This is a genomic window from Micromonospora sp. CNZ296, assembly GCF_007827635.1.
On sequence record NZ_VISW01000020.1, the window covers coordinates 29,651 to 86,070 of the forward strand.

Sequence of the window (56,420 nt, forward strand, 5' to 3'; positions counted from 1 at the left end):
CCGGCCGCCGCCTCCGGGCCGGCCGCCGCCTCCGGGCCGGCCGCCGCCTCCGGGCCGGCCGCCGCCTCCGGGCCGGCCGCCGCCTCCGGGCCGGCCGCCGCCTCCGGGCCGGCCGCCGCCTCCGGGCCGGCCACCGCCGCCTCGCCGCCGGCCGTGGCGAGGTTGGTCAGCACCACGTCGAGGACCTTCACCGCCTCCGCCTTGGCCAGCGGGTTGTTGCCGTTGCCGCACTTCGGGGACTGGACGCACGACGGGCACCCGGTCTCGCACCCGCACTCGGCGATCGCGTCCCGGGTGGCGCGCAGCCAGGCGGCGGCGGTGCCGTACGCCCGCTCGGCGAAACCCGCGCCGCCGGGGTGACCGTCGTAGACGAAGACGGTCGGTGCCTCGGTGTCCGGGTGCAGGGCGGTGGACAGCCCGCCGATGTCCCACCTGTCGCACGTCGCCATCAGCGGCAGCAGGCCGATGGCGGCGTGCTCGGCGGCGTGCAGCGCGCCCGGCACGTCAGCCGCCTCGACACCGGCGGCGGTCAGCGACTCGGGGGAGAGCGTGAACCACACCGCGACGGTGCGCAGCTCCCGCGCGGGCAGGTCCAGCGGGCGGGTGTCGATCACCTCGCCGGTGGCGATGCGCCGCCGCTGGTACGACACCACCTGGCTGGTTACGTCCACCTCGCCGAGGAACAGCCCGACCGGCCCGGCGTCCACGTACGAGCGGACCGACACCACCGACAGCGAGGTGACATCGCGGGCGTGGGTGGACCAGTCCGGCTCCTCGGCGTGCACGAGCGCGCACCCGTCGGCCAGGTCGAGCGAGTCGACCACGTACGAGACGCCCTGGTGCAGGTAGACCGCGCCGGTGTGCAGCAGGAAGTGCGCCGACCCGCCGTCGACGGTGCCGAGCAGCCGGCCGGTGGACTCCTCCACCACGCACACCGGGGCGCCGCCCTCGCCGCGCAGGTCGACCTCGGGGCGTTCCCGGTGCCGCCAGTACCAGCCGGTGGGCCGCTGCCGCAGCGCCCCCGCCTCGACCAGCGAGTCCACCGCCTCCTTGGCACCCTCACCGAACAGGTCGAGGTCGGCCGGGGTGAGCGGGGACTCGTGGGCGGCGCAGGCGAGCTGTGGCGCGAGCACGTACGGGTTGGCCGGGTCGAGCACCGTCGCCTCGACCGGCCGCCCGAACAGCGCCTCCGGGTGGTGCACCAGGTAGGTGTCGAGCGGGTCGTCCCGGGCCACCAGCACGGCGAGCGCCTCGTCGCCGGAGCGCCCGGCCCGCCCGGCCTGCTGCCACAGCGACGCGCGGGTGCCGGGCCAGCCGCAGATCAGCACCGCGTCCAGCCCGACCAGGTCGACGCCGAGTTCGAGCGCGTTCGTGGAGGCGAGCCCGAGCAGGTCGCCGTGCAGCAGCGCCCGTTCCAGCTCGCGGCGTTCCTCGCGCAGGTAGCCGGCCCGGTAGGCGGCAACCCGGTCGCCCAGCCCGGGTACGGCCTCGTCGAGCGACCGCCGGGCGTTCGCCGCGACCACCTCGGCGCCCCGGCGGGACCGCACGAACGCGAGCGTGCGTACCCCCTCGACCACGCTGTCGGCGAGCAGGTCCGCGGTCTCCCGCAGCGCGGAGCGCCGGACCTGGACGAGGTCGGCGTCGACGGACGAGTCGGTGGGCGGCAGCAGCGGCGGCTCCCAGAGCGCGAACGTCACCCCGCCGCGCGGCGACGTGTCCTCGGTGACGGCGGTGACGGGCAGGCCGGTGAGCCGCTCGGCCGCCGCCGCCGGGTCACCCGACGTGGCGGAGGCCAGCAGAAAGACGGGGGTACGCCCGAAGCGCGCGCACTGCCGCCGCAACCGCCGCAGCACGTGCGCGACGTGTGAGCCGAAGACGCCCCGGTAGGTGTGGCACTCGTCGACCACCACGTACGCGAGCCGGCGCAGGAACCCGGACCAGTGTGCGTGCCCGGGCAGGATGCCGTGGTGCAGCATGTCCGGGTTGGTCAGCACGAACCGGGAGTGCCGGCGGATCCACTCCCGTTCGGCGCGCGGCGTGTCCCCGTCGTAGGTGGCGGGGCGTACCCCGTCGAGTTCGAGACCGGCGACGGCGCGGAGCTGGTCGGCGGCGAGCGCCTTGGTCGGCGCCAGGTAGAGCACCGTGGCGCGCGGGTCGGCGAGCAGCGTGCTCAGTGCGGGAAGCTGGTACGCCAGGGACTTGCCGGACGCCGTGCCGGTGGCGACCACCACGTGCCGGCCCGCGTACGCCAGCTCGGCGGCCTCGGCCTGGTGCCGCCACGGGGCGGTGACGCCGCGCCGCGCGAACGCCGCCCTCAGTTCCTCCGGCGCCCAGCCGGGCCACCCGGCGGGCTCGCCGGCGCGGGCCGGGACGCGTTCGACGTGGGTGACCGGGTCGGTGGGGTGACGCAGCCGCAGCCGGCGCAGCAGCTCGCCCGGCGCACGCCGCGGGCCGGGGCTGTGGTCGGTCACGTCCTGCACTCTCGCACTGGTGTTCGGAATTGGGAACCGCAGGGTGGGGGTATGGGGAGGGCGTGGCCGGTGACCGAGGGGGCCGCACGGGGAGATGGTTAGATGCCCAGGAGAGTTTACCGAGGAGGGACCGATGGAGCTGTCGCTGGCGACCCGCGCCGTGGGGGAGCACACGGTGCTCGAGGTCGGTGGTGAGGTGGATGTCTACACCGCCCCCCGCCTGCGGGAACGGCTCCTGGAGTTGATCGACGGCGGGGCCCGCCACGTGGTGGTCGACCTCGGCCGGGTGGACTTCCTCGACTCGACCGGTCTGGGTGTGCTCGTGGGCGCGCTCAAGCGGCTGCGCTCGGCCGGTGGCTCCTTCGCGCTGGTCTGCGACAAGGAGCCGCTGCTCAAGATCTTCCGGATCACCGCCCTGGACCAGGTCTTCCCGCTGCATCCGACGGTCGACGCGGCCATCGCCGCCGACTCCACCGGCGCGTGATGGCGACCGTCAAGCTGTCCTTCTCTCCGGCCCCGGTGCACGTGCGCACCGCCCGCCTGGTCGGCGTCGCGGTGGCCCGGCGGGCCGGCGTACGCGAGGACCTGCTGGACGAGGTGCGCCTGGCCATCGGTGAGGCGTGCACCCGGGCGGTCGCGCTGCACCGGCAGTACGGCCTGGCCGACCCGGTGTACGTGGAGATGTCCGACGGCGGCGGCTACACGGTCCGGGTGGTGGACCGGGCCCCGATCGAGGCGGGCCTCGGCCTGGCCGCGCTCGGCCCGGACGAGCTGGCCAAGGAGTCGCTCAGCGAGGACGCGCTCACCACCGGGGTGGGCTTCGCGCTGCTCGCCGGTTTCGTGGAGGATCTCCAGGTCCGTCCGGTCGACGACGGCGTCGGCACCGAGGTACGGATGTCCTGGCCGGCCGGCCGCGCCTGACCCGAAACGCACACGCAGGCCGCGCTCCCCGAAGGGGGAGCGCGGCCTCGTCGTATTGGCCGCGCCATATATCAGATTTCTTCGCATAACACAGTTACGAAGATCATCGAGACACGGTGCCCCCTCGGTGTGACCTCCGCCACGCCAGAGGGCTACAGTACGCGGGTTGTCAGCAAGTGATCCCGTCCCGTAGCCAGCGGGAACGGGAGTTCATCGCTGGTCCGCCGGAGTGGGTCGGCGCGCGCTTGCGAGTCCGCATCCAGGCGTCGGCCCGTGCGTCTCCACAGGTCGGCGCGAGTTGTTCGGTACAGGAGGACATAGATGTCCGGGACCTTGGCCGCCGACGGCGGCGCACTGTCCCTTACCGGAGCCAACGTGACGTACGTCGTCATCGCCGCGGTCATCGCGCTGGTGGCGCTCGTCTTCGCGGCCGCCCTCACCAGGGCGGTCCTGGCAGCCGGTAAGGGAACCACCAACATGCAGGAGATCTCCGGCGCGGTGCAGGAGGGCGCGTCGGCGTACCTGCTGCGGCAGTTCCGCACGCTGGCGATCTTCGTGGTGATCGCCGTCGTGCTGCTCTTCCTGCTGCCGGTGCACGACACCGACGGCAACGAAACGCTCGTGAAGGCCGGCCGCTCGGCGTTCTTCGTGGTGGGTGCGCTGTTCAGCGCGTTCATCGGCGGCGCCGGCATGTGGCTGGCCACCCGCGCCAACCTGCGGGTGGCAGCGGCCGCGCGGGAGCGGGAAGGCGGCCGCGAGGCCGCCATGAAGATCGCCTTCCGCACCGGCGGCGTGGTCGGCTTCCTCACCGTCGGCCTCGGCCTGTTCGGTGCGGCGCTGGTCGTGCTGATCTTCCGGGGTGACGCCCCGACCGTGCTGGAGGGCTTCGGCTTCGGCGCCGCGCTGCTCGCCATGTTCATGCGGGTCGGCGGCGGCATCTTCACCAAGGCCGCCGACGTCGGCGCCGACCTGGTCGGCAAGGTCGAGCAGGGCATCCCGGAGGACGACCCGCGCAACGCCGCCACCATCGCCGACAACGTGGGCGACAACGTGGGCGACTGCGCCGGCATGGCCGCCGACCTGTTCGAGTCGTACGCGGTCACGCTCGTCGCGGCGCTGATCCTCGGCCGGGCCGCGTTCGGCGAGACCGGCCTGGTCTTCCCGCTGATCATCTCCACCATCGGCGTGCTGGTCGCGATCGTCGGCGTCTTCATCACCCGGCTGCGCGCCAGCGACCGCAACGGCCTGACCGCGATCAACCGGGCCTTCTACCTGTCCGCGCTGATCGCCGCGGTGCTCGTCGCGATCGCCGCGTTCGCGTACCTGCCGGCCACGTTCGCCGAGCTGGAGGGCGGGCTGACCGACGTCGACCGCAACCCGCGGCTGGTCGCCATCGGCGCGGTCGTGATCGGTATCGTGCTGGCCGCCGCGATCCAGGCGCTGACCGGCTACTTCACCGAGACCAACCGGCGTCCGGTGCAGGACATCGGCAAGAGCTCGCAGACCGGCCCGGCCACCGTCATCCTCGCCGGCATCAGCGTCGGCCTGGAGTCGGCCGTCTACTCGGCGCTGCTGATCGGCGCCGGCGTCTTCGGCGCGTTCCTGCTCGGCGGCAGCTCGATCACGCTGTCGCTGTTCGCCGTCGCGCTGGCCGGCACCGGCCTGCTCACCACCGTCGGCGTCATCGTCGCGATGGACACGTTCGGCCCGATCTCCGACAACGCGCAGGGCGTGGCCGAGATGTCCGGCGACATCGACGAGCACGGCGCGCGGACGCTCACCGAGCTGGACGCCGTCGGCAACACCACCAAGGCGATCACCAAGGGCATCGCGATCGCCACCGCGGTGCTGGCCGCCACCGCGCTGTTCGGCTCGTACACCGACACGCTGCGCTCGGCGTACGAGGACGCGGGCGTGGGCGACGTCGGCACCGAGATCCTCAACTCGCTCAACGTGTCCAACCCGCGCAACCTGGTCGGCCTGATCATCGGCGCGGCGGTGGTCTTCCTCTTCTCCGGCCTGGCCATCAACGCGGTCTCCCGCTCGGCCGGCGCCGTGGTGATGGAGGTACGCCGCCAGTTCCGCGAGCTGCCCGGCATCATGGACCGCACCCAGCGGCCCGAGTACGGCAAGGTCGTGGACATCTGCACCCGGGACGCGCAGCGCGAGCTGATGACCCCCGGCCTGCTGGCCATCCTGGCCCCGATCGCTGTCGGCTTCGGCCTCGGCCCGGGCGCGCTGGCCGCGTACCTGGCCGGCGCGATCGGCGCGGGCACGCTGATGGCGGTGTTCCTGGCCAACTCCGGTGGCGCCTGGGACAACGCCAAGAAGCTGGTGGAGGACGGCGCGTACGGCGGCAAGGGCTCCGACGCGCACTCCGCCACCGTCATCGGCGACACCGTCGGTGACCCGTTCAAGGACACCGCCGGCCCGGCGATCAACCCGCTGATCAAGGTGATGAACCTGGTCTCGCTGCTGATCGCCCCGGCCGTGGTGGCCTGGAGCGTGGGCGACGACAAGAACCCGGCGCTGCGCATCACGATCGCCGTGGTGGCCGCGCTGATCATCGCGGCCGCAGTGGTGTTCAGCAAGCGCAAGGGTGTGGCGATGACCGACGAGGACAGCGGGGCCGGCACCCCGGACCAGCGTCCGGAGACGGTGAACGCCTGATCGCACGCGACGGTTCCCGGCCGGCCCCGGCCGGCCGGGAACCCCGTGCCCGGCAAACCTGACCGGTGGCGGTTCCGTCCGGAGGTCGTACGCTGCATCGCATGCGTACGCGCCGGGCGGCAACCGCCGGAAAGCTCACGGTGGTCCTGGCCACGCTGGTCCTCGTGGTCGCCGGGTGCGGCGGCGGTCCCAACCCCCGGGTCTGGGCCGCGTCGGTGTGCCAGGCGCTCACCCCGTGGCGCGCGGAGATCTCCAAACTGACCAGCAGCACGCAGCAGCAGATGACCGCGCAGACCACCCCGGCGCAGGCCAAGGAGAACCTGGTCCGGCTCTTCGCCGGTGCCGAGCAGGCCAGCGAGACGGCCCGGCGCAAGGTCGAGGAGGCGGGCGTGCCCGAGGCCGAACGCGGCGCCGAGGTGTCCGCCGGGTTCCTGGGGTCGCTGAGCAAGATGCGTGACGCGTACGGCCGGGCCCGGTCCGCCATCGACCGGCTCGACACCGCCCAGGCCGGTCCGTTCTACGACGGCGTGCGCGCCGCCGTGGACACGCTCAACAAGGAGTACGACGCGAGCGCGCTGGACACCAGCAAACTCAACTCGACCGAGCTGAAAGAGGCCTTCGACGAGGTCCCGGAGTGTCGCTGACCCCTCCCACCCCGAAACCGGCCCGCCAGCCCTCGCTGTTCTCCACCGAGGCGGCCGATCCCGCGCTGGCGGACCTCGCCGGCCTGCTCGCCGGGCCGGGTGAGGTGGGGCGGATGGGCGGCACGGCCCGGATCTCCGTGGTGGTCGACGCCGCCTGGCGGGTGCACGTGCTGGTGGCCGAGCTGGGCGCCCGGGGTGTGCCGGCGAGCTGGGAGCCGACCGAGGACGGGCGGCACCGGGTGCGCACCGCGTACACGAGCATGCTGGCGCCGCTCGCGCGGGCCTGGCTGCGCGGCGCGGTGAAGCGGCCACCGGCCCGCTTCCACCTGGACGGGCGGCGGCTGCGGCTCTGGGCGGCCGCCGCCGGCACGGCCGAGCCGGCCGGATTCCGGCTGCGGCTCGGACCGGCCGACGAGCAGTCCTGGCCGGTGGTCCGCGCCGCGCTGGCGGCGGTGGGTCTGCCGGCCGCGTTCGTGGAGCCGGACGAGGGCGGGCCCGCGTTCCGGATCGGCGGACGGCGGATGTCGCGGCTCGCCGAGCTGGTGGGGGAACGGCCGGCGACGGCGCCGGTGGCGGACTGGCCGGGCTCCCGGGGCTGACCGCCGCTGTCCGAAGCCGGACACCCGGGGAGGGCTCCGCCGGGGGTACGCGATCGTCACAGTGACCCGCCTGTCGCCCTACCCACGGTGTACCGTGACGCCGTCCGGCAGGGTGCGGCCGGCGGTCGCCGGGAGGGCGGCCCGTTTGCCGCCCACGAAACCCGGAACGCGGACGGCGCGTTACGTTGGACATCCGGACCGCCTGTGGTCCGGGTGGCGCAACACGGCCCGAAGCGGGCATGGCGTAGGAGTGAGGTCGGGGAGAGACGTGCCGAGCAACGCTGGAACCACCCGTCTGGTCATCGTCGAGTCACCGGCGAAGGCCAAGACGATCTCGGGCTACCTCGGCCCGGGGTACGTCGTGGAGGCCAGCTTCGGCCACGTCCGGGACCTGCCCCGCAACGCCGCCGACGTCCCGGCGAAGTACAAGGGTGAGCCCTGGGCACGCCTCGGCGTCGACGTCGACAACGGCTTCCACGCCCTCTACGTGGTCTCGCCCGACCGTAAGCAGCAGATCAGCAAGCTGGTGAAGCTGGCCAAGGAGGTCGACGAGATCTTCCTGGCGACGGATGAGGACCGCGAGGGCGAGGCCATCGCCTGGCACCTGGTGGAGACGCTCAAGCCCAAGGTGCCGGTCAAGCGGATGGTCTTCCACGAGATCACCAAGCCGGCCATCCAGGCCGCCGTGGCGAACCCCCGGGAGATCGACCGCGACCTGGTCGACGCCCAGGAGGCGCGGCGCATCCTCGACCGCCTCTACGGCTACGAGGTCTCGCCGGTGCTGTGGAAGAAGGTCATGCCGAAGCTGTCGGCGGGCCGGGTGCAGTCGGTGGCGACGCGCATCGTGGTCGAGCGGGAGCGCCAGCGGATGGCGTTCCGCACCGCCGAGTACTGGGACATCCTGGCCACGCTCGCCGTGGCGAAGCCGGGCGAGGGCCCGCGGACGTTCAACGCCACGCTCGTCGCGCTCAACGGTGACCGGATCGCCACCGGCAAGGACTTCGAGCCGACCACGGGTCGCGTTCGCGCCGGTGCTGGTGTCGTCCACCTCGACGAGGGCGGGGCCCGGGGCTTGGCGGCCCGCCTGGCCGACCAGCCGTTCACCGTCACCCGGGTCGAGGAGAAGCCCTACCGCCGCCGCCCGTACGCGCCGTTCATCACCTCCACGCTCCAGCAGGAGGCGGCCCGCAAGATGCGGTTCTCGTCGCAGCAGACGATGCGCACCGCGCAGCGCCTGTACGAGAACGGCTACATCACCTACATGCGTACCGACTCGGTGAACCTGTCCGAGACGGCCATCACGGCGGCCCGCCGGCAGATCGTCGAGCTGTACGGCGAGCGCAGCGTGCCGCCGGAGCCGCGCCGCTACACCGGCAAGGTGAAGAACGCCCAGGAGGCGCACGAGGCGATCCGTCCCGCCGGCGACAACTTCCGCACCCCGGGCGAGGTGGCCAAGGAGCTGTCCGCCGAGGAGTTCAAGCTCTACGAGCTGATCTGGCGGCGCACCATCGCCTCGCAGATGACCGACGCGGTCGGCTCCAGCGTGTCGGTGCGCATCCGCGCCGTCTCCTCCGCCCAGGAGGAGGCCGACTTCGGCGCGACCGGCAAGACCATCACCGACCCGGGCTTCCTGCGCGCGTACGTCGAGTCGAGCGACGACGAGAACGCCGAGGCCGAGGACGCCGAGCGGCGGCTGCCCACGCTGGTCAAGGACCAGCCGCTGACCGCCGACGAGCTGGCCGCGCAGGGCCACCACACCCAGCCGCCCGCCCGCTACACCGAGGCGTCGCTGGTCAAGGCCCTCGAAGAGCTGGGCATCGGCCGGCCCTCCACGTACGCGTCGATCATGCAGACGATCCAGGACCGCGGGTACGTGGTGAAGCGCGGCCAGGCCATGATCCCGTCGTTCCTGGCGTTCGCGGTGATCGGGCTGATGGAGCGGCACTACCCGCGCCTGATCGACTACGACTTCACCGCCAGCATGGAGAACGAGCTGGACGAGATCGCCGGTGGTGACCACGCCGCCGTCGACTTCCTCACCTCCTTCTACTTCGGCAGCACCAACGGCACCGGCGACCAGGCCATCGCGCACGCCGGTGGCCTGAAGAAGCTGGTCACCGAGAACCTCAGCGAGATCGACGCGCGCAGCGTCAACTCCATCCCGCTGTTCACCGACGACGAGGGCCGCGAGGTCGTCGTCCGGGTCGGCCGGTACGGGCCGTACCTCCAGCGGGCGCTGCCCGGCGAGCAGCAGGCGCCGACGCCGGCGGCCTCGGGTGAGGGCGAGGAGAGCGGCTCGCAGGGCGACCGGGCACCGATCCCGGAGGGCCTGGCGCCGGACGAGCTGACCCCGGAGAAGGTGCACGAGCTGTTCCTCGGCGGCGGCGGTGAGCGCAAGCTCGGCGACGACCCGTCGACCGGCGAGCCGATCGTGCTCAAGTCCGGCCGGTTCGGCCCGTACGTGGCCAGCGGCGAGCGCAAGTCGTCGCTGCTGCGCTCGCAGACGCCGGACAGCCTGACCCTGGAGCAGGCGTTGCAGCTGCTGCGCCTGCCCCGGCTGATCGGCGTGGCCCCGGACGGCGTCGAGGTGTTCGCCAACAACGGCCGCTACGGCCCGTACGTCAAGCGCGGTGACGAGTTCCGCTCGCTGGACTCGGAAGACAAGATGTTCACAGTCACGCTGGACGAGGCGCTGGCGTTGCTCGCCGCCCCGAAGACGCGTCAGCGCCGGGCCGCCGCGCCGCCGCTGCGGGAGATGGGCAACGACCCGCTCACCGAGAAGCCGCTGGTGATCAAGGACGGGCGCTTCGGGCCGTACGTGACCGACGGCGAGTTCAACGCGTCGCTGCGGCGCGGGCAGACGCCGGAGGAGCTGACGCTGGAGCAGGCGTCGGAGATGCTGGCCGAGAAGCGCGCGAAGGGCCCGGCGCCGAAGAAGAAGGCCGCGAAGAAGGCCGCCCCGGCCAAGAAGACGACGGCGGCGAAGAAGACCACGGTGGCCAAGAAGACCACGGCCGCCAAGAAGACCACGGCCGCCAAGAAGGCCCCCGCGAAGAAGGCCGCCCCCAAGAAGGCGACCTCAACCCCGAACGAGTGATCTTGGAAGGAAAAGGCCCTCATGGAGGCCGTTTCCTTCCAAGATCTGGTGGTTGTCCACAGGGGCGGCGGAAGGGCCGCGTCGGGGGCACCGTGGGTGGGTGGGGAACTCCTGGGCGGGGATGCGGCGGGCGCTGCCGTCGGATGACGCGGACGAACTGACCTGGCTGCTCTTCCGGCAGGATGACGTGCTCAGCCTTCAGCAGGCACGAGCGCATCTCACGCGTAGGGCGATCCGCCACCGGGTGACGACCGGCCGGTGGCGACAGGCGCATCGCGCGGTTCTCGTCGCGCACAACGGCCCGGTCGGTCCCGCGCAACTCCGGTGGATCGCGGTGCTGGCGGCCGGGCCCACCGCGCTGCTGGGCGGCATGACTGCGGCTCAGGTGGGCGGGCTGCGTGGCTTCCCGGAACGGGTGCTCCACCTGCTTCTGCCAGCCACGACCCGTCGATCACCGCTACCGGCCGGTGTGCTGGCGCACCGGACGACCCACCTGCCCGATTCCGACGTGGTGCCGGTCGCGGCGCCGCCCCGGACGGCGGCGGCCCGGTCGATCGTCGACGCCGCGCAGTGGGCACCGACCGACACCCGGGCCCGTGCGATCGTCGCGGCTGCCTTCCAGCAGCGTCTGGTGGGTGGCGACGACGTGCACGAGGTGGTGGAGCGGATGCCCCGGGTCCGCCGACGACGGCTGATCCTGTCCACCGCCACGGATGCGGCCGGGGGTGCGCACTCCCTGGGCGAACTCGACCTGCTCGGTCTCGTCCGCCGTGCCGGCCTGCCCGAACCGAGCCGTCAGGTGGTCCGCCGGGACTCCGCCGGCCGGCGGCGCTACCTCGACGCGTACTTCGAGCAGTGGCGCGTGCACGTCGAGGTGGACGGCGGGCAGCATCTCGATCCGGCGCACGCCTGGGCGGACATGCGGCGGCAGAACGACCTGTGGGTCGAGGGCGACCGTGTTCTCCGGTTCCCCGCCTGGGTCCTGCGCGCCCATCCCGAAGAGGTGATCGCCCAACTCCGCGCCGCCTTGCGGGCGGCCGGCTGGCCGGGGTGACCGCCAGCCGAGATCTTGGAAGAAAACGGCCCCGATAAGGGCCCTTTCCTTCCAAGATCCTCAAGCGCCCAGGACCTGGGTCAAGTAGGGGTTCTGGAAAAGGTTGTGGGGGTCGAGGCGGGCGCGGACGGACTGGAAGTCCGCGAATCTCGGGTAGGCGCTCGCGAGGGACTCGGCGGTGCGCCAGTGCAGCTTGCCCCAGTGCGGCCGACCGCCCAACTCGGTCGCCACCTGCTCGAACGCGCGGAAGTACGGCTCGTACGGCATGCCCACGTACTGGTGCACGGCGATGTACGCCGAGTCCCGCCCGTACGAGTGGGACAGCCAGATGTCGTCGGCGGCGGTGAACCGCACCTCGACCGGGAACAGCACCTTGAACGGCAGCCGGTCCACGATCCGGCGCAGCTCGGCCAGCGCGGTGGGCAGCGCCTCGCGTGGCAGGCCGTACTCCATCTCCACGAAGCGGACCCGGCGCGGTGTGCAGAACACCCGGTCGGAGCGGCCGGTGTAGGTGCGTTCGGTGAGCGCGCGGGCGGAGACGGCGCTGATCCGGGGTGCGAGGGCGGGTACGGCGCGGCCGAGGCGGCAGGCGCCGGCGAAGACGGTGTTGGAGAGGAACTCGTCGTCCAGCCAGCCGCGCCAGCGTGGCAGCGGCCGGTCGTCGGCGGGTACCCGGTCGTTTGTCTTGACCTGCACCCGGTCGGTGTACGGGAACCAGTAGAACTCGGCGTGGTCGTGCGCGTCGTACAGGCCGGGCAGGTCGTCGAGTACCTCGGCGAGCGGGGCCGGGCGTTCGTGCGCGCGCAGCACGAAGGCGTCCACGCAGCGCAGCGTGACCTCGACCAGCACGCCGACCGCGCCGAGCCCGACCCGGGCGGCGTCGAATACGTCGCGGTTCTCCTCGGCCGAGCAGCGCAGCACCTCGCCGGTGCCGGTGACGAGCGTCAGCCCGACCACGAAGGTGGACAGGCAGCCCAGTTTCGCCCCGGTGCCGTGGGTGCCTGTCGACAGCGCACCGGCGATGGTCTGGGCGTCGATGTCGCCCAGGTTCGGCATGGCGAGGCCGTGCCCGGCGAGCAGTTCGTTGAGCGTGTGCAACGTCATCCCGGCCGGTACGGTGACCAGGCGGCGCGCCACATCGACTGTGACGTCCGTCTCCAGCGCGGCGAGGTCGATCCGGTGCCCGTCGGCGACGGCGGTGGCGGTGAAGGAGTGGCCGCTGCCGGTGGCCCGGACGGTCCGGCCCGCCGCGGCGGCCTGGCGCACCGCCTCGGCCACGTCGGAGACGCTATGCGGGCGCACGGTGAGGAGCGCGGTGCTGTGCTGGTTGCCGGCCCAGTTGGACCAGGTGGCGGTGGTACCGGTCATCGCGGCCACTCCTCGACATGAATATGAACTGAATTCATATCAGGAACGTTGTGCCTGGTAAATACCGCAATCGAGCCCGGCTCGTTGTACCGGTAGTCACAGACTCGTGACGTGCAGATATGTTCATCCGTCGAAGGGGGGTGGCGCCGAGTGTCCACACCAGCCGCCACGACCGGGCCGCTGCGTCGGGTACCGGTGCAGGGTCGAAGTGTCGCGCGGGTCCAGCGGATGCTGGACGCCTGCGCCGAGCTCGTCGACGAGGTGGGGTACGAAGGGCTGACCACGACCCTGCTCGCCGAGCGTGCCGAGGTGGCGATCGGGTCGGTCTACCAGTTCTTTCCGGACAAACGGGCGATCGTGCAGGCGCTGACCCTGCGCACCATGGAGTCCTACCTCCAGCGGCTCGACGAGCGGTTCTCCTCGGACGACCTGACCCACTGGTGGGACGGCGTCGACGCGGCGATCGACGAGTACATCTCGATGCACCGCACCGTTCCCGGCTTCCGTACCCTGCACTTCGGCGACGTGGTCGACCTGCACCTGCTGGACGACCAGCGGGACAACAACGGAGTCATCGCGGAGCAGCTCGCCCGCGTACTCACCGAGCGTTTCGGCCTGGCCGGGGTGCCCGACCTGCGGTTCCACCTGGAGGTCGCGGTGGAGGCCGCTGATGCCCTGATCAAGCTGGCCTTCCGTCGCCGCACCGACGGCGACGAGCGGGTGCTGGTCGAGGCGAAGGCGCTCATCCGGGAGTACCTGCACCGGCAGGTGAACGCCCCCACGGAGGCCGTCCACCAGGGTTGAGCGGCACGTTGAACGGCGGGTTCTGAGAGTGCGCCGGGGCCCGCCGTCGTCACGCGGTGGGGCAGAGCCGCGGGGCGGCTCAGAGGAAGGCGTGCCCCTCGCCCCGGTAGGTCGGCACGGTGGCGACCACCGCGTCGCCCTCGACCAGGTGCACCTCGTTGACGTGCTCGCACAGCTCGCCCGCCTTGGCGTGGCGGAACCACACCCGGTCGCCGACGCGCAGGCCGTCGGCGGCCTTTCCGGCCAGCGGGGTCTGCACCTCGCCGGCGCCCTCCGCGCCGAGCAGCTTCAACCCGTCCGGCAGCCACGGCCGCGGCAGCCGACTGTCCGCCGCCGGGCCGGAGGCGATCCAGCCGCCGCCGAGCACCGTCGCCAGCCCGGGCGCCGGGCGGCGGACCACCGCGCAGGCGAAGAACGCCGCCGGGGTCGGCTGCCAGGCACGGTACGCGTCGAACAGCGTCGGCCCGTACAGGCCGGAGCCCGCGGTGACCTCGGTGACGGCGGGGTCCGCGCTGGTGGCGGCCACGCTGCCGGTGCCGCCGCCGTTGACGAACTCCAGGTCGGCGTGCTCGCGTACCGCACCGACCGCGGCCGAGCGGCGTGCCAGCAGTTCCCGGTACGAGCCGCGCTGCGCGACCCGGATCGCCGAGCCGAGCATCGCCTGTCCGGGCGGCGCGTCGCCGAGGCCGGCGATCTGTGCCTCGTACGACATCAGGCCGACCAGACGGAAGCCCGGCCGCCCGGCGACGGCGGCGGCGAGCGCGCCGGCCGCCGTGGCGCTGTGCACCGGGGAGCGGCGCACGCCGACGTGCACCCGGCCGCCCAGCGGGCGCCAGGAGGCGTCCAGGTCGAGGCAGATCCGCAGCGCGGGGCGGCGTGCGGGCGGGAACACCCGGTCGATCAGGTCGAGCTGTGCGGTGTCGTCGATCATCAAGGTCACCGCGTCGGCGAGCGCCGGGTCGGCGGCCAGTTCGGCGAGGCCGCCCCGGTGGGCCGTCGGGTACGCCACGAGCACGTCGTCGCTGACCCCGGAGCGGACCAGCCACAGCGCCTCGGGCAGCGTGAAGGCCATCACGCCGTGCCATCCGGGCCGCTTGAGCGCCCGGGTCAGCAGCTCGCGGACGCGTACCGACTTGCTCGCCACGCGCAGGGGCTTGCCGCCGGACCGGCCGGCGAGCGCCTCGGCGTTGGCGTCGAACGCGGTGAGGTCGACCACCGCGTACGGCGGGTCGAGGTGAGCGGTCGCCCGGTCGAGACGATCGCGAGTTTTGTCACGGTCGATGGCCACGTCTGCACGCTAACTGTCTGGACGGCAATGCGAAATACCCTCGCGTCTGTCCGGGCTGCGGGCGGTGGTCCCGGCGGCCTAGGCTCGGCGAGCAGGTGAATGTCGCGGGGGACGACCCTTCCTGCGCGACTAGAGTGTTCCACCGGGGATGCCCAGACCTGGGCCGGCACGTGGAGGTACGGCCATCGAAAGCCAGAACAACGGCGAGTCGCCCGGCGTGTCGTCGCCCGGGACAGCCGCCGACCACTCCGGCGTCGCCGCCATCCGCTCGGTGCTGCGCATCCGGCCGTTCCGCAGGCTGTGGATCGTGCTCAGCGCCGCCTCGTTCGGCGACTGGCTCGGCCTGCTCGCCACCGCGCTGTTCGCCGCGTCCCAGGTCTCCGGCAGCACCGCCCAGGGTGCCGCGTTCGGTGGTGTGACCGCGATCCGGCTGCTCCCGGCGCTGGTGCTCGGCCCGGTGGCCGGTGTGTTCGCCGACCGGTTCGACCGCCGGTGGACCATGGTCATCTGCGACCTGCTGCGCTTCGTGCTGTTCGCCTCGATCCCGCTGTACGCGCTCACCGGCGCCGCGGGCGGGCTGGTGGTCGGCTGGGCGCTGATCGCCACCTTCCTGATCGAGTCGATCACGTTGATGTGGATCCCGGCCAAGGAGGCGGCGGTCCCCAACCTCATCCCGCGTACCCGGCTGGAGGCGGCGAACCAGCTCACGCTGATCACCACGTACGGCCTCACGCCGGTGGCCGCGGCCGTCGCGCTCGCCGTGCTGGACCGCGGCGTCCGCGGCGCGGTCGGCGGCGACCTGCCCGGCTGGGCCGAACCGGCCCAGCTCGCGCTCTGGTTCAACGCCTTCTCCCGGCTGGCCACCGCGCTCGTGGTGGCGTTCGGGATCAAGGAGATCAGTCACGCCCAGCGCGGCGAGGCGGAGCGCTCCGAGCAGAGCATGTTCCGGCAGTTCTCCGAGGGCTGGAAATACATCGGCCAGACCCCGCTCGTCCGCGGCCTCGTGCTGGGCATCTTCGGCGCGTTCGCCGGCGGCGGCATCGTGGTCGGCACGGCCAAGTTCTTCGCCAACTCGCTCGGCGCCGGTGACGCCGCGTTCTCGCTGCTGTTCGGCGCGATCTTCGTCGGCCTGGCGCTCGGTATCGGCCTCGGGCCGATGATCGTGCGGGACATGTCCCGCCGCCGCTGGTTCGGCATGAGCATCGTGCTCGCCAGCGCCTCCGTGCTGGTGCTCGCGTTCGCCATCCACCTGTCCATGGCCATCCTCGGCGCGATCCTGGTCGGCGCGGGCGCGGGCATGGCGTTCCTGGCCGGCACCACGCTGCTCGGCGGCGAGGTGGCCGACGAGGTGCGCGGCCGGGTCTTCGCGGTGGTGCAGATCGGCACCCGGCTGGTGCTGATCCTGGCCATCGCGCTCAGCAGCCTCCTGGTCGGCGTCGGCGGCTCCCGCCAGCTCACCATCGCCGACCTGGGCATCTCCATCTCCTCCACCCGCCTGCTGCTGCTCGCCGCCGGCGCGGCCGGCATCATCGCGGGCATCAGCGCGTTCGGCCAGATGGACGACAAGAAGGGTGTACCGGTCCTCGCCGACCTGTGGGGCTCGATCCGGGGCCGCCCGCTGATGCCGGCCGAGCCGTTCGTCTCCAGCGGCCTGTTCGTGGTCTTCGAGGGCGGCGAGGGGGCCGGCAAGTCCACCCAGCTCGCCGAGCTGGCCGAGCGGCTGCGCGCGCAGGGCCGCGACGTGGTGGTCACCCGCGAGCCGGGCGCCACACCGGTCGGCGAACGGATCCGCTCCCTGGTGCTCGGCACCACGCCCGGCGAGGCGCCGTCGCCGCGCGCCGAGGCGCTGCTCTACGCCGCCGACCGGGCGCACCACGTGGCCACCGTCGTCCGCCCGGCGCTCGTGCGCGGCGCTGTGGTGATCAGCGACCGGTACGTCGACTCGTCGCTCGCCTACCAGGGCGCCGGCCGGACGCTGCCGGTGGACGAGGTGTCCTGGCTCTCCTCCTGGGCCACCGGCGGCCTCAAGCCCGACCTGGTGGTGCTGCTCGACGTCGAGCCGCGTACCGGCCTGAGCCGGGTCGAGGACCGCGCCGAGGGCACCGACCGGCTGGAGGCCGAGTCGCTGACGTTCCACGAGCGGGTCCGGTACGCCTTCCTCGACCTCGCCGCCGGTGACCCGAAGCGCTACCTGGTGCTCGACGCGTCCCGCCCGATCGACGAGACCGCCGACGCGGTCGCCCGCCGGGTGGGCGAGCTGCTGGCCGACCCGGCCGGCATCGTGCACCCCCGTCCGGCGCAGGGCCCGGACACCTCGGTCCAGCCCGAGTTATCCGACGCGGAGCTGGTGACGATGGAGCAACCCCGACGATGACCGACGTCTTCGGCGATCTGGTCGGGCAGGACGAGGCGGTGGCCATGCTGCGGCGGGCCGCCGCCTCGGCCGCCGCCCTGCTGCGCGCGCCGGTGACGTCCCCCGCGGGCGGGCACGACGACCTCGACGCGCTCGCCGAGGAGCACGACGGCGACCCGGGCCCGGCTGCGCCGGCCGACCCGGGCGGCGGCATGACCCACGCCTGGATCTTCACCGGGCCGCCCGGATCGGGCCGCTCGGTGGCCGCCCGCGCGTTCGCCGCCGCGCTGGAGTGCGTGCACGGCACCGGGTGCGGCACCTGCCCCGGCTGCCACACCACGCTCGCCGGCACCCACGCGGACGTCCGCCTCGTGGTGCCCGAGGGCCTGTCCATCGGCGTCGGCGAGATGCGCGCGCTGGTGCTGCGGGCGGCCAGTGCGCCGTCCGGCGGCCGGTGGCAGATCGTGATCATCGAGGACGCCGACCGGCTCACCGAGGCCGCCGGCAACGCGCTGCTCAAGGCGATCGAGGAGCCGCCGCCGCGTACCGTCTTCCTGCTCTGCGCCCCGTCCACCCACCCGGACGACATCTCCGTGACCATCCGGTCGCGCTGCCGCGTCGTACCCCTGCGGCAGCCGCCGCCGGCAGCGGTGGCCGAGGTGCTGGTCCGCCGCGACGGCGTCGCGCCGGACGTGGCCGAGTGGGCCGCCGCGGCGGCGCAGGGGCACGTGGGCCGGGCCCGGCGGCTGGCCCGCGACCCGGAGGCCCGGCAGCGGCGTGACGCGGTGCTCGCCGTACCGCGTCGGCTGACCGGTGTGGGCGCGGCGTTCGACGCGGCCTCGGCGCTGATCGAGGCCGCCGAGGCGGAGGCCGCCGCGTCCGTCGCGGAGATCGACGAGGCGGAGCGTACGGCGTTGCAGACCGCGCTCGGCGCGGGCGGCACCGGCCGGGGCGCGGCTGGTGCCATGCGCGGGGCGGCCGGCCAGCTCAAGGATCTGGAGAAGCGGCAGAAGTCGCGGGCCACCCGTGCCCAGCGGGACGCGCTCGACCGGGCCCTGGTCGACCTGGCCGGGTTCTACCGGGACGCGCTCACCATGGCGTGGCGGGCGCCGGTCGCCCCGGTGCACACCGACACGGCGTCGCTCGCCGGTGCGGGTGCGCAGAAGTGGCACGCCGAGGGCTCGCTGCGCCGCCTGGAGGCGGTGCTGGAGTGCCGCGCGGCGATCGAGGCCAACGTCAAGCCGCGGATCGCGGTGGAGGCGATGATGCTGGCCCTCTGGCGCGGCTGAGCCGGGCACTTTCCGCACTGTCCACAGGGCATCGACACGCGCGATTGGCGTGCGGTACGGTCCGGTGATGCCGCGGTGACCGAGGCGGCACGCTCAGTGAGGGTCGGGCCGACCGGCCGGGAGGAGTCCGCCGATGCCGCGGGGCGAGATCGACGAGGCCTGGATCGAGGAGGCGGTGCGGCGCTACCGCCGGATCGAGAACCTGCAGGCCGAGTTCGACCAGGCGGTCGCGACGGTCGAGGTCACCGTCCGCTCACCCGACGGGCTCGTCGAGGTGGTGGTGACCGCCGGCGGGCGCATCACCGACGTGCGTTTCCTCGGCCCGCTGCACCACCGCAGCCCGCGCGACGTGGCCGGTTCGGTGCAGGCCGCTGTGACGGCCGCCGCCGACGCGGCCCAGTGGGCGCGGGAGAAGCTGCACAACGAGACGTTCGCGGCGTACCGGCCGCTGGCGGGGGCCTGACATGGAGACGCTGCGTGCCCTGGCCGCCCGTCTCGACGAGGCCGGCGCGACCCTCGCCACCCTGTCCCGCACGGTGACCGCCACCGACCCGCCGCATCCCGCGTTCGGCGCGCACGCCGCCGGCCGCCCCGGCGAGGTGGGCCGCGCGCTGCACCGCCAGTGGACAGTGGCCACCGCCGACCGGGCACGCGAGGCGCAGGCCGCCGCCGTCCGGCTGGCCGCCGCCGCGGCGGCGCTGCGCAGTGCCGCCGACCGTTACGCCGCCGCCGACGACGCGGTCGCCCGGCGGCTGGCCCGGGAGGCCTGATGGACGCGCTCGACCGCCTCGCCGAGCCGGGGCTCGACCTGCTCGGCCGGGTCGACACGCTGCTGGCCGCCGGCGCGCCCGAGGGGCACCGGCTCTGGCCGCTGCTGCGCCGCATGCAGGTGCTTCCCGGCGCGGCCGTGCGCGAGTTCCTCGACCTGCATCCCGCGCCGCTGACCGGCGCCGGCCACGCGGTGCGCCGGCTCGTCCGGGGGTACGACGACACCTGCGCCCTGCTGGCCGACCAGGTCGCCTGGTCCGGCGCTGCCGCGTCGGCGTACGACGAGGCACGTGCCGCCCTGATGCGGCACCTGGACGAGGGGCCGGACAGCCTGGTGGGGCGGCTGGAGTCGACAGCGGGCTACGCCGACGCGCTGGCCGGCTGGGTGGAGGGCAGCCGGGCGGCGCTGGCCCGGGCGCTGGCCGAGGTGCTGGGCTCGGCCGAGGCGGTCGCGGTGCACGCGGCGACGCGGCCCGGCGCCGAGGCCGGACGGGCCGGGGCGTCGGCGGCGGCCGAGATCGCCACGAGGGTCCTGGGTGTGCTCGGGGTGGCCTACGACGGCGCGGAGACGCTGCTGCGCCAGTGGGGGCCGAGCCTGGCCGAGACGCCGTGGCGGGACCGCGCCACCACCGCTCCGCGCTACGGCGGCACCACCCGGATCGGCTACTGACGGTCCACGGCGCCGCGCACCGGACCGGCCGTGGCCGGGTGACGGCGGCGGCGCCGTGGCCTTCCCCTGCACCCCCCGCAGGTATGCCTTCACTCAACGCGCCCGGGCGGTGTTTGTCAGGGGCCCGCCGGAGATTCAGCCGTCCGGGCGAGGCGATGGGGCCGGTTCGGCCGGGTCGAGGTCGATGATCGCTGCGGTGGGTGACCGGGCGGCGACAGGTGCGCCGTGCGGCGGGCGTCGGTCCGCGTAGGGTGTGGCGTATGGGCATGCTCTGCGCGGTCAGCTTCAACCGGTACGGGCGCCTCTACTACCTCGACCCGGGCGAGCTGCGCCCGCAGGTGGGCGACCGGGTGCTGGTGCCCACCGACGAGGGGCCCGAGGTGGCCGAGTGCGTGTGGGCCGCGCAGTGGGTCAGCGAGGACACCGACAGCTTCCCGAAACTCGCAGGGATCGCCGGCGACGACGACCTGCGCCGCGACGAGATGCTGCGCCGGCGCAAGGCCGAGGCGAAGGTCGCCGCCAAGCGGCTGATCCGCGAACACGGCCTGCCGATGAAGGTGGTCGCCGTGGACCACGTCCTGGCCACGCCGGAGAACGGCAGTGACCGCACCACCATCTACTTCACCGCGCCGCACCGCGTCGACTTCCGCTCGCTTGTCCGCGACCTGGGCGCCACGCTGCACTGCCGGGTCGAGCTCCGGCAGCTGTCCGCCCGGGACTCCGCCCGGGTGCAGGGCGGCATCGGCTCATGCGGGCGCGACCTGTGCTGCGCCACGTTCCTCACCGACTTCGAGCCGGTGACCATCCGGATGGCGAAGGACCAGGACCTGCCGCTCAACCCGCTGCGCATCTCCGGGGCGTGCGGGCGGCTGATGTGCTGCCTGAAGTACGAGCACCCGCTGTACCAGAAGTTCCAGGAGTCGGCCCCGGCGGTCGGCAGCCGGGTGTCCACTCCGCAGGGCGAGGGCAAGGTGGTCGGCCACAGTGTCCCGCGGGACGCGGTCACGGTCCGGCTGGACGCCGACGGCTCCCGCTCGATGTGCTCCCGCGCGTCGGTGTGCGGCCCGAGGCAGGCCCACGACCAGCACTACCCCCAGCCCTGACCGTCCCCCCTCCCCACCGTTTCCCCGTTGATCATGAAGTTAGCGGTCGAAATGGTGATCGAATTCGCCGTCAACTTCATGATCGACGGGGTGGGGCCCGGTGTGTGCCGGGTGGGGTCAGCGGATGACGATGGGGGGTTCGGCCAGGCGGGGGGTCAGCGGGGTCTTCGGGGTCAGCCAGGGGGCGGTGGGGGACTGGTCGGGGTTCAACTGCCAGTCGTGCGACACCTTGTCGACGGCGATCGGGTAGATCGTCAGCGTGCCGTCCGGGTCGATCCGGAACCGCAGGAACGCCTTCGAGTCCTCGATGCCCTGCGCCGCGAACAACTCGTTCAGGTTTACCCCGAACGCGCCCGCCACCAGCAGGTAGAGCGCCACGAGCTGGCTGGCGACCAGCCCGCTCAGCGGCCCGTAGAGCACCACCGCGGCGACCGCCGGCAGCGGCCACGGCCAGTCGTAGAACGGCAGCTGCAACCAGACCCACGTGCCCCCGGCGGCGAGCGCCACCTGGGCCAGCCCGTGCGCCACCCCGAGGATCCAGTGCCGGGCGTGCCGTTTCCCGCCCGCCGTGGGCGGCTTGGCGAAGAACACCGCGCCCATCATCGCCACCACCAGCATGATCGCCAGCGGCACGCTGAACAGCCGCTGCTCGGTGGTGCCCACCTGCTGCACCGCCACCCCGGCCATGGCCAGCATCAGCAGCGTGTGCAGCGTGCCGAGCAGCGTCGTGAAGCCCGGGTTGCGGAACGGCAGCCGGGCGAAGATCCCCCAGCCGTACCGGCGGGAGCGCGCCTTGTCCGGATAGCGCGCAGCCAGGTCGTACTCCCGGGTGTTGCTGGCCCGCCGGGTCAGCGTGTCACGCGGCGGCACCTCCAGCTTCTCCGGCAGCCGGTGCGTGGGGTAGAGGTAGGCGCCGCCGCCGCCGCACGTGATGAGCTGCCGGTCCGTCCCGGCATAGCGGGCGTAGTGGTGCAGGTCGCCGGAGACCAGCACCCGTACCTGCGCCCCGGTCGGCGCGACGAGGGTACGGATGAAGTAGTCGATCGAGTCGTACGCGTTGGGGTGGTCGACGGCCTTGACCCACGTCGGCGCCGGCACCGCCAGGATCACCTTGGATTCCGGGGTGAGCTTGCGGGCCACCTCGTCGAAGTAGGTGAGCTGCGGGTCGTCCAGGTACGACCCGGACTGGTCGTCGAGGCCGAGCAGCCACCAGCCGGCCGGCAGCTCGACGGCGAAGTACGAGCGGGACTGGCCGGTGCCCCAGCCGCCGAAGTGCCGGTCCCGGGTACGCACGAACAGGCGCAGGAACGCGGTCAGGCCGTCGTACCAGTCGTGGTTGCCGGGCACCGCGAACAGCTTCGGCTGCTCCGGCGGGGCAACAGGCAGCGCCGCCTGGTACGGACCCTTGCACCGGTCCTCGTACGCCTCGTAGCCCGCCGCCGGATAGACCTGGTCGCCGCCCATCACCAGCGTCTGCGCGCGGGGAAGGGTGTGCCCGTCCACTGTCAGCTCCGGCTGGGCGAGCAGGTACGCCACCGAGTACGTGGCGTCGAAGCCGTCACCCAGGTCGGCCACGTAGTCGAGCCAGAGCCCACCGTCCGGCCCGACCTGCCGGAACGTGCCGTCGCTGAACGCGTTCTGCAACTCGCGCTTGTCCAGGTACGCCCCGAACAGCATGGCCAGCAACGTACGCAGGCCGGTGCTGATCAGGAGCAGTGGCGCGAGCCAGGGCACCGGCCGGCGGGGGGTGAAACCCAGCTCCCGGGGGTCGATGCTGCGGGGGCGGCGGGTGGCACGCTCGCCGGGACGCGCCTCGGGAGCCGGTGGTCGCGGCGGTTCGTCGGTCACCCGCCGCAGGGTAGTCCGGACCGGGCGCGAAGTCTCTCCCGTACCGGGGCGGATCTGGTCGAGTGTCCGGCTTCGGAGTCGGGGGATCCGGTTCGGCTTCCGGTCGGGCGTGCCGTACACTTGGCGGTCGTTGCCGCCTTAGCTCAGTCGGCTAGAGCGACGCACTCGTAATGCGTAGGTCGACGGTTCGATTCCGTCAGGCGGCTCGGTACCGAAGCCCAGGTCATCGACCTGGGCTTCGCCGTTTCCCCGAGGGCGATCGCCCCTCCGCCGACGGGTGCCGGTCCGTAAATCGTCCGCGCCGCGGCTGCTTCGACCGGCCGGATCAATCGGCAAGCCCCTTTCACGCCGTCGTCCGGACACCAGGCCGGCGGGGCCAGCCGGCGGCAGCCGCCCAGGCCAGCAGTACGCCCATGGTCAGGCCAGGCGGCAGGTACCAGAACGTGAGGAAGCCGGCCGGTGGCGTCAACGGCAGTGCCGCGATGAGCGCCCACGCGACGCGGCGTGGCAGCACACCGCGACGCAGCCCCTGCAGCCCGCACCAGACGGTGCCCGCCAGCGCCGTCAGCAGGGCCACGAGGTCGAACATCCACCCGTATCCGGGGCTGTTGTATTCCAGGCCGATCGCGATGGCCGCGGCGAGGAGCCCGTATCTCGTGAGGCGCCGAGGCGTCGCGGTGGCGTGGCCCGTCACCGTCCAGACGAGCGGCAGCGTCAGCAGCATCGACACGAAGAAGGGACCACGCCAGATCCAGGCCGGCTCCCCACCGTCGAACAACGGCAGGTTCTCGGCCATCCATCGCGCCGGAGCGGGGAGAGAGCTGACGGCTCGGCCGCCGCCGACCTCCCACTGCGTGGCCATCGCGGCGCCGAGCACCGCTGCGACCAGCGGCGCGAGAACCGCAAGGGCGCGCCGCCAGCGGGCGACCGCCCACCTGCCCTCGACACCGGGCCGGTCGGTGCGGTCGGGTACGCGCTGCGGATGCTCCTGTCGCATCGGATGATCGTCCTAGCGTCGCTGGAAAATCCCATCAGGAGAACAGTCGGGATCATCGCTAGCGTGTCGGCTGTAGACGCCGTTACGAGGCCGCCCGAGTTCTTCTGCCCGGAGCGGGCAGGTCGGCGGCCACCGTGCCCAGCAGCGCCAGCGCCTGCGCCGACCGGCTGCCGGGCTCGGCCTGGTAGACGACCAGCTGCTGGCCCGTCGCCCCGGCGACGGTCAAGGAGTCGTACGTGAGGGTCAGCTCGCCGACGTCGTGATGGTGGAACAGCTTCGCCTCGTGCGTCTTTCCCCGTACGTCGTGGCGGGCCCACAGCCGGCGGAACTCCGGACTCTTCAGCGAGAGTTCCCCGACCAGTTCGGTGAGCCGCGCGTCGTCGAGCATGTCGGCTGCGGCGGCCCGCAGCGCGCCCAGGCTGGACTGCGCGACCCGGTCCCAGTGGGGATAGAAGGAACGGGCCGCCGAGTCGAGGAAGACGAACCGGACGAGGTTGGGCTCATCGGCCTCGAACAGCTTGGCGAACAGGGCGCGTCCGAGCCGGTTGGCGGCCAGCACGTCCATCCTGCGGTCGACGATCAGCGCGGGTGTGTGCAGCCAGCCGTCCATCAGGCGCAGCAGGCTCGGCCGGACGGTCTCCCGCGTACCCCTGCGGGCGGGCTTGCGGCCGCTCCTGGCCAGCAGGTGCAGGTGCGCCGCCTCCTCGGCGTCGAGTCCGAGGGTGCGGGCCAGGGCGTTCAGCATCTGTTCCGACGGGTGCTGTTCCCGCCCCTGCTCCAGGCGGGCGTAGTAGTCGGCGCTGACCCCGGACAGCTGGGCGACCTCCTCGCGCCGCAGACCCGGCGTCCGGCGCCGGCCCGAGGAGACGATGCCGGCCTCCGCCGGGCTGGTCGTCTCACGCCGGGCGCGCAGGAACTCGCCGAGCGGATTGCTGCCGTCCACCACCCCAACATAACCGCGGGCGGTCGGCCGCCAGGAGGCTCAGCCGGGGTGTGACGCACCCTGGTTGCGACCGGCCGTACTCCGCACCGTGGACTCATGGAATCCACACAGATGTCCGGCACCAGCCACCGCAAGGCCGCCACCGTCCTCCTGACGGCGGCGCTCACCGCCTGCGGCACGGAGACACCGCCCGTACCGCAGGCCGCCCCGTCCGCGACGCCGGCGCGGCCCTCGGTCTCCGAGGCCCTTCATGGGTACGTCGGGATGTGGGTCACCGCCGACGGCCACATCCGGCAGGAGTTGTTGCCCGACGGCCGGTACGACGAGGCGCGCGGCGACCGGGCGAGCGCCTACACCGGCCGGTACGAGGTGACCGGCGAGCACATCGACTACTGGGACGACAGCGGGTTCACCGCCGACGGCCGGTTCGACGGCGACGTCCTGCACCACGGCGGCTACCTGTTCTATCGGGAGGGCAGTGCGGCCCACCGGCAGGCGGTCGCGGGGCGGGCGTCCACCCGCCCGTCCGGGTAGGGGAGAACGCCGACGGACAGGGGAGCGTCGGGCGTCCGGTGGCGGCGCAACCGCTACCGGCGCTCGGCGCGCTGCCGGGCCGCCTCGTACAGCGCCACGGTCCCGGCCGCCGCCGCGTTCAGGGAACTCGCCGCCCCCACGATCGGGATGCGCACCATCCGGTCGCTGGCCTCCTGCCAGCCCTTGCTGAGCCCGTGCGTCTCGTTGCCGATGAGCAGGAGAGTGGGGCCGGTCAGGTCGTGCTCGGCGACGTCCACGTCCCCGTGCTCGTCCGTACCGATGATCTGGACCTGCGGAAGTCCGTCCGCGCGCACCGCGGCGACCCAGTCCAGGACGTCGCGGTGACTGGGGACGCGCACCACGGGTAGGGCGAACAGCGACCCGGTGGTGGCCCGGACCGCCTTCGGGTCGTACGGGTCGGCGGCGTGGCCCGTGATGATCACGCCGGAGGCGCCGAAGGCGTCAGCGGAGCGGATCAGCGTGCCGATGTTGCCCGGGGTCTTGGGGCGGTCGAAGACCACCACGAGCATGGCCGGCCCGACCGGGATGCGGGCCAGGTCGTCAGCGGGCTGCGCCACGACTGCGAGCAGTTCGGGTGACTCCTCCTCCTTGCCGCTCAGTTCCCGCATCAGCTCCGGCGCGAGGGCCACCCGCCTGGCGTCGGAGCGGTCGAGCAGGTCGCGGCACCAGCGGGACAGGGGCTGCCGGTCCGGGTGGAGGAGGGCACGGATCTCCCAGCCCTGTTCCAGGGCCACCGTGATCGGGCGCACCCCCTGGACCAGGAACTCCCCGGAACGCTGCCGCTTGGTGCGGTTGGTCAGCAGCGCCTGCCACTGCTGGAAGCTCGCGTTGCGGGTGGTGATCGTCAGGGTCTTCGCCACGCAGCCGATTCAACCGCATCCGGGTTCGAGGTCACGCGCCGGTGAGGTGGTGACGCGGCGCGATTGTCCCGCCGAGTGACCAGCCGCTATCGTTCCCTCGCCCCCAGCCCGCAGAGTTTGAGGATCGCGATGACTTCCCCGCCGTTGACGAAAGTTGCCGATCGGGAAGGTTCGCCCGCCGAGGAACCGGCCGGCACGGCGACCGGACGCGAGCCGGGCAGGGAGGCGACGCCGAGCCGGTTCCGGGCAGACGTCGCCGGGCTCCGGGCTGTCGCCGTGGGGCTGGTGCTGCTCTACCACGCCGGGTTGCCGTTCATCCCCGGTGGCTTCGTCGGCGTCGACGTCTTCTTCGTGATCTCCGGCTTCCTCATCACCGGGCAGCTCATCTCGGAGATCGAGCGCAGCGGACGGGTCTCGCTCACCGGTTTCTACGCGCGCCGGGCCAAGCGGATCCTGCCCGCGGCCACTGTGGTGCTGGCGGCCACCGCCGTCGCGGTCCGGCTGTTCGTACCCCGGGGTGAGTGGCAGGTCATCGGCGGCGACATCGCCGCCGCGGCGACCTACGTCGTCAACTGGCGGTTCGCCGACCGCGCGGTCGACTACCTGGCCGAGGACGTCGCGCCGTCGCCGGTCCAGCACTTCTGGTCGCTCGCCGTGGAGGAGCAGTTCTACCTCCTCTGGCCGCTGCTGATCGTGCTGGCCATCCTCGCCGCGCGCAGGCTCCGGCGGGCGAACGTACGGCCGGTCCTGTGGGTCGGTCTCGCGGTGCTGGCGGTGCCGTCGTTCGTCTGGTCGATCGTCGAGACGGCGAACTCGCCCGAGCGCGCGTTCTTCGTCTCCACCACGCGGCTGTGGGAGCTCGCGGTCGGCGCGGCGGTCGCGCTGCTGGCGGTCCGCGCCGCGCGGATGCCCCGGTCGGTGGCTGTCGTTCTCGGGTGGCTCGGCCTCGCCGCGATCGTGGCGGCGGCGCTGCTGGTCAGCGGGAAGACCGCATGGCCGGGGTACGCGGCGGCGCTGCCCACGCTCGGCGCGGCGGCGGTGATCGCGGCCGGTGCCGCGGCCGGCTCCCGAGGGCCGGTGCTGGTGCTCGGCATGCGTCCGTTCCAGTGGATCGGTGACCTGTCGTACTCGCTGTACCTGTGGCACTGGCCGATGCTCGTGGTGGCCGCCGCGCACTTCGGTGACCTGTCGGTGACCGAGGGCCTGGTGGTGGCGCTCGCCTCGGTGATCCCGGCCTGGCTCACCTTCCGGCTGGTCGAGAACCCGCTGCGGTACTCGCGGAAGATCTCCACGTCGCCGCGTCTGGCGTTGAGCCTGGGCGGCAACTTCACGCTCGCCGGCATCTGCGCCGGTCTTGTCCTGGTGCTGATGGGCGCGTGGGCCGCCGCCGCGACCACGACCAAGGGCCGGTACGCCCCGGGCGCGGCGCTGCTGTCGACAGCGCCCGGCACGGCGCCGATCGGCCCGGTCCCGGAGCGGTTCGACGCGATCACGCCGGACCCGCTGCAGATCCGGCAGGGCTTCATGGACGTGCCGGACACCAACCGGGACAAGTGTTTCCAGCAGGTCGAGGGCGCCGAGGTGCTGTCCTGCACGTACGGCGTTCCGAACGGGTCCACCACCGTCGCGCTCGTCGGCGACTCGAAGATGGACCAGTGGCTGCCCGCGTTCCAGGTGCTCGCCGCCCAGAACGACTGGAAGCTGCTGATCATGGCGAAGGCGGGGTGCGCCTTCACCAGCGCCCAGGTGCTCAAGGGCGATGGGTCCGGCAAGCCGTACACCGACTGCATCGAGTGGAACCGTGCGCTGCTGGACCGCCTGGTGCAGGAGCGCCCCGACTACGTGGTCACGTCGCAGTCGGCGTCGACGGCCCTGGACAGCGGGGGTGAGCGCGCCACCGTCGCGGCGATGGTGTCCGGCGTACGGGCCTCGTGGAAGAAGCTCGACTCGGTGGGGACCAAGGTCGTCGTCCTCGCCAACAACCCGCATCCGGGCGCGGCGGTGGCGTGCGCCGACAAGAACCGCAAGCGCCTGTCCGCCTGCGCGTTCGACAGGGAGAAGCACGACCAGGACCCGGCCTACCGGATGCAGCGGCAGGCGGTCGCGGGCGCGCCGAAGGTCAAGATGATCGACCTGTTCGACGCCGTCTGCCCGACCGACAGGTGCCCTGTGGTGTTCGGCAACGTGCTCATCTACCGGGGTGGCTCGCACATCGGCGCGGCGTACGTGAAGACGACCGCGCCGCACCTCGCCCGTGCCCTGTCCGACGTCGGCGTGCCCGCGCGCTTCACCCCGGCCGGGTAGGTCGCCGGGGTTGCGGCGCCCGGCCACGATGGCGGCGTGATCATGCGTCGGCCGCTCTGGCTCAGCCTCGCGTACGTGCTGCTGGCGGTCGCCGGTGGCGCCCTGCTCTGGCTGCCGTTCCACACCCAGATGGCGCTCGACGACTGGGGGGTGACGCTGCGCGAGCGGGGTACGCCCGCGCGGGCGACGGTCGTCGACCAGGTGACGGAGAGGGGCGGCCGGAGTTCCACCATGTACTTCAGCTACGTGGTCAACGGCCGGACGCACGCGCAGGAGGTGCCCTGCTTCGAGGTGTGCCGGGCGGCGGGCACCGCGGTGCCGATCTGGGTCAATCCGGCGGATCCGAACGACTTCGTCACCGACTTCGGGCAGCTCAGCGGGCATCGCGGGCGGGTGCAGGGCGTACTCGGCGTGGTCGGGCTGTTCGCCCTGGGCGCCGGGGTGGTGCTGACGCTGTCCCGCATCCGGCGCGCCGCCCGACCAGGCGACCGCGCCGGCCGGGCGAGCCACGACGCGGCGCGCCGCGACCGGCCGCGCCGGGTGGCGCCGACGCCGGTCGGAGACGGTCGCGGCTACACCGGCCGGGGCAAACGCAAGCGCAACGCCGGGCGCTGACGCGAGCGCAACGCTCGGTGCCGGCCGCCGGCGACGGGGTCAGCGGTAGAGCGTCTCCAGGTAGGCCGGGCCGTAGTGGCGTTCCAGGTCGGCCAGGCTCTCCGCCGGGGCCTCCACCTCCTTGATCAGCCGGGCCCGCGTCGGCAGCACGTCCGGTTGCCAGGTCTCCGGCTGCCACAGCTCGGAGCGCAGGAACGCCTTCGCGCAGTGGTAGAAGATCTGCTCGATCGCGACCTCGACGGCGAGCACCGGCCGGTGGCCCTTCACCTCCATGTCGGCGAACCACGGTGCGTCGGAGATCAGCCGGGCCCGGCCGTTGATCCGCAGCGTGTCGGTGCGGCCGGGGATCAGGAAGATCAACCCGACGTGCGGGTTGGCCAGGATGTTGCGGTAGCCGTCGGCCCGCCGGTTGCCGGGCCGCTCCGGGATCGCGATCGTGGTGTCGTCGAGCACCAGCGCGAAACCGGGCGGGTCACCCTTGGGGGAGACGTCGCAGGTGCCGTCCGCGCCGGCGGTGGCGATCAGGCAGAACGGCGAGGCGGCGAGCCACTCCCGGTCGCGTTCGTGCAGCGTACGGCGGTCCTTGGCGGCCGCTCGCGGCATCGGTGTGCCGATCAGCTCGCGTAGTTCGGCCTCGCTGGTGATCTCCCGGGTCGTCACGTCTTCCTCCCCCGTCCGTTGACCTCGACGACGGTTCCGGCCCGCGACGGGCCGTGATCCGCCACTGTCAGCCTAGGAGAGCGCGTCGAGCGCCGGGTTTGCCCCCGGAGCCGGCGGGTAGGGACCGGTTCGCAGCGTGCGTCCGGACGCGACGGATGGAGGCCGAGATGGAGAGCCGACTCAAGGTGCTCGGCCATCCCGTGCATCCGATGCTCGTGATGTTCCCGGTGGCGCTCTTCGTGACCGCGGTGATCTTCGACGTGGTGGACACCGTGGGCGGGCCCGGCTTCCTGGCCGAGGTCGCGTACTGGAACATCACCGTCGGTCTGATCGGCGGCCTGCTGGCCGCGGCGGCGGGGGCGTTCGACCTGCTCGCCCTGCCGGCCGGCACCCGCGCCAAGCGGGTCGGTGTCACCCACGCCGCCGCCAACGTGGCGGTCATCCTGCTGTTCGCCGCGGTCTGGGCGGTCCGGCTCAACGCCGACTCCCGGGCGGCCGGGGGCGCGCTCGTCGCCATCGAGGTGGTCGCCCTGGCGATCCTCGGCGTGAGCGCGTGGCTCGGTGGCGAACTGGTGGACCGGCTCGGTGTCGGCGTCGACCCGGAGCACGATCTCAACGCGCCCAGCTCGCTGCGACCCTCCTCGGCGACACAGCGGATCGGAGACGTGCGATGACGGAACAGGGCAGCGGACGGGGCTGGCGTGGTCGCCAGCAGGGCTGGGATCCGATGGGCGAACTCCAGTCGCTGCGCTCCGAGCTGAGTCGGCTGGTCGGCGGACGCTCCGGCAGCCAGGACGTGGATCTGGCCGAGACGGCCGACGGCTGGGAGGTGGTCGTCCGGCTTCCCGGCGTGGCGCCGGAGGAGGTCGCCGTCGAGCTGGACGACCGGGAGCTGTGCGTACGCGCCCGGTCGGAGGCCGAGGTGAACGCCGACCACGGCATCCCGGGCGGGTTCACCACCCGGGGCTTCGAGTACCGCGTGGACCTGCCGTCCCGCGTGGACCCGGACCGGATCGACGCGGTGATGGACCACGGCCTGCTCCGGGTCCGCCTGCCCCGGGCGACCCGGCCCGCGCCGCGCACCATCACCGTCGGCCGGACCGGCCCGCGACCGGGAGCCGACCGTACGCCGATGCCCGCCGACCCGGCCGCGGACCGGGAGCTGCACCACCCGGACACCGCGCTCGACGAGATCGACAGGCCGTAGGGGCCGCGTGACCAGCCCGCCTGACTCCCGCTCGCCGCGTCGCGACCTGGAGCCGTCGGCGCTCGGGCCGGTGGGCGAGCGCGTCCCTGACGTCGAACGGATCGCCGTGCTGCGCGCCAACGCGCTCGGTGACTTCATCTTCGTGCTGCCCGCGCTGGACGCGCTGCGGTCCGCGTACCCGTCGGCCGAGATCGTGCTGCTCGGCGCGCCGTGGCACGCGGCGCTCTGGCGCGACCGGCCCGGCCCGGTGGACCGGGTGCTGGTGGTGCCGGCGGCGCCCGGCATCCGCGACCCGGGGCCCGGCGAGTCGCCGGGTGACGTCCCGGCGTTCCTGGCCGCCGCCCGCGCCGAACGGTTCGACCTGGCGTTGCAGGTGCACGGCGGCGGCGGCAACTCGAACCCGTTCGTGGCCGGGCTGGGCGCCCGGGTCACCGCCGGCCTGCGGGCCGAGGGCGCGCCGCCGCTGGACCGGTGGCTGCGCTACGTCTACTACCAGCACGAGGTGATCCGCTACCTGGAGGTGGTCGCCCTGGTCGGCGCGCCCGCCACCACGATCACCCCGTCGCTCGCGGTCACCGCCGCCGACCGGGCGGAGGCCGCCGCCGTGCTCGGCGAACCCACCCGGCCGCGGGTCGCGCTGCACCCGGGCGCCACCGACACGCGGCGACGCTGGCCGCCGGAACGCTTCGCCGAGGTCGCCCGCGAGCTGACCGGAGACGGGTACGAGGTGCTGGTCACCGGCACCCCGGCCGAGCAGGAGACGGTCGACGCGGTGGTGGCGGCGGCCGGGGTGCCGGTGCGTCCCCAGGTCGGCACGCTCAGCCTGGGCGCGCTCGCCGCCGCGTACGCGGACTGCGCGCTCGTGGTCTCCAACGACACCGGCCCGCTGCACCTGGCCGCCGCCGTGGGAGCGCCGACAGTGGGTGTCTTCTGGGTCGGCAACCTGATCAACGGGGCGTCGCCGTTGCGCGGGCGGCACCGCCCGATCGCCGCCTGGACCACCCACTGCCCGGTCTGCGGCGTCGACTGCACACCCGGGATCTACCCGCACCGGCCGGGCGACGGCGAGTGCCCGCACCGGGTGTCGTTCGTGGCCGACGTACCAGTCGCCGAGGTGGTCGAGGCGGCCCGCGAGCTGCTCACACCTCCGCGGGCGACTCGCTGAGCACGACCTCCCACGCCTCCACGTCGCGTTCGGTGACTGTGGTCGGCGACTCCAGGTGATAGGCCCCGCTGGGCAGCACCCCGGCGCCGCCGTGGCGCTCCAGCACCGCGAGCTGCGCGGCGACGTCCTCGCCCTGGTGCCGCTCGGGCAGCCGCTCCCAGAAGTCGAAGCCGCCGGCCTCGACGAGCTTGGCCCGGTCGTAGAGTACGCACCCGCCGATCCAGGAGATCTTGTACGCCCGCCACTCGTCCGCCGCCAGGTCGAGCTTCTCGGTGACGTGCAGCAGGTTCGCCGCCGGGTGGATGGACGCCCGGTGCCACTCCGGCGTGCCGGGCTGGATGCGTTCCGGCACCGGTGGCCCGGTCCACTCCTCGTAGTGCTGGTGCGTCTCCGGGCGGACGTCGTCGGCGTAGGAGAGGCCGTGCACCGCGTTGCCGACGAACCCGCAGCCCAACTCGTCGAGCGCGGTGACCAGGCGGGACAGCGCGCCCGGCTCCAGCCACACGTCGTCGTCGAGGCAGAGCACCGCGTCGGCCGCCGACTGGGCCAGCAGGTACGACCGGTGCTCGGCCAGGCCGCGACGGGGCAGCCGCCGGGTCAGCAGCACCGGATGCCCCCGGTGCCGCAGCGCCCGCACCATCGTGGCGGCGGCCGGGTGGGCGTACGCGGGATCGCCGTCGGACTGGTCGCTGACCACCACCCCGAACCCGGGTACGCCCTCCTGGGCGGCCAGCCCGGACAGCGTGACCGCCAGTTCGGCGGGCCGGTTGCGGGTGGGGATCAGCACGTCGAGCCGCCGGGGGTGCCGGAACCGTCCGGGTGTTCCCGGGTCGAGCGGACGGGTCACGCCGGCCTGCCCTCGCCGACGGTGTCGCCGACCGTGTCGCCGACCGGGTGGGCGCGGATCCGGTCGATGATCGCCGAGGTGGAGCGGTCCGGTACGTACCCGAGCGTGCGCACCTGCCCGCCCAGCCGCCGTACCAGCGGCGCCTCCGGCACCATCTCCGGCGGGTAGTCGCCGCCCTTGACGTAGACGTCGGGCCGGACCGCCTCGATCAGCCGGGCCGGCGAGTCCTCCTCGAAGACCACCACGTGGTCGACGCAGGCCAGCGCCGCCAGCAGGGCGATCCGGTCCTCGACCGGGTTGACGGGCCGGTCCGGGCCCTTGAGCCGCCGTACGCTGCCGTCCGAGTTGACCGCCACGATGAGCAGGTCGCCGAGCGCGCGGGCCTGGGTCAGGTAGCGGACGTGCCCCGGGTGCAGCACGTCGAAGCAGCCGTTCGTGAACACCACCGACCGCCCGGCCTGCCGGTGCTCGTCCACCAGGGCGGCCAGCTCGTCGGCGCCGACCAGCGCGGGGTGCCCGCCCTCGTCCGCGCCGGTGCCGAGCGCGGCCAGCAGGTCCTGCCGGCGGCACACGCAGGTGCCGGTGTCGGCCACAGTGATGGTGGCGGCGAGCTGGGCGAGCTGGGCGGCGGTGGGCAGGCCCGCGTCGGCGGCGAGCGCCAGCGTCATGGCCGCCAGGTACGCGTCCCCGGCGCCCACCGCGTGACTGGCCGGGACCGGGGTGCTGTGGCTGCGCCGGGGCTCGCCCTCGGCGCCGCCGACCACCGCGCCCTCGGTGTCCAGGGTCACCGCCACCACGTCGGCGCCGGTGTGTTCGCGCAGCTCGGGCAGGCGTGACTCGGCCAGCACGGCCCGGTCCACGCCGGCGCCGGCCGCCGCGCTCACAGTCACGCCGGTCCCGGTGACGCTCAGCCCGTCGCCGGTCAGCGCCACCCGCTCCTCGCCCGGCACCGGTTCGCCGGTCGGGCCGGCGGGGACCTCGGCTGCGGGCGTACCGGAGGTCGGGTGCGGGCTGCCGGGTACGCGCTCACCGGACCCGCCGGGCGCGGCGCCCACCATCAGCTCGGACGGGCCGTCGGCCTCCGCCGGGTGGTTCAGGTGCACGTCACCGCTGGGGACGGCGCCCCGCTCGGCGTGCGCGAACCCGGCGGCGGCGCGGGCCAGCAGCCGGGTCGCCTCGGCGAAGCTCGGCGTCACCACTGTCGGGTTCAGCCCGCGCCAGTCGGCCAGGTCGTGCGCGTCGAGCGCCACGGTGCCGTACCGGTCGCGGTTGGCGACCAGCCAGGCGCGTACCGCCGACGGCAGCGCGCCCAGGCCGTAGTCGCAGACCACAAGCGTGAGCGGCTGCCCGGCGGCCACCGCCCGCAGCTCCTCGGTGGCGCAGTGCAGCGCGGTCAGCAGGCGGGCCACGCCGTCGGCGTCCAGCCCGTCCTCCGGACCGCCGGAGTCCTCGCGGAGCAGGATCTGGTTGCCGGCGAGCATCCGCCGCTTGACCGGGGTGGGCCGGCCGGGCTGGCTCACCGTGCGGTCCCAGACCGCTGCCCGGTCCAGGCAGTCGTGCAGCTCGTCGCCGGCTACGTCGGCGCCGACCGGGGCGACCAGCGCGGCCCGGCCGCCGAGCGCCGCGACGTTCACCGCCGTGTTGGCGGCGCCCCCCGCAGCGGAGATCCGCCGCCGCAGGGTGAGGACCGGCGCGGGCGCCTCGCGGCAGAGCCGCTCCGACTCGGCGAACCGCCACTCGTCCAGCATGGCGTCCCCGACGACCAGCACGGGACGCTGCTGCCAGCTCGCCACGACGGTGGCCAGCCGGCGCTCTTCCGCTGCTGCTCCTGCCATGCCTCTGCGGATCCCCCCGGGCCGTCGGGCCAAACCTTGGTGCGACGCGGGCCACCCGATGCGTCCGGTTTCGCGGCATCGGGCGGGGGAACCGTCTCAGACGTACCCCGGAGAGGAGAGAACAGCATGGCAGCGACACTTCAGGGCAAGCGCATCGCCTTCCTGGCCGCCGACGGCGTCGAGGAGGTCGAGTACACCAAGCCCCGGGAGGCGGTGGAGAACGCCGGCGCCCAGGTCGAGCTGGTCTCCATCGAGTCCGGCACGATCCAGGCCTTCAACCACCTCGACCACGGCAAGCAGTACCAGGTCGACGTCACCACCGAGGAGGCGGACGCCGGGGCGTACGACGGCCTGGTCCTGCCCGGTGGCGTGGCGAACCCCGACTTCCTGCGGACGGACCCGGAGGCGGTCCGGTTCGTCAAGGCGTTCTTCGACGCGGGCAAGCCGGTCGGCGTGATCTGCCACGGCCCGTGGACGCTCGTCGAGGCGGACGTGGTGCGGGGCCGCACCATCACCTCCTGGCCGAGCCTGCGCACCGACCTCACCAACGCCGGCGCCAAGTGGGTCGACCAGGAGGTCGTCACCGACAACGGGCTGGTCAGCAGCCGCAAGCCGGACGACCTGCCGGCGTTCTGCGCCAAGATCGTCGAGGAGTTCGCCGAGGGGCGGCACGCCGCCCGATGAAACTCGTACGCCCACCGGGGGCATGATCCGCCCCCGGTGGGATAGGAAGCGGGATGACCGCCCAGGCCGCCCGTCCCGCGTTGCCCGCCCGACAGATCCGCCTGCTGATGTTCGGTCTGATGACCGGCATGCTGCTGGCGGCGCTGGACCAGACGATCGTCGGCACCGCGCTGCCGACCATCGTCGGCGAGCTGGGCGGCATCAACCACTACTCGTGGGTGGTCACCGCGTACCTGCTGGCCTCGACCGCCTCGACACCGCTGTACGGCAAGATGGCCGACCTGTACGGACGCCGGCCGGTCTTCCTGTTCTCGATCGGGATGTTCCTGCTCGGCTCGCTGCTGGCCGGGCTGTCGCAGGACATGACCCAGCTGATCGTCACGCGGGGCGTGCAGGGCCTGGGCGCGGGCGGCCTGATGACGCTGGCGTTCACCATCATCTCGGACGTGGTGTCGCCCCGGGAGCGTGGCCGCTACCAGGGGTTGTTCGGCGCCGTGTTCGGTGTGTCGTCGGTGGCCGGACCGCTGGTCGGCGGCTACTTCGCGGAGAACAACTGGCGGTGGATCTTCTACATCAACGTGCCGCTGGCGATCCTCGCCATCGTGGTCTGCTGGCACGTGATGCGGCTGGTGCCGTTCGAGCGGCGGGAGCACACCGTCGACTGGATCGGCGCGGCACTGCTGGTGGCCGGCGTGAGCTGCCTGCTGCTGGCGCTGAGCTGGGGCGGCGCCGAGTACGCCTGGGGCTCCGGCGTGATCGTCGGGCTGTTCGCCGCGGGCGCGGTGCTGGGCGTGCTGTTCGTCGTCCAGGAGGCCCGGACCAAGGAGCCGATCCTGCCGCTGCGGCTGTTCCGCAGCGCCACGTTCGCGCTCGCCAACGGCGCGGGTTTCGTGCTCGGTCTGGTGATGTTCGGGTCGATCATCTTCATCCCGCTCTACCTCCAGATCGTCAAGGGCGCCTCGCCGACCCGCAGCGGTCTGCTGATGCTGCCGATGATGGCCGGCGTCATCGTCACCTCGGTGCTCACCGGCCGGGCGATGAGCCGGATCGGCAGGTACAAGTGGTTCCCGGTGGCGGGCGCGGCCGTGCTGGTGGTCGGCATGCTGCTGTTCCAGCAGCTCCAGGTGGGCACCTCGCTCTGGCTCGCGTTCGGCTACATGGTGGTGATCGGCGTCGGGCTGGGCCTGTGCATGCAGTCGCTGATCCTGGCCGTGCAGAACGCGGTGAGCGTGCGCGACCTGGGCGCGGGCACCTCGTCTGCGACGTTCTTCCGGTCGCTCGGCGGATCGTTCGGCGTGGCCATCCTCGGCGCGGTGCTGTCGTCCCGGCTCACCGCCGAGATGTCCGCGCGGCTGCCCGGTGCGCTGGCGCAGCTCCCGCCGGAGCAGCGGGCCGCGGTGACGGCCGGCGGGGACTTCTCGATCAACGACCCGGCGGCGATCCTCGCGCTGCCCGCCCCGGTACGCGCCGCCGTCCAGGCCGCGTTCGTCGAGTCGCTGCACCTGGTCTTCCTGACCACCGGGCTGATCGCCGTGATCGCCGTGCTGGTCACGCTGGCCATGCCGAACCTTCAGTTGCGCGGCACCGGCCCGCAGGGTGCCACCGGCGGCGCCGACCCGCTCGGCGGGAAGGCGCCCGCGCCCGGCGGCAAGCCGCTGACGAAGGAGTCGAAGGACGAGGCCGCCGCCGACATGGAGGCGAAGTCGCAGACGATGCTGTGACCGGCGGCTACTTGAGGATCAGCCGGTTGGTCTGCTCGAACACGTCGAGGTCGGCGAGCGTCTCGTGCACGCTCGACGACAGCGGGTGCGGGAAGTCCGCCGGGCGGAAGAAGCCCGAGTCGGTGGTCTCGTCGGTGAACCGGGCCAGCTCGCCGTCCCACTCGTCGACCCGGAACGCCGTGGTGAAGACCTGGTACGTGTGGCCGTACATGTTGGTGTGGGTGCGGTCCGGGCCGGTGTAGAGCGCGAACGCGCTGACCCGCAGCGCCCGCAGCCCGGTCTCCTCCCGGACCTCCCGGACCGCGCAGTCGGCGATCGACTCGCCGAGTTCCATGGCGCCGGCCGGCAGGGCCCACTGGCCGTTGTCGGAACGCTGGATCAGCAGCACCCGGGCGGCGTTGTCGCGCACCACGGCGCGGGCGCCGACGAACATCAGGGTGCGGTCACCGGCCAGGGCGCGGAGCTGCCCCACGTACGAGTCGGCCCACGAGATGCTCACCCGGACAATCTACGCATCATCCGTGATCACCTCGGCGATTCCGGGGGGTTCCGCAGATGTGACCGCCGCCACTACGTTGTTACCCATGCGTAGCACGATGATGGATGCCCCTCTCCAGGTCGCCCGGATCCTCGAACACGGCTCCACCGTGCACGGCGCGGCGGAGGTGGTCACCTGGACCGGCGCCGAACCCCGCCGGATGACGTACGCGGAGGTCGGCCGCGCCGCCGCCCGGCTGGCCCACGCGCTGCGCGACGAGTGCGGGGTGACCGGCGACGAGCGGGTCGGCACGTTCATGTGGAACAACAACGAGCACCTGGTGGCCTACTTCGCCGTCCCGAGCATGGGCGCGGTGCTGCACACGCTCAACATCCGCCTCTTCCCCGACCAGGTCGCCTACATCGCCAACCACGCGCAGGACCGGGTGGTCCTCGTCGACACCACGCTCATCCCGCTGCTCGCCCGGGTGATCGGCGAGATGACCACCGTGGCGCACGTGGTGGTGGTCGGCGGCGGTGACCCGGCGCCGCTGCTGGCCGCGGCCGGCGACCGGATCACAGTGCACCACTGGGACGCGCTGCTGACCGACCGCCCGGACCACTTCGACTGGCCGGAGGTGGACGAGCGTGACGCCGCCGCCCTCTGCTACACCTCCGGGACCACCGGCAACCCCAAGGGCGTCGCCTACTCGCACCGCTCGATCTACCTGCACTCGCTCCAGGTCTGCATGCCGGAGGGCTTCGGGCTCGGCCCGAACGACAGGGAACTGGCGATCGTGCCGATGTTCCACGCGATGTCCTGGGGCCTGCCGTACGCGGCGTTCCTGTCCGGCGCCTCGCTGATCATGCCGGACCGGTTCCTCCAGGCCGAGCCGATCGCCGCGATGATCGCCGCCGAGCGCCCCACGCTCGCCGGGGCGGTGCCGACCATCTGGACCGACCTGCTGGCCTACCTGGACGCGCACGAGGTGGATCTCTCCTCGCTGAAGGAGGTCATCGTCGGCGGATCGGCCTGCCCTCCGGCGCTGATGCACGCGTTCCACGACCGGTACGGCATCGACGTCATCCACGCCTGGGGCATGACCGAGATGTCGCCGCTGGGCTCGGTCTCCCGGGCGCCGGCCGGTGCCACCGGCGACGACGCCTGGCGCTACCGCTACACGCAGGGCCGTGTTCCGGCCGGCGTGACGGCGCGGATCGTCGGCCCGGCGGGCGAGCCGCTGCCCGCCGACGGGACGTCGGTGGGCGAGCTGGAGGTACGCGGGCCGTGGGTGACCGCGCGGTACATCGGCGACGACGCCCCGGAGGAGGAAAAGTTCCGGGACGGCTGGCTGCGGACCGGTGACGTCGGCACGCTCTCGCCGGACGGCTATATCACGCTCACCGACCGCGCCAAGGACGTGATCAAGTCGGGTGGGGAGTGGATCTCCTCGGTCGAGCTGGAGAACGCCCTGATGGCCCACCCGGCGGTGCTGGAGGCGTGCGTGGTGGGCGTACCGGACGAGCGCTGGGACGAGCGGCCGCTGGCCACGGTGGTAATCCGCGAGGGCGCCTCGGTGACCGCGGAGGAACTGCGGGACTTCCTCGCCGGCTCGGTGGCCCGCTGGCAGTTGCCGGAGCGCTGGGCGTTCATCGACGCGGTGCCGAAGACGAGCGTCGGCAAGTTCGACAAGAAGGTGGTGCGCTCGCGGTACGCCGACGGCGGGCTCGACGTGCGGGAACTGACCGCGTCGTAACGTTTCGCGGCGTACCGTCGCCTACACGGGTAGGAACGCGTTCCCAACGGACATTCCTCCCAGAGGGCGGCCCCGGCGTTCGCACCGCGCCGGGGCCGCCCGTCCGTTACGGGGTGACCCGCACCGTCATTGTTGCGAAACTTGTTCGCGTCTGTCCGGCTGTCGGGGAAATCCGGTCGCCTACTCGTCGGCGGTGCTCACCAGCACCTTTCCCACCACGCTGTCCTGCACCGCCTGCTGTGCGGCGGCGGCCTCCGCCAGCGGATACCGGTGCAGCGGCAGCCCCGCCTCCTCACCGACCCGGATCGCGCCCTGCGCCACCGCCGCCGCGATGTCCGTGACCGCCTGCGCCTTCGCCACCTTCGGCGCGGTGTAGATCAGCACGAATTGCCAGCGGGCGTTCGGGCCCATCAGCGGCCGGATCGGCAACGTCACCTCGCCACCGCCGTCGTCGGCGTACACGCAGACCGCCCCGCCGGTGCGCAGCATCCGTACGTCGGCGGCGGCGTTGCGGGCGGCGGACACCTCCACGATCGTGTGGACCCCGTCGGGCGCGACCTTGCGGACCTCCTCGACCACGTCCTGCTCGCGATAGTTGATCACGAAGCTGGCACCCGCCGCCGCCGCGAGCTGCGCCTTCTCCGGGCTGCTCACCGTGGTGATCACGCACGCGTCGGCCCACCGGGCGAGCTGGATCGCCGCGTTGCCCACCGCCCCCGCGCCGCCCTGCACCAGCACCACGTGGTCGCTCAACGCGCCGGCGTGCAGCTTGTCCGGCATGAACTCGCCGGCGGTCAGGCAGCGGTGCGCGGTCATGAACGGGATGCCGAGCGCCGCGCCCAGGTCGAACGAGGCCGGACCGAGCGGCACCGCGTGCCGGACCGGGACCAGCGTGTACTCGGCGGCGGTGCCCCACGGCCGCTGCCACGCCGCCTCCCACACCCAGACCCGCTCACCGATGAGCGTCCGGTCCACGCCCTCGCCGACCGCCTCGACCACCCCGGCGCCGTCCTGGTGCGGGATCTGCCAGCCGGCCGGCAGCGGCCACGCCTGGCGGGCCTTCCAGTCGGTCGGGTTCACCCCCGACACGGCCATCCGGACCAGCACCTCGCCCGGTCCGGGTTCCGGCACCGGCCGCTCGACCACCTGGAGCACCGAGGCGTCCCCGCTGCGCTCGTACACGATCGCCTTCATCGCCGTCCCTCCGCCGTCCTCCCGGGTGCGCTACCCGGCAGCCGCCCGAACATTCGGTCCGGGCGCACCCGGCCACCGTACGACGGCTCGTCAGGCGGCCGGCTTGAGCACGACCTTCGAGTAGCCCGGTTCGCGGCGGTCGAAGCGCTGGTACGCCTCCGGCGCCGCGTCCAGCGGCAGTTCCTTGCTCACCACGAAGCTCGGCGTCGCCCGCCCCGCCGTGATCAGGTTCCGCAGGTACGCGTTGTACGTCTTCACGTTCGCCTGCCCGGTGCCGATCCGCAGGCCCTTCTCGAACAGCTTGCCCACCTTGAACAGCAGCTCACCCCGGGCGGAGTGCTCGTCCGGGGCGCCCGGGTCCGCCGAGAGGTAGAGCCCGACCACGCCGATCGCCCCGGTCGCGCGCACCACCTCCACGAGCGTGTTCAGCACCAGCGCCGGCTGCTCCTCGCCGCTGGGCGCGGACGCCTGGTATCCCACCGCGTCCACGCCGTGATCGGTCCCCACCCCGTCGGTCCGGTCCCGGATCTGCTCGACCGGGTCGCCCGCGCTGAAGTCGATCGCTGTGGCGCCGATCGACTCGGCCAGCCGCAGCCGGTCCGGCACCCGGTCCACCACGAACACCTCGGACGCCCCGATCAGCACCGCCGAGTACGCGGCCATCAGCCCGACCGGCCCGCCGCCCATCACTGTCAGGTTCTCGCCCGGCCGCAGCCCGGTCATCGCCACACCGTGGTAGCCGGTCGGGAAGATGTCGGCGAGCATCGCGTAGTCGTTCTCGTGTTCGGTGCCCGGCGGCAGCTTCAGGCAGTTGAAGTCGGCGAACGGCACCCGCAGGTACTCGGCCTGCCCACCCCGGTACGGCCCCATCGACACGTAGCCGTACGCGCCGCCGGCGAAGCCCGGGTTCACCGTCAGGCAGAAACCGGTGCGCTGCTCCCGGCAGTTGCGGCAGAACCCGCACGCCACGTTGAACGGCATCGAGACCCGGTCGCCCACGCGCAGGCTCGTCCACGCCCGGCCCGGTCTCGACGATCACGCCCATGTTCTCGTGGCCGAACACGATGCCCGGCTCGGCGGCCGTCCGTCCCTCGTACATGTGCAGGTCCGAACCGCAGATCGCGGTCGTCGTGACCTGGACGACCACGTCGTTCGGATCCTCGATCCGGGGGTCGTCGACCTCGTTGACGGCCACCTCGTGCGGCCCCTCGTACACCACAGCCCTCATGTCACCGACCGTAGGCCGGGTGGCGGCGGCGGGTGGGTGGTTCAGTCGATCCCCGCCACCACCTCGGGCGTGAGCGCGCCGATCGAGGGGAGCAGCACGGCCGCGAGCGCCTCGGCGTCCGGGTCGAGCGGGTACGACGCGTGCGGCACCGCCACCACGCGGCACCCGGCGGCGGCCGCCGAGCGGACCCCGTTCGACGAGTCCTCCACAGCCACGCACCGGGCCGGGTCGACGCCCAGCCGCTGCGCCACCGCGAGCCACACGTCGGGGGCGGGCTTGCCCCGGGCGGTCTCCTCGGTCGACAGCGTCGCGCCGAACGCGCCGGCCAGGCCCGTCGCGTCCAGCGCCGCCGCGATCAACCGGGTCGGTGAGGAACTGGCCAGCCCCAGCGGCCACCGCGCGGCGATGCGGCGCACGACCGCGTCGGCGCCGTCGATCAGCGGTACGTGCTGCGCGTACCGCCGGGCCATCTCGGTCACCACCTCGGTGGCGACCTGCTCGGCCGACCTGTCGACGCCCAGCTCACCGCTGAGGTATTCGGCCCACTCGGCGGTGCTCATGCCCATCAGCCGGCGCTGCGTGTCCGGCTGCCAGACGCCGCCGTGCTCGGCCACGTACGCCCGCCGGACCTCCTCCCACACCGGCTCGGAGTCCACGATCACGCCGTCCAGGTCGAAGAGCACCGCGTCCACCACGCCGACCATCCTGCCCCAGCCGGCGGCCGGACTCACCGTGGCAGCGCCGCTCCGGCCGAACGCTGAGCCGGAAGGCCGATCGGGGCCTTGGCCGGGATGATCGTGCGGCAGCGCGTCGCGATCGGCTCCAGCAGCTCCCGCAGCCGGCCGGTACGCTCCGCGCCCAGCGCCCGCCACGGACCCGCGGCGGCCCGGTCGGTAGCCTCCTCGACCACGCGGAACGTCTCCGTGGCGTACGGCGTGGGGTTCAGGTCGGCGGTCAGCCAGCCCTTGTCCACCAGGCGCTGCTCGGCGGCGGTCCACTGCTCGTCGGTCCAGCCCCGGGCCGGCTGGTGGAACTCGCGGGACTGGTCGACCCGGCACCGCCAGGCCACCACCTCGGCCGGTTCCAGCCCGGTCGTCACCAGCGCCGCCACGTGGCCGTCGCCGCGGTGCTCGCGCAGCGTGGTGGCGGCCTGCCAGAGCCGGGCCAGCGGGTACTCGCCCCGGGGCAGCGCGGCGTTGACCGCGCCGAGCACCCGGCCCGCGACGTCCACCCGGCCGGCCGCCTCCTCCAGCAGGTCGGCGGCCTCGACCAGGTGCGACTCGGGCAGCTCGTAGGTGAACTCGGCGAGCGCCTGCACGCCACCGGTGAGCCGGGCCCGCAGCGTCTCCTCCGGGGTGGCCAGGCGCCACACCGAGGGCAGCGCGCGAGCCACCATGGCCGGCGCGAAGCTGAAGAAGGAGGCCGTGACGGTCGGCGCGTCGACCGGCCCGAGCGGCGCGGCCCGGCCGGCGAAGTAGCCGCGCCAGTAGCCCCGCAGCCCGACCGCCTCGAACGCGGCCCGGGCCCGGGGGTGGAAGTAGGTCACCGCGTGGACCGGCTCGTAGAGCGTCCACATCTGCCGGGTCACCCCGGACTCGTCCAGCGCCGCCACGTGCACCTCCGCGTCGGTGGGCAGATCACCACGGGCGAACGTGCCGCCCGTGGTGACCATGAACCTACTGCCGCTGGGTGACCGGACGGAAGCCCGGAGTGATCTACTGCGCAGCCAGCACGTCGACGACGAAGCGCAGCGGCCCGGCCGGACGGCCGCCCGCGGCGTCGTTGCCGTACGCCAGCTCGGCCGGGAGGTCCAGCTGGACCCGGCTGCCCACCGGCACGCCGACCAGGCCCTGGTCCCAGCCCTTGATGACCTGGCCCACGCCGATCTGGAAGGTGGCCGGCTGGCCGCTGTCCCAGGACGCGTCGAACTGCTTGCCGTCCTTGTAGAACACGCCCACGTAGTTCGTGGTGATGTTCTGCCCAGCCTTCACCGCCGGGCCGGTGCCCTTGACCAGGGTGGTGACGGTGAGCTTCGTCAGCTCGCCGGTACCTGCCTGCACTGTCGGCTTGGTCTTCAGCGCCGGGTCGAAACCGGCGGGCAGCTCCGGAGCGGGCGCCGCGGTGGGCTCGGCCGGCGCGGTGGGGCTGGCCGAGGAGCCGGCGGTGGACGTCTTGTCGTCGTCCCCGCTGTTCAGCCAGACCAGACCGCCGACCAGGGCCACCACCGCGAGCACGCCGACCGCCGCGCCGAGGATCGACTGCCGACGGCGACGCGCCTCGGCTGCCTTCTTCTCGGCCAGCTGGGCGGCCAGCCGCCGCTGTGCCTTGGTGGCCGGGGCCTGGCCCGCCGACCGGTTCTCCACACGCTCGCTCACGTCGACTCCCTGCAGGGTGGGTGGGTGCGCCCCCGGCGGGCCGCCGCCGAGGCCAGCGCACACGGTACCCGCCCGGAGCCCCAGCGTGCCCATACGGCCGCCACGATCCGGACACGATGCCCGATACGGGGGCACCGCACGGGGTACGTTCCGACCATGGCGATCCTCAGCGAAGAAGACCTGGCCCTGCTCGGCGAGCCGCAGCTCGCGCACGTGGCGACGATCGAGGCCGACGGCACCCCGCACGTCACCCCGGTCTGGGTCGACACCGACGGCGAGCACATCGTGTTCAACACGGCCAAGGGCCGGCAGAAGTACCTGAACATGTCCCGCAACCCGGTGGTCGCGGTGTCGGTGGCGGACAAGGCCGACGACTTCCGCACGCTCTGGATCAAGGGCACCGTCGAGTTCGTCACCGAAGGCGCCGACGAGCACATCGACCGGATGGCGAAGAAGTACCTCGGCCAGGACACCTACCCCTGGCGCCGCCCCGGCGAGGAGCGCGTCATCGTCCGCGTCACCCCCACCGAGAAGCTCGGCCGCGGCTGAACGGCGGAGCCCCGCCCGCCACCGGGGGCGGGGCGATCGCCGTACGCGTCAGGCGGTCTTCTTCTTCGCGGGCGCCTTCTTGGCGGCGGTCTTCTTGGCCGGTTCGGCCTTCTTCGCCGCCGTCTTCTTCGCGGGCGCCTTCTTGGCAGTGGCCTTCTTGGCAGGTTCGGCCTTCTTCGCCGGCGCCTTCTTCGCGGCCTTCTTCGCCGAGCGGGCCGACGAGATCGGCGTCGGCTCGGCGCCGCCACCGGACGGCGCCTCGCCCCGGGCCGCCCGGGCCCGCTCCACCGACGCCTTCAGCGCGGCCATCAGGTCCACGGCGGCGGCCGGAGCGGCCTCTTCCTCCTCCGGCTGCACCACCTCGCGGCCCTCGACCTTCGCGTCGATGACCTCCTGCAACGCGGCCCGGTAGTCGTCGGTGAACGCGTCCGGCTCGAAGTCCCCGGCCATCGAGTCGATCAGCGAGCTGGCCATCGCCAGCTCCGGCGGGCGTACCTTCAGGTCCTCGTCCAGGAAACCGAAATCGGGCCGGCGGATCTCGTCCGGCCACAGCATGGTGTTGAGCAGCAGCACGCCCTCGCGGACGCGCAGCGTGGCCAACTGCTCCCGCTGGCGCAGCGCCACCTTGACGATCGCCACCCGCTCCGAGTCGGACAGCGCGTCACGCAGCAGCACGTACGGCTTGGTCGCCGAGCCCTCCGGCTCCAGGAAGTACGCCTTGTTGTAGAGGATCGGGTCGACCTGCTCGGCCGGTACGAACTCCAGTACGTCGATCGCGTGCGACGTGCTCAACGGCAGGTCGGCGAAGTCCTCGTCGGTGAGGATCACCATCTCGCCGCCGCCGATGTCGTACCCCTTGGCGATGTCGTCGTAGGTGACCTCCTCGCCGCAGACCGAGCAGGTGCGCTTGTAGCGGATCCGGCCGCCGTCCTCACGGTGCACCTGGTGGAAACGGATGTCCTTCTCCTCGGTGGCCGAGTAGACCTTCACCCCGATCGACACCAGGCCGAACGACACCGCTCCTTTCCAGATCGCCCGCATTCCCGCGCTCCTCTCCCCGGTTGACAACCAGAATCGCAAACGATCGAACGGGACGCACGCGCTTCCGTGCGCAACTACAGTCAGGAGGTGCCCGGCGCGCCGTTGAAGCCGATGCTCGCGACGACCGGGCAGCTCCCGGCCGGCGCCGCCTGGTCGTACGAGTTCAAATGGGACGGCGTCCGCGCGCTCGCCGACATCTCGCGCGGCGACAGGCACTTCTACGCCCGCTCCGGCGTCGAGATCACCACCGCGTACCCGGAACTGCTCAACCTGGCCGAGCAGGTCGGCGACGCGCTGCTCGACGGCGAGGTCGTCCTCTTCACCGACGGGCAGCCCTCGTTCACCGCGCTCGCCGAGCGGATGCACGTCCGCAACCCGGCCAAGGCGGCGCGGCTGGCGGCGACAGTACCCGTCACGTACATGATCTTCGACCTGTTGCGGCTCGACGGCGTCGACCTGACCGCCCGGCCGTGGCGGGAGCGGCGGGCGGCGCTGGAGTCGCTCGGGCTCGGCGCCGCCCGGTGGGCGGTGCCGCCGGTCTTCGGCGACGGCCCGGCCACCTACGCGGCGGCCGGCGAGCACGGGCTGGAAGGGGTGATGGCCAAGCGGGTCGACTCGCTCTACCGGCCCGGCGTGCGCTCGCCGGACTGGGTGAAGGTCAAGCTGGAGGTCACCGCCGACTTCGTGGTCGGCGGCTGGCGGCCCGGCGCGCGGCGCGTCGGTGGCCTGCTGGTCGGCGTGCCCGGCCCGGACGGACGGCTGGTCTACCGGGGGCGGGTCGGCGGCGGGATCGGCGCGGCGCTCGAACGGGAACTGCTGCGCGAGCTGGAACCGCTGCGCTCCACCGACTCGCCGTTCGCGGCCGGGGTGCCGCGCGAGGATGCCCGGGGCGCGATCTGGGTAACTCCCCGGATCGTGGTGGAGGTCAAGTACGGCCAGCGCACGCCGGACGGCCGGCTGCGCTTCCCGCGCATCCTGCGCCTGCGCCCGGACAAGCCGCCCGAGGAGGTCGACGATGCCCTCTGAGCGGTTGAAGGTCGAGGTCGAGGGGCGCTCACTGGAGCTGTCCAACCTGGACAAGGTGCTGTTCCCGAAGGCCGGGTTCACCAAGGGCGAGGTGATCGACTACTACACCCGGATCGCCCCGGTGCTGCTGCCGCACCTGCGCGACCGCGCGCTGACCCGGATCCGGTTCCCCAACGGCGTCGACGGCGGCTCGTTCTTCGAGAAGAACGCACCCGCCGCGACCCCCGGTTGGGTACGCACCGAGAACCTGCCCGCCCCCGGGTCCACGAAGGGGCGGGAGACCATCGACTACGTGGTCTGCGACGAGCTGCCCACACTCGTGTGGCTGGCCAACCTGGCCGCGCTTGAGCTGCACACTCCGCAGTGGAAGATCGGCGCCCACCCGGACATGATGGTGGTCGACCTGGACCCGGGCGCCCCGGCCGCGCTCAAGCAGTGCTGCCGGGTGGCGCTGCTGATGCGCGACCGGCTGGCCGACGACGGCGTCGAGGCGTACCCGAAGACGTCCGGGAAGAAGGGCATGCAGCTCTGCTGCCCGATCGCCGGCACGCAGGACGCCGAGGTCGTCTCCGACTACGCCAAGCGCATCGCGCAGGAGCTGGAGCAGGCACACCCGAAGCTGGTCGTGTCGAAGATGGCGAAGAACCTGCGCCCCGGCAAGGTCTTCATCGACTGGAGTCAGAACAACGCGGCGAAGACGACTGTGGCGCCGTACTCGCTGCGGGCCCAGTCGGTGCCCTCGGTGTCCACGCCGCTGACCTGGGACGAGGTGGAGGCCGGGGCGGCGGGGAAGCGGCCGTCGACGCGGCCGTACACCGCTGGTGAGGTGCTCAAGCGGGTGGAGAAGCAGGGCGACCTGCTGGCGCCGCTGCTCGACGGCGGTCCCGAACTGCCGTGACCCGCCACCACGCGCCGCCCACCAGCAGCAGCACGATCACGCTGATCGCCACGTCACCCACCAGCGCCGCCACCGGGCTCGCCGGGGCATAGGTCGGCACGGTGTACGCGAGCGCCGCGGCGACGACCAGGCCGGCCGAACCGGTGGCGAGCACGTGCCGCTGCCCCCAGCCGGGTCGCCGGGACCAGCGCGTCAGCAGGGCGGCGGCGATCCCGGCGAGTGCGAGGGCGAGCACCACTCCCGGCCATCCCGGGGCGATCGTGGAACCCACGTACGCCGCCGCCACGACCAGCGCGGGCCGGAGCGGCCGGGGCGGGCCGGCTTCGGTTTGCGGTCGGCCTGCGGGCGTCGGCCCGGCGGGCGTCGGCGCGTCGGGCGGTGGCCCGGCGTGCCGGTGGCGGAGCAGGGCGGCGGTGATGAGGGCCAGTGCCACGCCGGTGGCGACCGCCAACTGGACCGGCGAGGCCAGGAAGTTCTTGCGGCCACCGTCGTCGGCGAACACCAGCAGGCTGCCGCCGAGCCAGAGCAGCGCCGCCGCGGTCAGCCCCGGTCGGCCCAGCCAGGGCCGCGCCCGGCGGCCCGCACCGAGGTACGACTCGACGAGCGCGATCGGCGCGCAGACGGTCAGCACCACATGGTTGCCCACGTAGTCGACCGCCTGCCTCGCGCTGAACCCGAGACCGGGCACCAGCGTGGCCTCCGCCGCGGCCCGGGTGTCGGCGAACTCGGTGTCGTCCAGGAACCCCGGATTGAACAACGACTGGTCGACCAAGCCGGCCTGGATCACGCCGAACGCGGCAGCGAGCAGCGCGATCCCCGGCCAGCCGAGCCCGAACCGCCGGGCCGTCTCGCGGATCAGCAGCGCGGCCCCGCCGTACATCGGGGCGAGCACCAGCACCACGAACGGCATGCCGGTGAGGGTGAAGCCGCCCCAGGAGCACTCGGCGGTCCACGGGGCGAGCAGCAGCAGCGCGATCGCCGGCACCAGCCGCCGGCGCGGGGGTTCGGTCGTCATGCCCGCACGGTCCCGCAGCCACCCGGCCCCCCGATACGGCCGTCGGACGACCGGGCCCGCGACCAAAGTCGACGGTCGCGGACCGGTGGGCCCGGCTAGAGCGCGAACAGCAGCGCGGCGTCGAGGAGGACGACCACGGCGGTGGCGAAGTGGATGCCGAAGGCGGTCGCCCGGGAGCCGCCGTGCCGCAGCACGATGAGGGTGTCGCCCAGCGGGGCGAGTGCGACCACGAGCATGAACCAGGCGACGGCGTCGGCGCTGGTGAAGGCGATCAAGGCGAGGCCGACCAGGCCGTAGGTGAGGTCACGCAGCCCTTTGATCGTGAGGTACGCGGGATCTCCCGTGCCCTCCGCGGCGGGGACGCCGTAGCCGGCGGCGGCGGCTCGGGGAACGAGGAGGAAGCGCGCGCCGATCAGGACGATGAAGAGGCTGAGGACGATGGCGAGCCCGTAGGCGACGAGGGTGAGCATGCCGACTCCAAGATTCTAGCGCTGCTAGGGATGAGAGCGAAGCTAGCAGAGCGCCGATAGATTGGCTAGCGGTGCTAGAGTGCCGGTCATGTCGATTCAGGCGCGCCGGGAGCGGGAGCGGGCGGACCGCGAACGGGCGATCATCACCGCCGCCCGGGACCTCGCCGAGTCGGAGGGCTGGGACGCGGTCACCACCCGCCGCCTCGCCGCCGAGATCGAGTACAGCCAGCCCGTCCTCTACAGCCACTTCAAGGGCAAGGACGCCATCATGGCGGCCGTCGCTCTGGAGGGCTGCGCCGAACTGGCAGTCGAACTCGCCGCCGCCCGGGCCGCCGCCACCGACCCGCGGGCCGCGGTGGCCGCCATCGCCACGGCGTACGCCGCGTTCGCCGAACGCCGGCCCGCGCTCTACGACGCGATCTTCACCCTCCCCGTCGCCCTCTCCTTCGCCAGCCAGGACACACCCGTCGAGCTGGTCCGGGCCTTCGCCGAACTGGCCGAGACGCTGCGCCCGTTCACCGGCGACGACGACCTGGAGACGTTCACCGAGACGTTCTGGAGCGCGCTGCACGGCCAGGTCACGCTGATGCGCGGCGGCCGTCTGCGGCGGGACGAACACGAGCGGCGGTTGGCCCTCCTGGTCGACCGGTTCGCCCGGCTAGGGTGAGCTGACCGCCAGGGAGGAGTACATCCGATGGCCACCCGCGCACCCGCCGCCGTCGCGACCGACGAGCCACTGCTGACCTACCTCGACGACGCCACCGGCGAGCGAACCGAGCTGACCGGGCCGCAGTTGGGCCGGTGGGCGGCCCGTAGTGCCGGGCTGCTGCGCGACGGGTGCGGGCTGCGCCCCGGTGACCGGGTGGCGGTGCTGCTGCCGCCGCACTGGCGTACCGCGGCGGTGCTGATCGGCGCCTGGTCGATCGGGCTGACCGTGTCGTTCCGTCCCCGCGCGCTGGCCGGGCTGCCGGTGCTCGAACCCGGCGCGGACCGGCCCTACGACGCGGTGTTCGTGACCCCGGAACGCCTCGACGACTGGCTGGAGGACGTGCCCGAGGGGACGCACCGCTACCTGGTGGGCACCGGGCCGGGCCCGCTCGACGAGGTGCCGCCGGGCTGGCTGGACTGGTCGGCCGAGGTGCTGCGGCACCCGACCGACCCGCCGGACTACACCGCCGTCGACCCGTCCGACCCGGCCACGCCGGACGGCACCAGCTTCGGCGCGTGGCGCCGCCTGGCCGCCGAGATCGCCACCCAGATGAACCTGCACCAAGGTGATCGCCTCGTGATCGACCCGACCGAGGACGAGCAGCCCCTGAAGTGGCTGCTGGCCCCGTTGTCCGCTGGCGCCACAGTCCTGATCCACGCCACCCCCACCCCCACCCCCTAGCCCCGCCCTCCCCACCCTCCCCGCCCGCGCCGCGCCTACCGCCCTCGCTCTCGTCGATCTTGCGGTTTCGGCCCTCCTGATGCCCGGGTTGCGACTTTTATCAGGGCAGCAACTGCATGATCAACGGGGTGATGGGGCGGCTTCCGTCGATCTTGGAGCTGTGGCGCCCAGATGGTCGGATTAGCGGTATTCGTGAGGTGCCACAACTCCAAGATCGCGGAGGGTGCTTCCGAGATCTCGGCCGATCCCGGTCGGTGGGGCGTCTGTCTCAAGGTGGGTGGCCCGGAGGGTCGGGGTGGGTGGGGAAAGTGGTTGACCTCGGGGGGAGGGGTGGGGCCTACTGCGTCGGTGTGCTGGACCGTGGGGGTCGGGCGGGGTGGCGGGAGCGGGCGTGGACGGGACGGATGCGTTGGTCTGGCGGGAGTTCGGCGAGGACGACCTGCCCGCGTTGACCGGCCTGGCGCAGGCGTGCCTCGCCACTGACGGCGGGTTGCCGCTGTTCGGGCGTACCCCGTTGGCGCGGGCGCGGCTGCTCCAGACGCGTACCCACGGCGCCTGGTCCGGCGACGACCTGGTCGCGGCCGTCGGGGTCGGCACCGGACGGACGCCCGCCACCGCCACCGGCCTCGTGCACCCGGCGTGGCGCGGGCGCGGGCTCGGCGGCGCGCTGCTGGACCGGGCGGAGAACCAGGCGGAAGGTGCGGGCCTGCTGGTCACCACGGAGACGTGGACCGCTGGCGCGGAGGAGTTGTTCGCGGCGCGTGGTTACACGCGGACGTTCCTGGAGTGGGTGCTGCGGCACGACCTCGACGCGCTGCCCGAGGTCGCCGCGCCGGACGGCGTGACTGTGGAGCCTGCGACGCTGGGGCGGGAGTTGTTCGCCACCTACCGCGCGTCGTTCGCCGACCGGCCCGGATTCGTCGAGCCGGAGGCCGCCGAGTGGCTGGGCGACCTGCGTGACGACGAGGACTTCCGCCCGGAGCTGACGCTGCTCGCACGCGGCCCGGACGGTGGGCCGGCCGGCTTCGTGACCGTGCTCGACAACTGGATCGACCAGGTTGGCGTGGTACCCGGGTGGCGCGGGCGGCGGGTCGGCGCGTACCTGGTGGCGCGCGTGCTGCGTGGCCTCGCCGACGCGGGCGCGGACGCCGCGTGGCTCTGCGTCAACGACGACAACCCGGCCGCCGGGCTGTACCGGCGGCTCGGCTTCCGCGACTTCGGCCGCCGCGCCCGCTATCTGCATGGCTGACCCGACGCGGGAGGCGATTCTGCGGGCCCTCGCCGACCTGTGGGCGAACGGCTGCCCGGTGCCCGCGCCCGAACTCCACGAACGGCTCGCCGACGTCGGTCTGCGCCGGTGGCGCAGCGTCGCCCGCCGGCACCGGGGGCGGCGGCTCGGCCCGGACGACCGGCTCAGAGATCTGGTACGCGGACTGGTCGCCGCGTTCGAGCCGGACCCCAAGCTGGTCGGGCCGCTGGTGCGTGACTACGAGTGCGTGGCGCGCGCCATCGCCGACGCCGTGACATCGACCGAGCCGCCGGGGGCTGTTGCGGACGCCCGGTGACGTGGTCTCATGGCGGAACGACGACGTCATCGATCCGCAGCTTTGACAACCCCGCGTCGGTACTCCTTTCATGCCTCTCGAAAGGTGCAACGATGCACAGGAAACCGACGATCCACCTGGCAGTGCTCGTCGCTGCCGCCGCCACCTTCCTGACCGCCGGAGGAGCCTCCGCCACGACCGCACCCGTGGCCGCCTCTCCCGCGGTCGCCGAGTGCGAGCCGGGCGCCGACAACCACGGCGCCGCCCGGGTACGCGAGGGCGCCACCGTCAAGGAGCCCGAGCTCTACTCGACGAACGAGGCCAAGGCGTACGGCGTCATCAAGGACTCGCCGCGCCTGGCGAACGGCAGCGTCACAGTGCCGACGATCTTCCACATGATCTCGGACCACGAGCTGAGCGCGGCCGAGAAGGCCCGTTGGAACACGCTCATCTCGGCGCAGATGACTGTGCTGAACGACTCGTTCGCGGGTCGTACCGCGGCCGACGCGTCGGACACGCCGTTCCGCTTCTCGCTCGTGGACACCACGTGGACCGTCAACAGCTCCTGGTACACGGTGGTGCCGGGCAAGAGCGAGCGGGACATGAAGAAGGCGCTCTACACCGGCGACTCCCGCACGCTGAACGTCTACGCGGCGAACATCGGTGACGGGCTGCTCGGCTGGGCGTACTTCCCGAAGGGCTACAACAACGGCCGTGACTACATCGACGGCGTGGTGATGCTCGACGAGTCGATGCCGGGCGGCACGGCCGGCAAGTACGCGCTCGGTGACACGCTCACGCACGAGGTCGGGCACTGGCTGATGCTGGAGCACACGTTCGCGCACGGCTGCTCCGCGTCCGGCGACTTCGTGGCCGACACGCCGCGTGAGGCGGCGCCGCAGTTCAACTGCCCGATCGGGGCGGACACCTGCACCGCGCCGGGCCTCGACCCGATCCACAACTTCATGGACTACACGCAGGACTCCTGCATGAACATGTTCACCCCGGGCCAGGCCGACCGGATGAGCGACGCCTGGGTCGCGTTCCGCGCCGGCGGACGAGGCTGACCGCGAGACCGGGCGGGCCGTGACGACGCGGTCCGCCCGGTCGACCGGAGCCCACCCGAATCGGCGTACTCAGATGTCGTCCCTTCTCGATACCCTCATGCGACTCGACGGCGATGCACGCCGTTGTCCAACGGGGGGAGGGGCATCGTCGTGCGCGCACGAAGAATGCTCGCCGCGTCACTGGGCATTGTGCTCGGTGCCGGCCTGATCAGTGTCGACACCGCTCCGGCGCAGGCCTACGAGCACCGGACCACCGGCAAGTCCGGCTGGGCCTACACGGATTCGCAACAGCCGAGGAAGTCGTTCGTCAACACGGACGGGGACGCGCCGGTCGGCGCCTGGACGGACGCGACCGGCACGAAGCACAAGTCCCGGTCCTACTTCACCTTCGACATCTCGCGTTTCCGCGGGACCGTCGTCCACAAGGCGGACCTGGTCGTCGCGGAGCGCTCCGCGGCGGACTGCGCGACCGCCCAGCCGGTCGAGCTGTGGCGTACCGACCCGATCACCGCGACCACGAGCTGGGCGTCGAGCCCGCGTCGTCGCGAGCTGCTCGGCACGGTGCAGGCCGGCGGGGAGGCGGCCTGCCCCGGCTATCTGGCGTGGGACATCATGCCCGCCCTCCAGAAGCTCGCGGATCAGGGCAAGCAGACGCTCACCGTCGAGATCCGGGTGCCGCACGGCTCCGAGGGCAAGCTCTCCCACGGCCGTAAGCTCCGCCCGTTCCCGGTGATCAACAGCGAGGCGAACCACGCGCCGACGGTCGGGCAGATCGGGATCGACTTCCCGGCCTGGGCCTGCGGGACCAAGACCGAGCCGCAGCCGGTGGGGCCGCGCAACCACGGCCTGATGGTCAAGGGCGCGGACGCGGACAGCAACGACGCCAACTACCGGGGGCAGTTCGCGGCATGGCCGGTCGGCCACGAGGACCAGCGCGCCGAGCAGTTCGGCTACAGCTACGGCGGCGCCCTCTCGAAGCTCGACTGGGACATGTCTCAGTACCCGCACGGGACCGTGGTGGCCTGGACCGCCCGCGCCTACGACGATCACGACTTCTCGCCGTGGGCCGAGCCGTGCTACGTCAAGGTGGACGCGCAGCGACCCGCCGCCCCCGTGGTGACCTCGGAGAAGTACCCGAACGACGGCCTGCCGCACGGCGGGGCGGGAGTGCCGGGGACGTTCACGTTCAAGGCCAACGGCTCGCCGGACGTGGTCGGCTACTACTGGGGGCGCTTCGGCGACGCGTACAACTACATCCCCGCGCCCGCGCCCGGTGCGGACGTGACCCTCGAATACACCCCGACCTCGTTCTCCGACTCGCTGAGCGTGCGCAGTGTGGACAGCGCGTCGAACTCGTCCGAGACGGTCCGCTACGAGTTCTGGGTGAAGTCGACCGCGCCGGAGGTGCAGGTGACGATGGCCGGCATCGGGCTGCCCAGCAAGCTGGCCGTGTCGACGAATGTGGAGGGGGTCACCGAGTTCGGCTACCGGATCGGTGCCGGCGGTGAGACCAGGGTGCCGGTGAACCCCGACGGCCCGACCGAGATCCCGGTGACGTTCGCCGAGGCGGGCCTCGTCAAGGTCGAGGTACGCAGCTACGTCGGCAGCGAGTTCGTCGGCGGGTACACCGAGAACGTGTCGGTCCGCGACCTGCCGACCGTGGAGTCGGCCGACTTCTCCTTCCCCGAGCACGACGGCGTGGTGGACCGTCCCGGCAGCTTCACGTTCCGGCCCGGCCGGACCGCTGTCGTGGCGTACGAGTACTCGTTCGGTGACGGCAATCTGCTGCGCGTCGACGCGGCCGCGGACGGCACCGCGGTGCTGCACTGGACGCCCACCGAGCCGGGCTGGTACGCGCTGACCGTGCGGAGCGTCAGCGCCGACGGCACGGTCTCGGAGACGCAGGAGCACCAGTTCAACGTCATCGACACCAAGCCGTCCGTCTACTCCAGCACCTACTACGAGTACGGCGCCTGGGGCGGTGTCGGCATGCCGGGTGAGTTCCAGTTCGACACCGTGATGCCCGACGTCGACGCCTACGTCTACCGCCTCAACGACGGGCCCGAGCAGGTCGTGGACACGGATTCCAGCTGGACCCGGGTGATGCTCACGCCGGACCGCTCCGGCAGCAACACGCTGACGGTGCGTACCCGGTTCCTGGACGGCTCCTTCTCGCCGACGCGGACGTACACCTTCGAGGTCAGCGACGCGCCTGTGGTGACGTCGAGCGACTACCCGGAGAACGACTCGGCGGGTCAGCCCGGCCAGACCGGCCGGTTCACCTTCAACCCCGGCCGTCCCGGCGTGACGGAGTACCGCTACGTCCTGGAGTACAGCGGCGAGGAGCAGGTGGTTGCCGCCGGCGCGGACGGTCGGGCGACCATCGAGATCACGCCGACGCACTCCGGCTACACGCTGCTGACGGTCACCAGCCGGACGGCCGACGGCACGGTCAGCCCGGAGCGCCGGTACTACTTCCGGGTCCGTGAGCCGCGGGTCAACGTCAGTAGCGCGTACGACGAGTACAGCCCGCGTGGCGGGGTCGGGTCGGTCGGCACGTTCGGGGTGTACACCGAGATCAGCGAGGTGACGACCTTCGAGTACCAGCTCAACGGCGGCGCCTGGCAGAGCGTGCCGAAGAAGCCTGATGCGTTTGTCACGGACATCACTGTGACGATGGACCGCAACGGCGCGAACCTCATCTCGGTGCGGGGCCGTACCGCCTCGGGCGACCAGACGCCGCAGACCGACTACCCGTTCCTGGTCGGCACGGCGCCGCTCGTCGCGTCGGGCACCTACCCGGCCGGTCAGTGGTCCGGCGGTGTGGGGGTGGCCGGTGAGTTCACCTTCACGCAGGGCAGCCCGGGTGTGACCGAGTTCGAGTACACGGTCGACGACGGGCAGCCGGTGACAGTGGCCGCGAACGCCGCTGGAGTCGCCACGGCGACCTTCACGCCGACCTCGGCCGGCTCGTACACCATGCGGGTGCGCGGCCGGACCGCCGACGGGGTGTGGACCGACACGACGAGCTACTACTTCCTGGTCAACT

General features: G+C 72.8%; 51 protein-coding genes, 1 tRNA gene and 1 pseudogene (1 of these 53 cut by a window edge). 33 read left to right on the forward strand and 20 right to left on the reverse strand.

The window, feature by feature from the left end; genetic code table 11:
• Positions 1–2,513: DEAD/DEAH box helicase (locus tag FB455_RS27270; protein ID WP_486481600.1), on the reverse strand; the 2,513-nt coding region annotated here is incomplete at its 3' end.
• Positions 2,514–2,604: 91 nt separating this feature from the next.
• Here FB455_RS27270 and FB455_RS27275 point away from each other — a divergent pair.
• From FB455_RS27275 to FB455_RS27305, 7 genes are all read left to right on the forward strand, one after another.
• The gene (locus FB455_RS27275; protein ID WP_013283649.1) at positions 2,605–2,955 is read left to right on the forward strand and encodes an STAS domain-containing protein; all 351 of its coding nucleotides are present in this window, start codon (positions 2,605–2,607) and stop codon (positions 2,953–2,955) included.
• Entirely contained in the window at positions 2,955–3,392 is a 438-nt protein-coding gene (locus FB455_RS27280) for an ATP-binding protein (RefSeq protein ID WP_013283650.1), read from the forward strand. Before FB455_RS27275 ends, FB455_RS27280 begins: the two co-directional genes overlap by 1 nt.
• Positions 3,393–3,713: 321 nt before the next feature.
• Positions 3,714–6,062 (forward strand): sodium-translocating pyrophosphatase, encoded by a 2,349-nt coding sequence (locus tag FB455_RS27285; protein WP_013283651.1) that lies wholly within the window; start codon positions 3,714–3,716, stop codon positions 6,060–6,062.
• 101 nt (positions 6,063–6,163) lie between these two features.
• Entirely contained in the window at positions 6,164–6,706 is a 543-nt protein-coding gene (locus FB455_RS27290) for a hypothetical protein (protein ID WP_013283652.1), read from the forward strand.
• Positions 6,697–7,305: a hypothetical protein gene (locus FB455_RS27295; protein WP_013473583.1), complete on the forward strand. Its 609-nt coding sequence runs from the start codon at positions 6,697–6,699 to the stop codon at positions 7,303–7,305. Before FB455_RS27290 ends, FB455_RS27295 begins: the two co-directional genes overlap by 10 nt.
• Positions 7,306–7,573: 268 nt before the next feature.
• Positions 7,574–10,402 (forward strand): type I DNA topoisomerase, encoded by a 2,829-nt coding sequence (topA, locus tag FB455_RS27300; protein WP_145755290.1) that lies wholly within the window; start codon positions 7,574–7,576, stop codon positions 10,400–10,402.
• Between the two features lie 100 nt (positions 10,403–10,502).
• Positions 10,503–11,456, forward strand: a complete 954-nt coding sequence (locus FB455_RS27305) for a DUF559 domain-containing protein (protein ID WP_486481596.1) — start codon at positions 10,503–10,505, stop codon at positions 11,454–11,456.
• A gap of 60 nt (positions 11,457–11,516) precedes the next feature.
• Here the strand turns inward: FB455_RS27305 and FB455_RS27310 are convergent, their stop codons facing one another.
• Complete coding sequence (locus tag FB455_RS27310) at positions 11,517–12,833, reverse strand: D-arabinono-1,4-lactone oxidase (RefSeq protein WP_041798765.1); 1,317 nt, start codon at positions 12,831–12,833, stop codon at positions 11,517–11,519.
• A 219-nt stretch (positions 12,834–13,052) separates the two neighbouring features.
• On the opposite strand from FB455_RS27310, the gene FB455_RS27315 reads away from it, so the two are divergent.
• Positions 13,053–13,628, forward strand: coding sequence for a TetR/AcrR family transcriptional regulator (locus tag FB455_RS27315; RefSeq protein ID WP_030274442.1), 576 nt, complete (start codon positions 13,053–13,055; stop codon positions 13,626–13,628).
• A gap of 79 nt (positions 13,629–13,707) precedes the next feature.
• Here FB455_RS27315 and FB455_RS27320 read toward each other — a convergent pair whose 3' ends face one another.
• Positions 13,708–14,916: an amino acid deaminase/aldolase gene (locus FB455_RS27320; RefSeq protein WP_145755291.1), complete on the reverse strand. Its 1,209-nt coding sequence runs from the start codon at positions 14,914–14,916 to the stop codon at positions 13,708–13,710.
• Between the two features lie 148 nt (positions 14,917–15,064).
• Here FB455_RS27320 and tmk point away from each other — a divergent pair, with 148 nt between their 5' ends.
• From tmk to FB455_RS27350, 6 genes are all read left to right on the forward strand, one after another.
• Positions 15,065–17,290: a dTMP kinase gene (gene tmk / locus FB455_RS27325; protein WP_244879714.1), complete on the forward strand. Its 2,226-nt coding sequence runs from the start codon at positions 15,065–15,067 to the stop codon at positions 17,288–17,290.
• Complete coding sequence (locus FB455_RS27330; protein ID WP_145755292.1) at positions 17,287–18,558, forward strand: DNA polymerase III subunit delta'; 1,272 nt, start codon at positions 17,287–17,289, stop codon at positions 18,556–18,558. The genes tmk and FB455_RS27330 overlap by 4 nt, the downstream gene beginning before the upstream one ends.
• A 133-nt stretch (positions 18,559–18,691) precedes the next feature.
• Positions 18,692–19,021: a YbaB/EbfC family nucleoid-associated protein gene (locus tag FB455_RS27335; protein WP_013473591.1), complete on the forward strand. Its 330-nt coding sequence runs from the start codon at positions 18,692–18,694 to the stop codon at positions 19,019–19,021.
• Between the two features lies 1 nt (position 19,022).
• Positions 19,023–19,328, forward strand: a complete 306-nt coding sequence (locus FB455_RS27340) for a hypothetical protein (protein ID WP_013283662.1) — start codon at positions 19,023–19,025, stop codon at positions 19,326–19,328.
• Positions 19,328–19,996, forward strand: coding sequence for a hypothetical protein (locus FB455_RS27345; protein WP_013473592.1), 669 nt, complete (start codon positions 19,328–19,330; stop codon positions 19,994–19,996). The genes FB455_RS27340 and FB455_RS27345 overlap by 1 nt, the downstream gene beginning before the upstream one ends.
• A 260-nt stretch (positions 19,997–20,256) precedes the next feature.
• A complete protein-coding gene (locus FB455_RS27350) occupies positions 20,257–21,099 on the forward strand; it encodes a PSP1 domain-containing protein (RefSeq protein ID WP_013473593.1) in 843 nt (280 codons plus the stop codon).
• 117 nt (positions 21,100–21,216) lie between these two features.
• Here the strand turns inward: FB455_RS27350 and FB455_RS27355 are convergent, their stop codons facing one another.
• Positions 21,217–23,067: a metallophosphoesterase family protein gene (locus tag FB455_RS27355; RefSeq protein WP_486481597.1), complete on the reverse strand. Its 1,851-nt coding sequence runs from the start codon at positions 23,065–23,067 to the stop codon at positions 21,217–21,219.
• 12 nt (positions 23,068–23,079) lie between these two features.
• Here FB455_RS27355 and FB455_RS27360 point away from each other — a divergent pair.
• A tRNA-Thr gene (locus FB455_RS27360) sits at positions 23,080–23,153 on the forward strand.
• Positions 23,154–23,290: 137 nt separating this feature from the next.
• On the opposite strand, the gene FB455_RS27365 is transcribed toward FB455_RS27360, so the two are convergent.
• On the reverse strand, positions 23,291–23,944 hold the full coding sequence (locus tag FB455_RS27365; RefSeq protein WP_030274431.1) for a hypothetical protein: 654 nt from the start codon (positions 23,942–23,944) through the stop codon (positions 23,291–23,293).
• An 82-nt stretch (positions 23,945–24,026) separates the two neighbouring features.
• Positions 24,027–24,887 (reverse strand): helix-turn-helix transcriptional regulator, encoded by an 861-nt coding sequence (locus FB455_RS27370; protein ID WP_036311684.1) that lies wholly within the window; start codon positions 24,885–24,887, stop codon positions 24,027–24,029.
• A gap of 96 nt (positions 24,888–24,983) precedes the next feature.
• Between FB455_RS27370 and FB455_RS27375 the strand changes: the two genes are divergently transcribed.
• The gene (locus tag FB455_RS27375; RefSeq protein ID WP_486481598.1) at positions 24,984–25,421 is read left to right on the forward strand and encodes an Atu4866 domain-containing protein; all 438 of its coding nucleotides are present in this window, start codon (positions 24,984–24,986) and stop codon (positions 25,419–25,421) included.
• A gap of 53 nt (positions 25,422–25,474) precedes the next feature.
• Here the strand turns inward: FB455_RS27375 and FB455_RS27380 are convergent, their stop codons facing one another.
• Positions 25,475–26,302: a TrmH family RNA methyltransferase gene (locus tag FB455_RS27380; protein WP_013283670.1), complete on the reverse strand. Its 828-nt coding sequence runs from the start codon at positions 26,300–26,302 to the stop codon at positions 25,475–25,477.
• 129 nt (positions 26,303–26,431) lie between these two features.
• On the opposite strand from FB455_RS27380, the gene FB455_RS27385 reads away from it, so the two are divergent.
• Together FB455_RS27385 and FB455_RS27390 are read left to right on the forward strand one after the other, a co-directional pair.
• Positions 26,432–28,606 (forward strand): acyltransferase family protein, encoded by a 2,175-nt coding sequence (locus FB455_RS27385; RefSeq protein ID WP_013283671.1) that lies wholly within the window; start codon positions 26,432–26,434, stop codon positions 28,604–28,606.
• 42 nt (positions 28,607–28,648) lie between these two features.
• On the forward strand, positions 28,649–29,221 hold the full coding sequence (locus FB455_RS27390) for a DUF3592 domain-containing protein (RefSeq protein WP_145755312.1): 573 nt from the start codon (positions 28,649–28,651) through the stop codon (positions 29,219–29,221).
• 39 nt (positions 29,222–29,260) lie between these two features.
• Here FB455_RS27390 and FB455_RS27395 read toward each other — a convergent pair whose 3' ends face one another.
• The gene (locus FB455_RS27395; protein WP_030274421.1) at positions 29,261–29,881 is read right to left on the reverse strand and encodes a pyridoxamine 5'-phosphate oxidase family protein; all 621 of its coding nucleotides are present in this window, start codon (positions 29,879–29,881) and stop codon (positions 29,261–29,263) included.
• A gap of 167 nt (positions 29,882–30,048) precedes the next feature.
• Between FB455_RS27395 and FB455_RS27400 the strand changes: the two genes are divergently transcribed.
• The 3 genes from FB455_RS27400 to FB455_RS27410 are packed head-to-tail and all read left to right on the forward strand — an operon-like array spanning position 30,049 to position 32,253.
• Positions 30,049–30,555, forward strand: coding sequence for a DUF2231 domain-containing protein (locus FB455_RS27400; RefSeq protein WP_145755293.1), 507 nt, complete (start codon positions 30,049–30,051; stop codon positions 30,553–30,555).
• Positions 30,552–31,088, forward strand: coding sequence for an Hsp20/alpha crystallin family protein (locus tag FB455_RS27405; RefSeq protein WP_030274419.1), 537 nt, complete (start codon positions 30,552–30,554; stop codon positions 31,086–31,088). The genes FB455_RS27400 and FB455_RS27405 overlap by 4 nt, the downstream gene beginning before the upstream one ends.
• A gap of 7 nt (positions 31,089–31,095) precedes the next feature.
• Positions 31,096–32,253 carry a glycosyltransferase family 9 protein gene (locus FB455_RS27410; RefSeq protein WP_013473602.1) on the forward strand — a complete coding sequence of 386 codons (1,158 nt, stop codon included), beginning with the start codon at positions 31,096–31,098 and terminating at the stop codon, positions 32,251–32,253.
• Here FB455_RS27410 and FB455_RS27415 read toward each other — a convergent pair.
• Positions 32,228–33,100, reverse strand: a complete 873-nt coding sequence (locus FB455_RS27415; protein ID WP_091330349.1) for a glycosyltransferase family 2 protein — start codon at positions 33,098–33,100, stop codon at positions 32,228–32,230. The genes FB455_RS27410 and FB455_RS27415 overlap by 26 nt on opposite strands.
• Positions 33,097–34,935 (reverse strand): D-glycero-beta-D-manno-heptose 1-phosphate adenylyltransferase, encoded by a 1,839-nt coding sequence (rfaE2, locus tag FB455_RS27420; protein ID WP_145755294.1) that lies wholly within the window; start codon positions 34,933–34,935, stop codon positions 33,097–33,099. Before rfaE2 ends, FB455_RS27415 begins: the two co-directional genes overlap by 4 nt.
• A gap of 126 nt (positions 34,936–35,061) precedes the next feature.
• Here rfaE2 and FB455_RS27425 point away from each other — a divergent pair, with 126 nt between their 5' ends.
• Both FB455_RS27425 and FB455_RS27430 read left to right on the forward strand, forming a co-directional pair.
• Positions 35,062–35,619, forward strand: coding sequence for a type 1 glutamine amidotransferase domain-containing protein (locus FB455_RS27425; protein ID WP_013283679.1), 558 nt, complete (start codon positions 35,062–35,064; stop codon positions 35,617–35,619).
• Between the two features lie 53 nt (positions 35,620–35,672).
• Positions 35,673–37,340 carry an MDR family MFS transporter gene (locus FB455_RS27430; protein WP_145755295.1) on the forward strand — a complete coding sequence of 556 codons (1,668 nt, stop codon included), beginning with the start codon at positions 35,673–35,675 and terminating at the stop codon, positions 37,338–37,340.
• Positions 37,341–37,347: 7 nt separating this feature from the next.
• Here FB455_RS27430 and FB455_RS27435 read toward each other — a convergent pair whose 3' ends face one another.
• The gene (locus FB455_RS27435; RefSeq protein WP_013283681.1) at positions 37,348–37,839 is read right to left on the reverse strand and encodes an NUDIX domain-containing protein; all 492 of its coding nucleotides are present in this window, start codon (positions 37,837–37,839) and stop codon (positions 37,348–37,350) included.
• A 100-nt stretch (positions 37,840–37,939) separates the two neighbouring features.
• On the opposite strand from FB455_RS27435, the gene FB455_RS27440 reads away from it, so the two are divergent.
• Complete coding sequence (locus tag FB455_RS27440) at positions 37,940–39,574, forward strand: fatty acid--CoA ligase (RefSeq protein ID WP_186466449.1); 1,635 nt, start codon at positions 37,940–37,942, stop codon at positions 39,572–39,574.
• Between the two features lie 180 nt (positions 39,575–39,754).
• Here the strand turns inward: FB455_RS27440 and FB455_RS27445 are convergent, their stop codons facing one another.
• From FB455_RS27445 to FB455_RS27465, 6 genes and pseudogenes are all read right to left on the reverse strand, one after another.
• Positions 39,755–40,768, reverse strand: a complete 1,014-nt coding sequence (locus FB455_RS27445) for an NADPH:quinone reductase (RefSeq protein ID WP_013283683.1) — start codon at positions 40,766–40,768, stop codon at positions 39,755–39,757.
• A gap of 90 nt (positions 40,769–40,858) precedes the next feature.
• Complete coding sequence (locus tag FB455_RS27450) at positions 40,859–41,767, reverse strand: glutathione-independent formaldehyde dehydrogenase (RefSeq protein WP_486481599.1); 909 nt, start codon at positions 41,765–41,767, stop codon at positions 40,859–40,861.
• A gap of 52 nt (positions 41,768–41,819) precedes the next feature.
• A pseudogene (locus FB455_RS34915) lies at positions 41,820–41,996 on the reverse strand (alcohol dehydrogenase catalytic domain-containing protein); the annotation flags it as partial.
• Positions 41,997–42,037: 41 nt separating this feature from the next.
• Positions 42,038–42,700: an HAD family hydrolase gene (locus FB455_RS27455; RefSeq protein ID WP_184977863.1), complete on the reverse strand. Its 663-nt coding sequence runs from the start codon at positions 42,698–42,700 to the stop codon at positions 42,038–42,040.
• 23 nt (positions 42,701–42,723) lie between these two features.
• Entirely contained in the window at positions 42,724–43,572 is an 849-nt protein-coding gene (locus FB455_RS27460) for an SCO6745 family protein (protein ID WP_184977864.1), read from the reverse strand.
• Positions 43,573–43,711: 139 nt separating this feature from the next.
• Positions 43,712–44,464, reverse strand: a complete 753-nt coding sequence (locus FB455_RS27465; RefSeq protein ID WP_013283687.1) for an FKBP-type peptidyl-prolyl cis-trans isomerase — start codon at positions 44,462–44,464, stop codon at positions 43,712–43,714.
• Positions 44,465–44,527: 63 nt separating this feature from the next.
• Between FB455_RS27465 and FB455_RS27470 the strand changes: the two genes are divergently transcribed.
• Entirely contained in the window at positions 44,528–44,920 is a 393-nt protein-coding gene (locus FB455_RS27470) for a PPOX class F420-dependent oxidoreductase (RefSeq protein WP_013283688.1), read from the forward strand.
• A gap of 48 nt (positions 44,921–44,968) precedes the next feature.
• Here the strand turns inward: FB455_RS27470 and ku are convergent, their stop codons facing one another.
• The gene (gene ku, locus FB455_RS27475; RefSeq protein WP_145755297.1) at positions 44,969–45,961 is read right to left on the reverse strand and encodes a non-homologous end joining protein Ku; all 993 of its coding nucleotides are present in this window, start codon (positions 45,959–45,961) and stop codon (positions 44,969–44,971) included.
• 87 nt (positions 45,962–46,048) lie between these two features.
• Between ku and ligD (FB455_RS27480) the strand changes: the two genes are divergently transcribed.
• Both ligD (FB455_RS27480) and ligD (FB455_RS27485) read left to right on the forward strand, forming a co-directional pair.
• Positions 46,049–46,987, forward strand: a complete 939-nt coding sequence (gene ligD, locus FB455_RS27480) for a non-homologous end-joining DNA ligase (RefSeq protein ID WP_091332037.1) — start codon at positions 46,049–46,051, stop codon at positions 46,985–46,987.
• Positions 46,977–47,885 (forward strand): non-homologous end-joining DNA ligase, encoded by a 909-nt coding sequence (ligD, locus tag FB455_RS27485; protein WP_145755298.1) that lies wholly within the window; start codon positions 46,977–46,979, stop codon positions 47,883–47,885. Before ligD (FB455_RS27480) ends, ligD (FB455_RS27485) begins: the two co-directional genes overlap by 11 nt.
• Here ligD (FB455_RS27485) and FB455_RS27490 read toward each other — a convergent pair.
• Positions 47,818–48,900, reverse strand: a complete 1,083-nt coding sequence (locus tag FB455_RS27490; protein WP_145755299.1) for a hypothetical protein — start codon at positions 48,898–48,900, stop codon at positions 47,818–47,820. The two genes, ligD (FB455_RS27485) and FB455_RS27490, sit on opposite strands and share 68 nt — an antisense overlap.
• Positions 48,901–48,995: 95 nt before the next feature.
• A complete protein-coding gene (locus FB455_RS27495; RefSeq protein WP_013283693.1) occupies positions 48,996–49,370 on the reverse strand; it encodes a DUF4267 domain-containing protein in 375 nt (124 codons plus the stop codon).
• 88 nt (positions 49,371–49,458) lie between these two features.
• Between FB455_RS27495 and FB455_RS27500 the strand changes: the two genes are divergently transcribed.
• The 6 genes from FB455_RS27500 to FB455_RS27525 all read left to right on the forward strand — a co-directional run.
• Entirely contained in the window at positions 49,459–50,037 is a 579-nt protein-coding gene (locus tag FB455_RS27500; RefSeq protein WP_013283694.1) for a TetR/AcrR family transcriptional regulator, read from the forward strand.
• A 27-nt stretch (positions 50,038–50,064) separates the two neighbouring features.
• A complete protein-coding gene (locus FB455_RS27505) occupies positions 50,065–50,760 on the forward strand; it encodes a TIGR03089 family protein (protein WP_013283695.1) in 696 nt (231 codons plus the stop codon).
• Between the two features lie 391 nt (positions 50,761–51,151).
• Positions 51,152–52,009, forward strand: a complete 858-nt coding sequence (locus tag FB455_RS27510) for a GNAT family N-acetyltransferase (protein WP_123109967.1) — start codon at positions 51,152–51,154, stop codon at positions 52,007–52,009.
• Positions 52,002–52,325: a hypothetical protein gene (locus tag FB455_RS27515; RefSeq protein ID WP_013283697.1), complete on the forward strand. Its 324-nt coding sequence runs from the start codon at positions 52,002–52,004 to the stop codon at positions 52,323–52,325. The genes FB455_RS27510 and FB455_RS27515 overlap by 8 nt, the downstream gene beginning before the upstream one ends.
• Positions 52,326–52,417: 92 nt before the next feature.
• Positions 52,418–53,371: a zinc metalloprotease gene (locus FB455_RS27520; protein ID WP_145755300.1), complete on the forward strand. Its 954-nt coding sequence runs from the start codon at positions 52,418–52,420 to the stop codon at positions 53,369–53,371.
• Positions 53,372–53,521: 150 nt separating this feature from the next.
• Positions 53,522–56,420: the 5' portion of an RHS repeat domain-containing protein gene (locus FB455_RS27525; protein WP_013283699.1), read on the forward strand. Its footprint extends 8 nt past the window's final position; only the first 2,899 of its 2,907 coding nucleotides appear in the window; its start codon is at positions 53,522–53,524; its stop codon lies off the right edge, out of view.

Bases quoted from the DNA above. Each gene is read 5' to 3' on its own strand.
- FB455_RS27275 (WP_013283649.1), top strand. From the start codon at position 2,605: ATGGAGCTGTCGCTGGCGACCCGCGCCGTGGGGGAGCACACGGTGCTC.
- FB455_RS27280 (WP_013283650.1), top strand. From the start codon at position 2,955: ATGGCGACCGTCAAGCTGTCCTTCTCTCCGGCCCCGGTGCACGTGCGC.
- FB455_RS27285 (WP_013283651.1), top strand. From the start codon at position 3,714: ATGTCCGGGACCTTGGCCGCCGACGGCGGCGCACTGTCCCTTACCGGA.
- FB455_RS27290 (WP_013283652.1), top strand. From the start codon at position 6,164: ATGCGTACGCGCCGGGCGGCAACCGCCGGAAAGCTCACGGTGGTCCTG.
- FB455_RS27315 (WP_030274442.1), top strand. From the start codon at position 13,053: ATGCTGGACGCCTGCGCCGAGCTCGTCGACGAGGTGGGGTACGAAGGG.
- tmk (WP_244879714.1), top strand. From the start codon at position 15,065: ATGCCCAGACCTGGGCCGGCACGTGGAGGTACGGCCATCGAAAGCCAG.
- FB455_RS27330 (WP_145755292.1), top strand. From the start codon at position 17,287: ATGACCGACGTCTTCGGCGATCTGGTCGGGCAGGACGAGGCGGTGGCC.
- FB455_RS27335 (WP_013473591.1), top strand. From the start codon at position 18,692: ATGCCGCGGGGCGAGATCGACGAGGCCTGGATCGAGGAGGCGGTGCGG.
- FB455_RS27340 (WP_013283662.1), top strand. From the start codon at position 19,023: ATGGAGACGCTGCGTGCCCTGGCCGCCCGTCTCGACGAGGCCGGCGCG.
- FB455_RS27345 (WP_013473592.1), top strand. From the start codon at position 19,328: ATGGACGCGCTCGACCGCCTCGCCGAGCCGGGGCTCGACCTGCTCGGC.
- FB455_RS27350 (WP_013473593.1), top strand. From the start codon at position 20,257: ATGGGCATGCTCTGCGCGGTCAGCTTCAACCGGTACGGGCGCCTCTAC.
- FB455_RS27365 (WP_030274431.1), bottom strand. From the start codon at position 23,944: ATGCGACAGGAGCATCCGCAGCGCGTACCCGACCGCACCGACCGGCCC.
- FB455_RS27375 (WP_486481598.1), top strand. From the start codon at position 24,984: ATGGAATCCACACAGATGTCCGGCACCAGCCACCGCAAGGCCGCCACC.
- FB455_RS27385 (WP_013283671.1), top strand. From the start codon at position 26,432: ATGACTTCCCCGCCGTTGACGAAAGTTGCCGATCGGGAAGGTTCGCCC.
- FB455_RS27390 (WP_145755312.1), top strand. From the start codon at position 28,649: ATGCGTCGGCCGCTCTGGCTCAGCCTCGCGTACGTGCTGCTGGCGGTC.
- FB455_RS27400 (WP_145755293.1), top strand. From the start codon at position 30,049: ATGGAGAGCCGACTCAAGGTGCTCGGCCATCCCGTGCATCCGATGCTC.
- FB455_RS27405 (WP_030274419.1), top strand. From the start codon at position 30,552: ATGACGGAACAGGGCAGCGGACGGGGCTGGCGTGGTCGCCAGCAGGGC.
- rfaE2 (WP_145755294.1), bottom strand. From the start codon at position 34,935: ATGGCAGGAGCAGCAGCGGAAGAGCGCCGGCTGGCCACCGTCGTGGCG.
- FB455_RS27425 (WP_013283679.1), top strand. From the start codon at position 35,062: ATGGCAGCGACACTTCAGGGCAAGCGCATCGCCTTCCTGGCCGCCGAC.
- FB455_RS27430 (WP_145755295.1), top strand. From the start codon at position 35,673: ATGACCGCCCAGGCCGCCCGTCCCGCGTTGCCCGCCCGACAGATCCGC.
- FB455_RS27440 (WP_186466449.1), top strand. From the start codon at position 37,940: ATGGATGCCCCTCTCCAGGTCGCCCGGATCCTCGAACACGGCTCCACC.
- FB455_RS27445 (WP_013283683.1), bottom strand. From the start codon at position 40,768: ATGAAGGCGATCGTGTACGAGCGCAGCGGGGACGCCTCGGTGCTCCAG.
- FB455_RS27455 (WP_184977863.1), bottom strand. From the start codon at position 42,700: ATGGTCGGCGTGGTGGACGCGGTGCTCTTCGACCTGGACGGCGTGATC.
- FB455_RS27460 (WP_184977864.1), bottom strand. From the start codon at position 43,572: ATGTGGACGCTCTACGAGCCGGTCCACGCGGTGACCTACTTCCACCCC.
- FB455_RS27465 (WP_013283687.1), bottom strand. From the start codon at position 44,464: ATGGGCACGCTGGGGCTCCGGGCGGGTACCGTGTGCGCTGGCCTCGGC.
- FB455_RS27470 (WP_013283688.1), top strand. From the start codon at position 44,528: ATGGCGATCCTCAGCGAAGAAGACCTGGCCCTGCTCGGCGAGCCGCAG.
- ku (WP_145755297.1), bottom strand. From the start codon at position 45,961: ATGCGGGCGATCTGGAAAGGAGCGGTGTCGTTCGGCCTGGTGTCGATC.
- ligD (WP_145755298.1), top strand. From the start codon at position 46,977: ATGCCCTCTGAGCGGTTGAAGGTCGAGGTCGAGGGGCGCTCACTGGAG.
- FB455_RS27490 (WP_145755299.1), bottom strand. From the start codon at position 48,900: ATGACGACCGAACCCCCGCGCCGGCGGCTGGTGCCGGCGATCGCGCTG.
- FB455_RS27495 (WP_013283693.1), bottom strand. From the start codon at position 49,370: ATGCTCACCCTCGTCGCCTACGGGCTCGCCATCGTCCTCAGCCTCTTC.
- FB455_RS27500 (WP_013283694.1), top strand. From the start codon at position 49,459: ATGTCGATTCAGGCGCGCCGGGAGCGGGAGCGGGCGGACCGCGAACGG.
- FB455_RS27505 (WP_013283695.1), top strand. From the start codon at position 50,065: ATGGCCACCCGCGCACCCGCCGCCGTCGCGACCGACGAGCCACTGCTG.
- FB455_RS27515 (WP_013283697.1), top strand. From the start codon at position 52,002: ATGGCTGACCCGACGCGGGAGGCGATTCTGCGGGCCCTCGCCGACCTG.
- FB455_RS27520 (WP_145755300.1), top strand. From the start codon at position 52,418: ATGCACAGGAAACCGACGATCCACCTGGCAGTGCTCGTCGCTGCCGCC.